Raw genomic sequence first — 53,839 nt, 5'->3', positions numbered from 1 at the left:
CCGCTGGTTCTCCTTCTCCAGCTCTTTCAGGCGCGCAAGCTGTGACCGCTGCATCCCGCCATAAAGCTTACGCCATCTGTAGAACGTCTGCTGCGTCACACCGATCTGGCGCACTGCCTCGGCAATCGTCGCCCCTTGTCCTTGCAGAATTTCAACCTGCCGAAGCTTAGATACGATCTCTTCGGCCTTCTCTCGTTTCCCAGCCATCGCTGATCCTCCAATTGCGGGACAAAACTATCCCAGTTGGTGGACCACTTTCAGGGGGCTACTCCAGGATCATGGTACGGCTTCGATAAGGAAGGGTGCGGTGAGACGACGTGTCTCGCCGCTATTGGTCATGCCACCTGCGTCCAGAGCTGGAACAGCAGCCCCGATGCGAAGGCGCCGGTCAGGGACAGACCGATATAGAGCGCAAAGACCTGCGGCCGTGCCAACGCCCAGACCGCCATCGCCGCCGGGATAGAGGTGACGCCCCCCGCCACGAGAAAGGCCATGCCCGCCCCCGGCGCCATGCCCTGCTCGATCAGACCGCCGACCAGCGGCAGAGCGGCATAGCCGTTCAGATAGGCCGGCACGCCCACCAGCGTCGCGGTCACGATAGGCATGAGCCCCTCGCCACCAAGCGCGGCGGTGACGGTTTCCGCCGGGATCCACGCCAGCATCAGGCTTTCGAGGATGAAGGCCAGCGTCAGCCATTTGGCCAGGAATAGCGTTGTGCTCAGCGCCGTCTTGCCGAACTTCGCCCGGCGGTCCGCATCCGTCCAGAAGCGCCACACCACGGGCTTTGGCGCGCGGATCTTCGCGCCGCCGCAGCCGCCGTTGCCGATGCCGTCGCGCAAGGGGTCGGCAAAGGCACCGCCCTTTATCATCAGGTGCACCACCGTCCCGCCGAACACGCCCAGCCCGATGGCGGCCAGCGTCTTGGCCACCGCGAATTCGAGGTCGAGCACACCCGCCGTCAGCACGAACATCGACGGGTCCATGATTGGCGATGCAAGCCAGAAGGCCATTACCGCCGAGAGCGGCACGCCCATTGCAAGCAGCGCCGCGATCAGCGGGATCACCCCGCAGGAGCAGAAGGGCGAGATACCCCCCGCCAGCGCGCCCAGCCCGATCATCAGCAGCGGCGCGCCGGTGAAGGCCTTGGCGATTAGGTTGTCGGCGCCGGTGGCATTCGCCCACGCGGCGATGGCGATCGACAGGATCAGGAACGGCGCCGTCCGCAAGAGCGCTTCACCCGCAAAAAGCGCAGAGTCGGCGGCCTGCGGCGCATCGACCACCGCCAGCACCAGAAGGATCAGCACCGAGGCAAGCCAGACCCGATGATCATGCCATAGATGACGCAGCGCGGACCGGAGGCCGGGCGTCGGGAGGGTCGTCTCAGTCATCACTAAATCTCCGGAATTGCAGTTGTTTCAGGGCAAGACAAAAGCGTCACACGTCTCATGCCGCATCCTCCGACGCGCGGATCGCAACACCGGTGCAGCATTCGGAGGTCAGGAATCCGACAACACGGTGCATCGCGGGAAAATCGACCCGGTTGAACACCTCGCGGCCCTGCTTGTCCTGGAGCACCAGCCCCGCATCGACCAGCGTCGAGAGGTGATGCGCTAGGGTCGACGGGGCGAACCCCAGATGTTCGCCGATATCGCTGACGCGCAGTCCGCCATCTCCGGCTTTCACCAGCAGGCGAAAGATCGACAGGCGGGCATCATGGCCAAGGGCGGCAAGGGCGCGGGCGTTGGGACTGGTTGTGGTCATGACGTCAAAATAACCACAATCCTAGTTTTGTAAATGATTCTTCTGGACGGACCTGGTGCTGCGCTCGGAATGGATTCCCTACGTTACTCGTGGGCCCGAAGGCAGCTAGCACCGCAGGGCTCGCGCTCGACCTGAATCGTGCTGTGCGCGATCCCGAACCCGTGCTCCAACCCTTCGGCAAGGTCGTGCAGCACCGCATCAGTCTCCTGCATCTCTGTGACCACATGCACCGCGAGCGCCGTGCGGGTGGTCGAGAGCGGCCAGATATGCAGGTCATGCACATCGCGAATGCCCTCCTGTCGCGTAGCCCTTAATTGGGGTCATCCTCAATTTGTGTGGCGCAACTATCCTGAAACTGGAAAATTCAGGAGGGATAGTTGTGAGTTCGAAGAAACACTGGTCGCCCGGGAGCGATGTTGCCGTTCAAAGCGTTGAGCGAAGTGAATCGGGCGGGTGGATTCTATCTGGTGTCTTGGCACCCAACGGAATTTGCCCAGACTGCGGGTTGCATTCACGCCGACGTCACGGCTGGCGGCGTCGGCGGCTGCAGGATTATCCCGCCCATGGAGACGAGGTAACGGTTGATCTCGCGGTTTGCCGTTGGCGATGCTTGGCGCCCGCTTGTCCGCGCCGGACATTCTCGGACCAGATCGCCTCGATTGCGCGTCCTTTTGCGCGGCGCACCTCGCGTGTCGCGCAGATAGTCAGTCACCTGGGGCATGCGACCGGCGGACGGCCAGCCGAGCGGTTGTTGCATCGATTGGGCCTTCGGGTCAGCGATGACACGGTGCTTAGGCAGCTGAAGAACCGTACTCAAGACACCGCCGAGCCGCGGACGGTCATCGGGATCGATGATTGGAGCTGGCGGAAGTCGCAAACCTACGGAACGATCATTGTCGATCTGGAGCGTCGCGTGGTCATCGACATTCTTGAGGATCGAGATGTCGTTACCTGTACCAACTGGCTAAAGCGACATCCCGAGGTGGACGTGATCAGCAGAGATCGGTGCGGTCTGTATGCCCAGGCTGCCCGGCAAGGGGCGCCGCAGGCAAAGCAGGTCGCCGACAGGTTCCATATCGTGCAGAACCTGCGGCAGGCCATCGAGGAGCAGATGAACCTTCATGGCCGTGCGACCGGCAGGGCGCTGCTGTCCGACGCCGACAACATCACCGCAGCCGGTAGCCTTCTGAAGTCACGTCTTGCGCACAGGACGTCTCGAGAAGAGATCTTCACCACCATCCATGCGCTCCGAAATCAGGGGCTTACCTGCAGCGAGATCGGGCGGCGAACAGGTTTCCCGCGTCGCAGCATCGCGAAATGGCTACAGTTCGAGACACCACCGGACCGCCGGCGGGCAGCTTTGAAACCAACTTCGCCGTGGTACTTTGAAGAGTTCCTGAGCCAAAGCTGGAAAGACGGCATTCAAACTGGCAGCGCCCTGTTTCGTATGATCCAAGAGCGTGGTTACGAGGGGAGTCTGACCCATTTACAGCGGCTGCTGGCGGGCTGGCGCAGAGCCGAAAAGCAAACGAAGAGCCCCGCCCTGGAACACCAGATCCAAGAGCCGGTCCGGGACCCGGAAACGGGGCATGCGATCTCCCCGGTCATTGCGGCCGCGCTGTGCATCAAACCCCGCGGAAAGCTGACCTCGGATCAGGCGCGGAAAGTCGACGCGCTCAAAGCCGGCTCTCCCGCCTTCGCAACGATGCGTAGCCTCGCCATGCGGTTCAACGGTATCATGCGTGGCCGCCAAGCGGACCCGCTCCCTGCATGGATCGACGACGCGATCGAAACGGACTTGGTGCCCATCATGCGCTTTGCCCGCACCTTGAACCGGGATTTCGATGCGGTCAAAAACGCCATCGAGATGCCATGGAGCAACGGCCAAGCAGAAGGTCAGATCAATCGCCTGAAGACCCTCAAACGCGCCATGTACGGCCGAGCCGGCCCAGAATTGTTGCGGGCGAGAATGCTACCGTTCCGCCACACAGATTGAGGCAGAGCCGATTTAAGGGCAACGCGACAGCGGCGGTCAGTCGGTGACCTATGAGAAGGGCCGCGGCTCCACCGGCGACGAGGGCCAGATCATCGCGGCATTTGACGGCGAACACGGATGGTTCTGGCGGAATCGGGACAGCCAGCCCGCAACCGTGACTGTCCAGGTGCGCGGCGAATACACCGAATTCAAAGACGCAAGTTGACACAAGGGCAGCCACCCGCATGAAAGGATGCGGGTGGCTGCCTGGCTCCGAAAAAGACCTTGGATGAGTCCGGAGTCTCGCCTCAGATTTTCCCCTGAAACCAACCTCGGGCATCTTTTGGCCAATCAGTCAGTACCCGCGTGGCAATGTCACGCCTATGTTACGGGGTACTTCTTGACCTCCCCCTACTGGAAGCTTGCATAAGGATCGCATGATCTGCGTTTTCCGCCTCATTTTGATTCTTGCATTGAGCTTCGGTGCCGTGGTTGCGCCGGATGTATCGGCAGCGAATGCGGCTGAGGCAGCAATGGCTCAGATGGTGGGCGCCGAAAGCGCGGACGACCATTGCGGCGGATGCGATCCGATTGGATTTGCTGACGGGATATCCTGCGAGGGTGGGTGTACAGTCCCTTGTGGCGCGGGAAGTACGGCCGGTATCGTAGCTCGTACGTCAGCTATGACGCTTGAGATGGCCTTCGGTGTTGTCATCCCGGTCGCGGGACCTGTGATCCCGATTGGCGCGGTTCCCTCCCTTGATCCATTTCCTCCCAAGCTGCCTGTCTGAACCTGATAACGGCCTCGCTTGTTGCGGGGCCTGACCGTTGCCTTGGCCGAAGCTGGCTGAGTGCGACCCTTTCAGATCAAGGCAGAAGTAATGACCCTCAACAGACTGATTTCACGGCGGCACGTGCTGTGCACCGGTGCCGCTTTCACGGCCATATCCGCTCTGTCACCGGCACGAACAGCGATGGCAGGTCCGACAGAGGACCCATTCTTGCTACGCGCTGCGGCCGGACAAGCCGCCCTGCGACCGGCACCCTACGGCTCTACCGACGTCTGGAGCTACAACGGATCCCTCCCCGGCCCCGAGATCCGGGTGCGGCAGGGAGACCGAATTCGGGTTCTGGCCCGGAACGGGCTAAATGAAGGGACGACGGTCCACTGGCATGGCATTCGCACACCCAATGCGATGGACGGCGTGCCTTTCCTGACACAGGACCCGATCCCGGTCGGTGGCGAGTTTCTCTACGAATTCGATGCGCTGGACGCAGGTACGTTCTGGTATCACCCGCACCAGCGCAGTTCGGAACAGGTCGGCCGCGGCCTTTACGGGCCGCTGATCGTCGAGGAGGCGGACCCGATCCGTGTGGATCGCGACCTGACCTGGATGCTCGATGACTGGCGGATGACCGGCGACGGACAGATTGCGACAGATTTCGGAAGTCGGCACGACGCCGCGCACGGCGGGCGTATCGGCAATTCCGTGACCATCAACGGCCAGATACCGGACCGCATCGCCGTGCGATCCGGAGAACGCATCCGCCTGAGGTTGGTCAACGCAGCCAATGCCCGGATATTCGGGCTGGATTTCGGGGGGCTTGCGCCGGTCGTGGTCGCTCTGGACGGTCAACCCGTGGCACCTCATGCACCAGACAGTGACGTCGTGGTGGTCGGCCCGGCCATGCGTGTCGATCTGGTGATCGACATGACCGGCAAGCCCGGAGAGAGCGTGACAGTCACCGATGTCTTCTACAGGGATCTGGAATACCGTCTGGTCGATCTCGCCTATGAGCCGGATCGGTTACGGGACGCGGTCCCGGACTGGTCGATGGAACTGCCACCCAACCCGCTGGCCGAACCCGATATGCAAGCGGCCAAACGGCATCAGATTGTCTTCAATGGCGGCATGATGGGGCAGATGATGATGGGCGGCGGCATGGGGTCGATGATGGAGCAGATGCGCGAAGGCAATATGTGGTTCATCAACGGCGAAGCAGCAACGGGGCATATGATGGACCCCTTGCTGGTCCTGCCGCAGGGCACGTCGCATGTGCTCCAGATGGACAATCGCACCGCGTGGTATCACCCAATGCATCTTCATGGACATTCGTTCCGCGTGATCGCACGGAACGGGCAACCGACACGGCATCGCGAATGGCAAGACACCGTCCTGATGGCACCGGAGGAACGGGTTGAGATCGCCTTCGTGGCGGACAATCCGGGAGACTGGATGTTCCATTGTCACATCCTGGAACACCAGGCGGCAGGCATGATGGGCATCATACGTGTCGATCCTGGCACGACCAAAACCTGAAACAATCTCACGTAACGATCACCACGAAAGGAAAGAACCGATGAAGAAATTAATTGGACTTGCCAGTCTTGGCACCGCAGGTGCTGCCGCTGTCCTTGCAATGAGCCTGAATGCCGCGCCTGCCGCAGCGCAAGAGGCCACGCTCTACAAGAACCCGCAATGCGGATGCTGCGAGAGCTATGCGGACTACCTGCGCGAGAATGGCTTCACAGTCGAGGTGAAGCCGACCCACGATCTGGCTCAGATCAGCCGTGATGCAGGTATCCCGGACGATTTTCAGGGCTGCCATACGACCTTTCTGGAAGACTACGTCGTCAGCGGTCATGTGCCGGTCAATGTCGTCAACAAGTTGCTTGATGAGCGCCCGAAAGTTGCCGGTCTTACACTTCCCGGCATGCCGCTGGGGTCGCCGGGTATGGGCGGCGAGAAGCAGGAACCGTTCAAGATCTACACCATCGAAGAAGGTGTGAAACCGACCGTCTATGCGGTCGAATGATCAATTGCGCGGTCTGGTGCGATCCCGTGCCAGACCGGATTCAAGAGAAATCAAAGGATGAGTTGTATGATGATGGACGGTGGAATGATGGGTGGCGGCATGATGATCGCGATGGGACTGGTTTGGTTGCTGATCGTGGCGGTGCTGGTGCTCGCGGCGATCGCCATGGTCAAATACATCCGCTCGGACAGCGGAAAATAGAAATGCGTCGGGATGCGGAATGAAGGCACCATTCGTTGCACTCTTCATCCTCTGCCTGTGGATTGCCAGAAGAAGGTACAAGCGATATGAAAAACATCATCAGGCTCTCCGCACTCTTGTTCATTGCAACAGCCTTGCGCGTTTCAGCGCAGGGTGAATTGCGCGCGGGCGAACGCCTGTATCAGGAGAATTGCGCCAGTTGCCATGGTGCAAACCTGGAGGGACAGCCCGATTGGCGCACCCGATTGCCGAACGGCAAGGTGCCTGCCCCGCCGCATGACGCCTCTGGCCATACCTGGCACCATCCGGACCGCGTATTGTTCGACATCGTGAAACGCGGACCGGCGGCGATTGTCGGGGCCGGTTATGAAAGCGACATGCCCGGATATGAGGGCGTACTGACAGACGACGAGATCACGTCGATCATCGACTACATCAAGAGCACCTGGCCCGACAAAGAACGTGCCTTTCAGAGTGAGCGGACCCGCGAGGATCAGCAAGCACAGCCATGACCAGCACTCGCGACAACAAGATTGTTCCCGCGCCCCGCCGGAGAAATCTGGGCTTTGTGCTGGTGCCCGTGGTGGCTTTGGCCCTCATGGCCCTGTTCGGCTGGGGGCTTTTCAGGGGTGCTGACGACCTGCCATCAGCGCTTATCGACAAACCTGTGCCGGAGTTTGCGCTTCCCCCGGTGCTCGGCCGCGAGGAAGGTCTTTCGACGCAGGACCTGATCGGCCATGTCTCGCTGGTGAACGTCTTTGCCTCGTGGTGTGTGCCTTGTCGGGCCGAACACCCGCTGTTCATGGAGCTGAGCGCCACCGGTGAGGTGCCGCTCTACGGGATCAACTACAAGGATCCACCCGAGCAGGCGCGCGTCTGGCTCGACGAATTGGGCGATCCCTACGCGCGCATCGGAGCCGACATCGACGGACGTGCTGGCATCGAATGGGGCGTTTACGGCGTGCCCGAAACCTATGTTATCACGTCTGACGGCACCATCGCCTACCGCCATGTCGGACCGATAACTCGGGCAATCTTGCGCGAAACCTTGTTGCCGATCGTCCGGGATCTGAAAAACCAATCTTTCAAGGAGCCAACGCCATGAAATATCTCAAAACGGCCCTGCTCGTCTGGGCATTGTCAGTTGGCTCTGCGTTTGCCGGGCCGCAAGGCTTCGCACTTCACGACACGCCGCAGCCGGTGATCAATGTGCGCTACGAGACCGAAGACGGGAGCCGTGGGGATATGGAGGATTTTCGCGGCAAGGTGATCCTCGTGAATGTTTGGGCAACCTGGTGCGTGCCATGCCGTGAGGAAATGCCGACGCTGGATGCGCTTCAGGCGGAACTTGGCAGCGACCGCTTCGAGGTTGTCGCCCTGTCCATCGACAGGGCTGGATCGCCCGTCGTGCGTAAATTCTACGACGAGATCGGTGTTTCCAATCTCTCGTTGTATGTCGACAAGACCATGCTGTCGATGACCGCGCTGCGCACCGTCGGCCTGCCGACAACCATCCTGATCGACGCGCAGGGGCAGGAGCTGGGACGGCTGGTCGGCCCGGCCGAATGGGACGAGCCCGAGATGGTGTCTTTCTTGCGAGAGTTTATCGAATAAGCGCCCCTGAAAGAGCGCCGCCCGCCCTTGACCGTCCAGTTCTCAAAATGACCAGTACTCAAACTTCAAAAGGATTTTCCGGATGACCGACATATCATCTTCCAACGATGCGGGCACCGCAGGCATCAAAAGCGCCGGCGACCGGCTCCGGTGGTTGACGCGCAGACGATTGCTGTTCGTCGGTGCGGCAACCGTGATGGGGGGCGGCATGGCCCTGAACTGGGGATGGCTCACGGCGATCGGTCTCGCGCCTGTCCTGGTCTCGCTGGCACCCTGCGCCGCGATGTGCGGGCTTGGTCTGTGCATGAAGGGCGGGTCCGGCGGGAAATGCAACGATGCGGGTGGTGGCAAGCCCGATCAATCCGAAGGGTGATGCAGTTGATTGTCTGTCTGACCCGGCGCGCCGCCTTGGCGACACTTGTGGCCACGATCTCCTCTGCGGCCTTCGCCGATCATCCGGGTGAAAATCTGGATGCCCGGATGTTCGAGATGGAGCCATATTTCCAGGCCATCGACGCAGCACAGGCCCCGGATTTCGAGTTGCAGGATTCGGCGGGCAATCCCGTGCGCCTGTCGGATTTCAGCGACAAGGTCGTCATCCTGCATTTCATCTACGCCAGTTGCCCGGATATCTGCCCTGTCCATGCGGAAAAGATTGCGGCGGTCCAGGCTTCGATCAACGAAGGGCCGATGAGCGATCTGGTGCAATTCATCTCGATCACAACCAATCCCGTGAATGACACGCCTGACGTTCTGCGCGGGTACGGGGACCGGCATGGGTTCGATCCGAGCAACTGGGTCATTCTGACCAAACGGCCCGATCAGAGCGACGACGCGACGCGCCATCTGGCGCGGGACTATGGGCTCGAGTTCACGATAGCGGACGACAGCGACATGATGATGCACGGCGCGGTCACCCATGTCGTGGATATCGGGGGACGGTTCGCCGCAAAGTTCCATGCCATGGAATTCAAGAATGTGAACCTGATCCTCTATGTCAGCGAGTTGATCAACAATGCCCAGCACCGACGTCGCGAACGCGGTTGGTGGGATCGGCTGACGGGGGCGTTTCAATGAGCGATATCACGATTGGCGTCATGCAGTCCGCGCAGGATGGAATATCCCTGACGGTACTCCGTCGGTATTTTTCGGTGATCATCCCGGCTAATCTGATCTGGGAGTTCGCCCACATGCCGCTCTACACGATCTGGAACGAGGGCACCTGGGGTGAGATCGTCTTCGCCGCGGTTCACTGCACGAGCGGCGACATCCTGATTGCCATGAGCGCCCTCATGCTTGCCTTGATGCTGACCGGCCGTGGCTGGCCCTTCGTGGCTCTGACACGACGCTCGGTGACCGTCCTGACGGTGGTGTTCGGGTTGGGATATACGCTGTTCAGCGAATGGCTTAACATCGTGATCCGCGCGGCTTGGGCCTATTCGGACCTGATGCCGATCATTCCGGTCCTCGACGCGGGGCTGTCGCCCGTGCTGCAATGGATCGTAATCCCGCTGATTGCCTTCTGGTGGGCATCACGGCCCTTCAGCGGACATGGAAACACATGATGGATATTTCCGGCATCGGCATCTTCGCGGCCTTTCTGGCCGGGGCCATTTCGTTCCTGTCGCCCTGCGTCCTGCCGCTGGTGCCGGGCTATGTCTCCTATATTGCTGGCCAGCCGGATTTGCGAACGAAGCGATCGGTCGGCCTGCGGGCGCGCGCCAACGCACTTGGGCTAAGCGCCTGTTTCGTTTTTGGATTTTCCACGATCTTTGTCGCGTTGGGGGCCGGGGCTAGCGCGCTCGGGTCGCTGCTTCTGACCTGGCGCACTGAACTCAACTATCTGGGCGGCGCGATCATCATCCTGTTCGGACTGGTCATGCTGGGTGTCTTTCGTCTGGATGCCTTCTCGCGCGACACCCGCTTCACACTCGACATTCCGGGGGGTCGCCCGCTTGGAGCCTACGTCCTGGGCTTGGCCTTCGCGTTTGGATGGACGCCGTGCATCGGACCGATCCTTGGCGCGATCCTGACACTCAGTTCGACTTCCGGCGGCATGTCGGACGGCATTTGGCTGCTGTCGATCTATTCCGCCGGGCTAGGCGTGCCGTTCCTGCTGGCCGCGCTGTTCACCGACGCCATCGCCGCGCGGGTCAGACAGATCGGCAAGGCCGGTCGCTGGCTCTACAAGGGCGCAGGCGTCGCCATGATCATCATGGGCGTTGCCATCATGACCGGCCAATTGTCCCGGTTTGCCTACTGGCTTCTGGGAACCTTCCCATTCCTGGCTTCAATCGGTTAATTTTCCTTGGCGTTTCTGAGGTGAAGCCAGATCAGTATTGCCCCGATGACGAGAAATATCAGGTTGAGGAAGAACGTGTAGTCGATGCTGAACCGGACCATTTCCTGAAGCGAGGGCCGCTCGGTCGGGATCATCCCTACGAGAGCAAACAGGTAATGCACCGTAATTCCCGCAGCGACCATGCACAGGTACAGCAAGCCTGAAAGATAGAGCGCATACTGCCAGCCATAATACTTTGCGTGCACCTATATCACCGTGGCAGCAACAAGATCGGCTCCGAGAAAGGCGATCACGCCTCCGAACGACGCATCACGCGACCAGAGCATCGCGGCCAGGGGGACATTGCCCATCGACCCGATGAAGGTGAAGAAAGCGACGACCGGTGCCACCAGCGCGTTTTCGAGAACGATCAGGAAGCCCGGCGCGTCCTGCGCACCGCCATCTGCGACCAGGAAGATCGCGTTCCAGAAGCTCTGCGGCACAAAGACGGAAATGAATCCCGCGACCGTGAAGCCGAAGAGGATCTCCTTCCAGACCATCTTCCATTCCATGAAGAAAACGCGGGCGATCCGGTCCCATCCTTCGCGGGACAGCAGTTTGTCGCGGAACGATCCCTTCATGGTCTGGTCGGTGTCCATACCTTCGTCGGACTGGGCCTTCTCCGCATGCTCTTTTTCGCTTTCGACAAACGACCTTGGAAGCCACATCAGGGAGAGGGCATAGGCGTAGATCGTCATCAGGATGCCAAGCAGGAAATTCGCCACCATGAATTTCCAGCCCAGCAGGACCAGAAGGACGATTCCAAGCTCGATCAACAGATTTGTCGATGAAATCAGGAAGGCGATCGAATTGACCGGATGCGCACCTTTCACGAGGATCGAACGCGACGCGGCAAGAGCCGCGAAGGAACAGGACGACGACACGAAACCAAAGGAGCCGGCAATGCTTGGCTTCCTGGCACCACGATCACCCAGAACACGCGCCATCTGATCCCGTGTCACGAAGATTTGGATGCCTGCGGAGATGATATAGCCGAAGATCAGCGCCCAGAGCGCCTTCCAGAGCATGCCCGCCCCGGTCGTGAATGCTTCGACTATCTGGTCCATTCAGCTTGACCTTTTTCGCAGTGCTGTCTGACCTGCGCACCTGTCGGGAGAACGGGTCTGAGGGATGTGAAAAAGGCACCCGCCTTTCAGCCGATCAGATAGACCCTGATCGGCATCCAAATCCCCATGACCATCATCATCAGGTTCTCCGTGAGCGAGACAAAGCCGAGCGGCACATTGCTGTCACCGCCGACACAGGCGCATTTCAATTCACGCTTGTCGATATAGACCGCCTTGAAAACCGATACTGCGCCAACAGTGCCGATGAACAGGGCCACCGGTGCCGAAAGCCAGGTCAGCGCCCCGGCGACCATGAGGATGCCTGCGAACGCCTCTCCGAACGGATAGATCTTGCCATATCGCACCCACCGACGCGCCAGCAGGTCGTAGTTCAGGAACATGGTCGAAAAGCTTTCGACATCCTGAAGTTTTTGTACGGCCAGAAAGCACATCGAGATGGAAATGAACCATTCCAGGGCGCGCAGGGTAATAATGGTCTCGAAGCTGTACCACGACAAACCGAGCGCCATCAGGAACGCGACGGCAAAGATCGCAATCACCGGCTGATAGGATGTGTCCGAGCGTTCGTCTTCGGGCGCATCCATGCCGAAATGGACCCGAAGGTCGTCATATCCGCCGATCCGCTCGTCGCCGATCCAGGTTTGCGGGGTGGTTTCGACGCCGTGCTCTTCCATGAACGCGTCGGTTTCCTCACGCGTGGTCAAAGGGTGATCCTTGACTTCGAAACCCTTGCGCTCCAGCAGGTCCTTGGATTTGAGCCCATAGGGACAGAGGTGGTCGGGCATCACCATCCGGTAAAGCTTGGCTGTCTGGGTTGTGTCTCTTGGCAGGTCATATCCTCCGTTTCAGGGTTCAGGCGTCGCAGCCATAATAGCCGCGATAGCCTGCCCGCAGGCCGGCATCGAGCTCGAGCACGAGGTTGGCGTCCTGCACTTCACCACTGTTTTCCAGCGCCGCAGCCCCGTCCGGCGCACTGAGGGCCACGGACATTCCTTCGGTGCGCAGGGTGCCGGTTCCGTCGGTTGAGCCAAGACGCACCAGATCGCCGCTGATCTTTGCCAGCGCCGCCGGGGCGCCATCGATCTGTCCTGCGGCAAGCACAGGTTTGCTGGTCGCGGTATACTTGAAGGTGCAGATGGCCCCATCCGGGAAAAGCTGCGCGATCTCGTCGCCGGTCAGGAATTCCAGATCGAGGATAGCGATTTCGGCGGATGAAAGCGCCTCGTTCAGATCGACGATGCGGGCCGGACCATCCGGGCTCTCATCGGCCGCGTCACCATTCGCGTCGATGTCATTCACCAGATACCGCATCTCGGCGATTTCCTTGTCCTGGGCAAAGATGATCTCGTCAGCCAGTTTGCGCACCCGCGGGTCAGAAATGTTGGCGCGGCTCGACGTCATGATCGCGATCGAATGGTGCGGGATCATCGCGCGCATGTAGCTGGTATCGCCAACGGTTACCTGGCTCCGGACCAACCAGAGGGATCCGGCAAACACCACAGCGCCGCCAATGAAGATGGCAGCGTTGATCGCCTTGCTGGAGTACATCGACAGCATGAAGCCCAGCATGATGATCGACATTGTGGCCCCCATCAGCACGGCCATATAGGCGCGTGTTTCGGACCAGAAGATATGGCTCAGCAGATAGGTGTTGAGATACATTAGGATGAACATCACCACCGTGGATGTGGCGATCATCGCGAAAAAGCGTATGTATGTCATTGGAAACCTCCAGTCTCGAAAAATTGATGTCCTATAGAAGGAACAACATTGCTGCGCTGGAATGTTCCGTAGTTTTCGGGAAAGTTCGGCTTTTGCAGACGTCAGAGCTATCCGGACGCCTTGCTGATACTGCCCGCCTTTTGTTCCATCGCCAGATCGGCCAAGATGGGGCAATCGGGGCGGTGATCACCCGCGCATGCATCCACAAGATGCGACAGCGTCGCGCGCATTTCGGTCAGTTCGGCGATCTTGCAGTCAATCCGGTCAAGATGCTCTTCGGCAATCTGCTTTACCTCGGCACTGGCGCGGTCAGTATCGGCATAAAGCTTCAGCAGGCTCCGGCAATCCTCGATGGTGAATCCAAGGGCCCGTGCCCGGCCGAGAAAGGCCAGCTTGTGCACGTCGCTTTGCCGAAAGCTGCGATAGCCATTTGAACTGCGCAGCGGTTCGACAAGACCGATGTCTTCGTAGTAGCGGATCGTTTTGGCGGGAAGGCCGGAAAGGTCGGCCACATCTCCGATGTTCATAATCGTTTCCTCCTTGAGTTCATTCAGCTGGAATCGGGGATGCCGAGGCTTCGGAGACGGGGCGCGCCGTTTCGTCCATCGCCGGGCGCACGCGGCGCAGCCGCAGCGCATTCGTCAGCACGAAGACAGAGCTGAGCGCCATCGCACCGGCAGCCAGAACCGGTGAAAGCAAAAGCCCCGACACCGGATAAAGCACGCCCGCCGCCACCGGGATCAGGGCGACGTTGTATCCGAAAGCCCAGAACAGGTTCTGGCGGATGTTGCGCATGGTGCTTCGCGACACTTCGAGGGCGTTCACGACGCCACGCAGATCGCCGGACATCAGCACCACGTCGGCGGATTCGATGGCCACGTCGGTGCCGGTGCCGATGGCGATCCCAACGTCCGAATGGGCAAGCGCGGGTGCGTCGTTGATCCCGTCGCCAACGAACGCGATGCGTTGGCCCGCGCCGCGCAGATCGTCCAGCGCGGCAACCTTGCCGTCGGGCAGAACGCTGGCGATCACATGGTCGATGCCGATTTCGCGGGCAATAGCTTCTGCCGTTTCGCGCTTGTCACCGGTGATCATGGCAACCTTCAGTCCCTGTGCGTGCAAGGCGCGGATTGCAGCGGCGCTGGACGGCTTCACGGGATCGGCTACTGCAATGACGGCGGCGACACGACCGTCGATTGCCGCGAAAAGTGCGGTGCGGCCCTGTTCGGCCAGTCGGCGCTCCTCGTCGGCCAGATCGCCGATTGTCAGCCCCTCGCGGATCATCAGGCGGTCGGCCCCGACAAGTACCTCGCGGCCCGCCACCCTGGCCCGAACGCCGTGGCCTGTGATGGATGCAAAATCCTTGGCGTCATGCCGCGCGAGGCCCTCGACCTTTGCCGCGCGCACGATTGCCTCGGCGATCGGGTGTTCCGATTGCGCCTCGACAGCGGCGACAAGCGCCAGCACCTCGGTGCGGTCAAAGCTGTCCGCAAGCACGAGATCGGTCAGTTCCGGGCGGCCCTGGGTGACCGTTCCGGTCTTGTCCAGCGCCACCACATCCACGCTGGATAGCTGTTGCAACGCGTCGCCCTTGCGGAAGAGCACGCCCATCTCGGCGGCACGTCCCGTGCCGACCATGATCGACGTCGGCGTGGCGAGCCCCATCGCGCAGGGGCAGGCGATGATCAGCACAGATACACCGGCCACCAAAGCAAAGGACAGCGCGGGCGAAGGACCGACCAACAGCCAGACAATCACCGTCAAAAGCGCCAATGCCATGACAGCGGGCACGAACCAGAGCGTGATCCGGTCCACCAGCCCTTGAATCGGTAGCTTGGCGCCCTGCGCCTCTTCGACCATCCGGATGATCTGGGCCAGCGTCGTGTCGGCGCCCACACGCGTCGCGCGGAAGTGGAAGGCACCGCTGCCGTTGACGGTGCCGCCTGTGACGGGATCGCCTACGGATTTGGCGACCGGCACCGGTTCGCCGGTGATCATACTCTCATCCACACGGGCACTGCCTTCGGTCAGTTCACCATCCACTGCGATCCGCTCGCCAGGGCGCACGATCAGAATATCGCCCGCGACGATGCGGTCGATGGCCACATCCTGCGGCTCCCCGTCAACCAGCACACGGGCTGTCTTGGCCTGAAGGCCCAGCAGCTTCTGGATCGCAGCCCCGGTCCGGCCCTTCGCGCGGGCCTCCAACCAGCGGCCCAGAAGGATTAACACCACGATGACGGCCGCTGCCTCGAAATAGACCGCGCGCGATCCCGCAGGCAGCAGCGTCGGTGCGAAAAGCGCCACGAGCGAATAGATGTAGGCCGCCGAAGTGCCAACCGCGACAAGGCTGTTCATGTCCGGCGCGCCTTTCAACAGTGCCGGGAAACCGCGTGTGTAAAAAGTACGTCCTGGCCAGAGCAGGACTGCTGTGGTCAACACGAACTGGATCATCCAGCTGCTCCAGTGGCCGATGGTGTCACCGATCAGACCGTGCATGCCGGGGATCAGATGTGCGCCCATCTCAAGTAGAAACACCGGCAGGGCTAGGGTCGCTGCCACGACAGTCCGTCGTGCCAGAACCCGCGCCTCTTCGTTCTTGCGGGCTCCTGCGTCTTGCGATGAACTATCTTCGGCCTGAGTAGCGGGGTAACCTGCGTCGCTGGCCGCCTTGATGAGGTCGACAACCGCGACCGCGCCCTCCAGATAGGTGACCGTAGCGGTTTCCGAGGCCAGGTTGACGTTCACGTCCAGCACGCCCGGCAGCACTGCCAGTGCCTTGTCCACCCGACCGACACACGAGGCACAGGACATGGATGAAATGTTCAGACGTACGCTCCGGGTTCGGGCCGGATAGCCGATCTCCTGAAGGGTCGTGGCGATTTCGGCGATGCGCTCCGGTGCGTCGATCTGCGCCTGGGCGGTCTCGTTGGCGAGATTGACACGGACTTCGCTGACCCCCGGCAGAGCCGTGAGGCCACGTTCCACGCGCCCGACGCAGGAAGCGCAGGACATGTTTTGCAGGGAAAGCCGAAGGGTGCGCGGATCCGACATGAGAATCTCCTTGTTCTGATACTCCTGCAGATAGGGCCTCCAGTTACTGGAAGGTCAACAGGCATGTAGAATAAAATTCTGGCCATTGACCTTCCCGCGCCGGAACGCCTTACATGCATGTCGTCAAAGGAGATTGCGATGTTCAAATTCAGCGTACCGAACATGAGTTGCGGCCATTGTACCGCTTCCATCCAAAAGGCCATTATGGCGGCCGACCCAGATGCAACGGTTTCGTGCGATCTGACTGGACGTATCGTCGACGTCGACAGCACTCTGGATGAAACTGCATTGGCCGCAGCGATCCGCGATGCGGGCTACAGGTCTGAGAAGCTGGCAGAGGTTCAGTAGCCAAAATGCGTCAGCAACGCTCCGCTGGACGGAGATAGTGGCTCTCTCTATGTCGCTGATGTGCAACACTCTCTGACAGCAGCGGCCAAAACTCGCCTGTTTCAAAAAATGCGACAAACCTTCCTGCGCAGGACGGATTGACTGTACTGCATCGCTCTCCGATATTCGCGGCATGAGCTTTCGAGTTTTCATATCAAGCTGGTCAAGGGCGTTTACGTGCATTGCGTTTGCGCTGGCATTGGTGTTTTCACCACCTTCTGCCGCTCACGCTGCGTCCGGCATGCATGACGGACATCAAGCCAAGTCTGTTGGTGTCGTTGGTGCTGCCATAACTCATGACACCGGAAGCGATGCGCATCACGCGCATGAGAAGCTTAGGGTCGCAAGCGACATCGACATCGCAGCGTCCGACAAGGATGGCAAAGAGCAACAATCCAAAGAGTGTTGCAACGGCATCTGTATTTCTGTCGTCTTCATCGAAGACACCAGGATCAGAGCAGAGCCGGTTGGTAAAAGTGAATATGTCATTCTGGACGGTCAAACTTATTCGGTAGAAACAGCAGGGTTTCTTCGGCCCCCTCGATTCCTGATCTGAACCGGCGCCCAAATCGGGTGTGAGCCTTGCGCAGATTCTGCGTGAGACAACGTTCATCAATCAGGTTACGTTCATGAAAATTCATCTACTTATGGGGGCTTCGGCCCTCGGGCTTGGCGCATGCGCCTATGAGCCCACCCCGTTGCCGTCCGTCGCGACCCAACAGGCCGTCGCCAACACGGCAGTTTCATCGCTGATCAGCTATCAGGACCCCTTGGCGGGCTACACCTACCGCGGCCCCACAGGTCCCCGCGACTGGCGTTCCGTCAATCAAGAACAGACGGAGGGCAACTGATGCGGGTATCGAAGTTTCCGCTGGTTTTCGGCTTTCCGCTAATCTTGGGTGCCTGTGCTGCAGCTGTACCGGGCATCTACACGGAACCAAAAGCTGGCTTCGCCAACATTTCCAGCCAGGTCACACCAGCCCTCGGCAAACGGACAGCCTTCGCCGAAACCCAGGCCGAAAACGAGGCCTTGAAGAAGCAGGTGCACGCAATGGTGCACCGCAAGACCATTTCGGCGGACACCGCCGTTCAGGTCGCGCTTCTGAACAACAAGGGATTGCAGGCGTCTTATGCAAATGTCGGCCTATCCGCCGCTGAGGCCTGGCAGCAATCGACCCCGGAAAATCCGATCGTCGCAATCGGTATACTGGGCATCGGTGCGCCCGAACTGGGTGCCTACAGGGCGATCGAAGGACTGATCCGGTCGAACGTGCTCGATGCCACCACTCGCAAGCAGCGTACGGCCATTGCAGACGCAAATTTCCGGCAGGCTCAACTGAGCGCCGTGAACGACACGCTCGCACTGGCCAATCAGACGCGGAAGGCATGGGTCGATGCCGTAGCTGCCTTCGAGGCCGTGAGCTATCTGCGCCGCGCGAAAGCGACCTCTGACGCCGGATCGGAATTGGCTATGAGGCTGGGCGAGACCGGCGCGCTGAACACAGCCGGGCAGGCCCGTGAACAGGCATTCAATGCCGAACTCGCCGGACAACTTGCCCAGGCACGCTTGAATGCTACCCGGTCCAAGGAGCAGCTGACCAGGCTCATGGGGCTGTGGGGCACCGAGGTCGACTATTATGTTCCCGATGCCCTTCCTGCGCTGCCGCGTTCCGTCGGCCGTGTGACTGACATCGAAGCGAAAGCATTGCGAAATCGGGTTGATCTGCGCGTTGCCAAACTTGGCCTGGAAGCACAGGCCAAGGCGTTTGGTCTGACTGATCAGACTCGCATTATCAGCGATCTCGAATTCATTGCCGGGTTCGAAGCGGAGCGGGAAATTGAGGACGGAGAAACGGAGACCGTGACCACCCCTCAGGTGGAGGTGGAGTTCGCAATCCCGATCTACGACACCGGGAAGGCACGGATGCGCAAGGCGGAATTGTCGTACCTGCAAGCAGCCAACGTGCTGGCAGAAAGAGCCGTCAACGTCCGGTCCGAAGCGCGTGGTGCTGAAGCCTCCTATCACGCCGCGTATAAGATCGCCCGCCACTATCGCGACGTTCTGGTGCCGCTACGCACGACCGTCGAAGAAGAGGGGCTGCTGTCTTATAACGGCATGATCACCAACACTTTCGAGCTGCTGACAGATGTGCGCGAAAAACTTGGCGCATCGCTGGAAGCGGCAAACGCAAAACGCGAATTCTACATGGCACAGGCTGATCTGACCGCTGCGATCTATGGCGGTGGCGACGGCGGTGGTGCTGGTGGAGAAGGCGCGACACTTGCCGCCGGTGGCGGCGCAGGACACTGAAAGGAACTGACATGTTGAACAGACGTCAATTACTCGGAGCCGGCGCGGCAGGTGCAACGCTGGTCTCTTCGAAAGCCTGGGGTCAAACCCTGAACATGGGTTTGCCCGAAGCCGCGCAGATGGACAGTGCGGCTACGGCGATCACGGCGCGTCCCAATTCCGGGCCGGACTACACACCTGTGGTCACATTGAACGGGTGGACCCTGCCGCACCGGATGAACAACGGGGTGAAAGAATTTCACCTCGTGGCCGAACCGGTAGAACGCGAGCTTGCCGACGGCATGATCGCGCATTTGTGGGGCTACAACGGCCAATCCACCGGCCCGACAATTGAAGCTGTCGAAGGCGACCGGGTGCGCATCTACGTCACCAATAAGCTGCCGGAAGGCACAACGGTACACTGGCACGGGCTGATTCTTCCGTCGGGCATGGATGGGGTCTCCGGGTTGAGCCATCCAAGCATCCCGCCGGGCAAAACCTTCGTCTACGAATTCGACTTGGTGAAGTCCGGAACGTTCATGTACCACCCCCACGGCGATGAAATGACCCAGATGGCGATGGGGATGATGGGCATGTTCGTGGTCCACCCCAAGGATCCCACATTCATGCCGGTGGATCGTGATTTCCTGATCATGCTGAATGCCTTCGACATCGATCCGGGTACCTATGTACCCCGCATCATGACGATGACGGATTTCAACCTTTGGACCTGGAACAGCCGGATCTTCCCCGACATCGATCCGCTGGTCGTGAACAAGGGCGACCGGGTGCGAGTACGGGTTGGGAACCTTACGATGACGAACCACCCGATCCATATGCACGGCTATGACTTCAAGGTCACCTGCACGGATGGCGGCTGGGTGCCGCCTGAAGCACAGTGGCCGGAGGTGAGCATCGACATTCCCGTAGGTGCGATGCGCGCCTACGAATTCACAGCTGATCATCTGGGTGATTGGGCGATCCATTGCCACAAATCTCACCATACGATGAACGCCATGGGCCATGACGTGCCGACGTTCATCGGGGTGAACAAGAAGCCGCTGACCCAGAAGATACGTCAATTCCAGCCGGAATACATGCCGATGGGCATGTCCGGCATGGGGGACATGGCAAAAATGGAAATGCCGCTGCCTGACAATACCATCCCGATGATGACGGGTTGGGGCCCGTACGGACCCATCGAGATGGGCGGCATGTTTTCGGTCGTGAAGGTGCGAGACGGCATCGACGCGGACGATTACTCCGATCCCGGCTGGTACGAAAATCCTCCGGGCGAGATGGCCTACGAATGGACCGGCGAATTACCCGAATTTGCCTCCAACAACAGCCCCAAGACCATTCTCACACCGAAACCAACCTCGAAGGGCTGAGCGGCCCTTCGTCAACTCCAACCAAACCAACCTACAGGACAATAAAATGAGAAATCTTCTTTTGACGACAAGCTTTGCGATCGCGTTATCCGCACCGGCCTTTGCTGCAGGTACACACGACGGTGGGCATGGGGAGACCAAGCCAGCCGCAATGATGGTCGGCATGCCGGGTGACGCCGCCAAGGTGGATCGTACAATCGACGTCACTTTGCTCGAAAACGATGAGGGCCAGATGCTGATCGAGAGTGAGCCGATGGATATCAAGGAGGGCGAAACCATCCGCTTCAACATCACCAACAAGGGTGAGCTGGAGCATGAATTCGTCCTCGACACGGTAGAGCGTAATGCCGAGCATAAGATCGAAATGGCCAAGATGGACATGGAACATGACGATCCGAACCGTATTCGTCTCGATGCGGGCGCCTCGGGCGAGGTTGTGTGGACTTTCGCAAATTCTGGTACGTTCGAAGCGGCGTGCCTGATCCCGGGCCACTACGAATCCGGCATGCACCGTGAGGTCGCAGTCGGTGACCAGATGGCTCAGGCTGACGTGGAATACACGAGCGGGACCATCAAGAAAATCGACGCCAAAGCCGGCAAGGTCACAATTATCCACGGCCCTCTCGTCAACCTGGATATGCCCGCAATGACCATGGTGTTCCGCGCCGATGAGGCGATGGTGGCCAAGATGGCGGAAGGTCAGGACATCGAATTCGTCGCCGACCGGGTCAAGGGTAAACTGACCGTCACGCAGATGAAGTGATGACAAACAATGGGGCCGGGGAAACACTCCGGCCCCATCGCTTTGAGGCTTGGCCCGAGCAAGCAAGAAGATCACAAAAAATCAAGCGCTACGGAGGTAGCCGAGCATGACGAATTTCCTGAGAACCTGCACCATCGCCCTTGCGCTTGTCCTTCCGGCTTTTTCAGTGGGCGCTTCCAGTGGCAAGGGCCAGCAGCCTCACGCGCGTGCATTCGAAGTGCCTGGCCATGATCCGTTCGGGAGGCCCGGTGATGGCTCCTCAATCGACAGGACGATTGAATTGTCCATCAGGGAGACAGAAAGCGGCTACATGCTTTTCGAGCCGGACGCACTCCACATCGAGAGCGGTTCAGTTGTCCGCTTTTTGATCAGCAATCTGGGCGGACTGGATCACGAGTTTTTTCTCGGCTCCTTTGACGAGGTTGCAGAACACCAGCAGTGGATGCGCGAACACCCCGATATGCAACATGACAACGCCAATTCAGTTTCTATCCCTAGTGGACAAAATGCCGAATTGATCTGGGAGTTCTCCGATGTGACCAACCTGGAGTTTGCATGCTTGATACCCGGCCACCGGGAGGCGGGCATGTGGGGCGTCATCATCGTCCACGATCACCTCGCGCCGAAATCCAAGGGTTAGACATTTTCAATGTCACTCTTGGACAGGTATCACCTGCTTGTACACGACGTAGCTGCCGCTTTTGGGTACGACTACAACGATGTCACGCCAGACTGGGTGCACCCGTTCATTCATCTCATACTGGTCTTGGCGCCTGCGCTGCTGATCACCGTTGGCTCATATCTTGCCATTCGCGGCGTTCTGAAGCTTTGGAAGCATCGTTGCACCCCTGAGTTCCATCCTGAACCCATACGAGGGCTTGAAAGGAGCCTTTTCAGCACCGTCTTGCGCTACTCCAGAAGGCAGCAGGCGTTGATGATTCTGGTTAGCCTCATTGCGATGCCTATTCTCTATCTGACCTTGGAACTGCCAAAGCAAATCGTAAACAACGCTCTGGATTCAGGCCGTTTCCCCATTGCCATTTTGGGACAAGAGTTCGATCAGGTCGTTTTCCTCATACTTCTTTGTGGTCTCTATCTTCTGGCGATCATGCTGAATGGGTTAAACAAATATGGCCTAAACGTCTTCAAAGGGTATGTCGCTGAGCGTTTTCTGCGGCACTTCCGCCTGCTTGTCTATCGGCAATGGCGCAGCGATCCGGACTCCCGAAACCAGAGTGAAATCGTCCCTATTCTCGCACAGGAAGTTGAGCCCATAGGGGGCTTCGCGGCGGATGTCCTTACGCTGCCAATCCTGCAAGGCGGTACGCTTTTGACGATCCTGTTTTTCATGTTCGTTCAGGACCCTGTCTTGGGTGCCGCAGCACTGACCGTACTGCCAATTCAGCTTGTGCTGCTGCCCAAGCTGCAACGCCGGGTCAACGCGCTTTCGCGCACCAGGATCAAGGAAGTCCGACAGCTTGGCAGGCAGCTCAGCGATCAACTGCGCCAACGGCAGGTCAATTCGGCCGGGCTGCTCCCAGCGAGTGCAAGCTTCAGAGAGCTTGAGCACGTGCGCAGGAAGATCTTCCGCCTGAAGTTCTTCATCAAGGCCCTCAACAATTTTCTGACCGCGCTGACGCCATTCCTGTTCTACTCTTTGGGTGGATATTTTGTCATCGAAGGTCGCATTACACTCGGCGCGTTGGTGGCCGTCCTGGCAGCACACAAGGACTTCTCGGCACCGCTGAAAGAGCTCTTCAGTTACTATCAGACGCTGGAAGACACGCGGATCCGGTACCAGGAAATCACGACCTTTTTCACTGGATCGATTCAGCGATCGGGGAAAGCTCAGGCAGACAACCCCAAGCTGGAAGAGGTCAGCCAATTCGAGGAAGCTACACTGAGTTACCCGGCTTTGTCTGTGAAGAGACAGGGGGCGATCGCAACATCATGAAGGAGTCTGATAGAATGAAATGGGCAGCGATATTTTTTGCTCTGGTTGCCGTTGTTGCGGCGGGATGGTATTTCAAGCAGCAAACAGACTCCCAAACGGGCACCCGGACGGAGGAGGGCAGGGTGCTCCCTGCAGGTGCGCTTGCAACTGTCAAGCTGCCAAGCAGCTTGACCGAGCAGGAGCAAATTGGCGCAAGTGCTTATGATGCGGTCTGTGCCGCCTGCCACGGCCTGAATGGACAAGGCCGGGATGGCATTGCTCCACCGCTTGTTCACAAGATCTATGAACCGAGCCACCACGGCGACATGGCGTTTGTCCTCGCGGCGCAAAATGGAGTTCGGGCGCATCATTGGAAATTTGGTAACATGCCAGCGGTTGAAGGCGTGACGCGATCAGATATTCTCGATATCGTGTCTTACATTCGTGCATTGCAGCGTGCCAACGGGATATATTGAGCCGTTTCGACGGTCAAAAGGGTGGAATTGGTTCGCGGGTAACTACCATTCTGTTCGCTGCGACATGGCGACAACTGTTGGGGAAAATTCTCTAGATGAGTAAGTGTCTCGCTGCATCGATTCTGATCCTTGCTGCATTTTTCGGATCTTCCACCGCAACTCATGCCGAGGAAACCGGCCTCTTTAGATTGACCGACCGCGCAGCACCGGTCGGCATCGGCGCCCGTGAACCATCACTTGCAACCTTGCCGGATGGCCGGATCATATTGAGCTGGACAGAAGAAAAAGGAGCCGAATCTGAAGTTCGCATGGCCATCCTCGATGGCAGTGAGTGGTCGGACGCTCGCACAATTCATAAATCGTCAAAGATTTACATCAACTGGGCCGATTTTCCATCGGTAGCGGTGCTGGCTGATGGCGGCCTGGCGGCACAATGGCTTAAACTGAATGGGGAGGGTGATTACCAATATGACGTCAATATCGCTTTTTCTAAAGATGAAGGCAGAAGCTGGACGGAACCGCTTGTTCCCCATGATGACAGATCACAACGCGAGCACGGTTTTGTTTCGTTGGTTCCCGATCAGTTTGGTGGGTTGACGGCGCTGTGGCTGGATGGCCGGGAGTATGACAGTCAAACAGAAGGCGAAAACTTCGAGAATGCGATGCAGCTGCGCGCACGACAGATCAACTCTGACGGAACGATGAAGCCAGAAAGCCTGTTGGACGCGCGCGCTTGTACTTGTTGTCAGACGTCCGCAGCGCGGACCGCTTCGGGCGATATCGTGGTGGTCTATCGTGATCGAACCGCCGATGAAATCCGCGACATTTCGATTGTTCGATCTACCGGAGGGGACTGGACGCAACCCCTCACTGTTCACGACGACGGATGGGAAATTGCCGGCTGCCCCGTAAATGGCCCAGCTGTTGATACGATGGACGACAAGGTGTCCGTCATCTGGTTCACTGCAGCTGAGAATAAACCGGAGGTTTATATCGCGTTTTCGGACGATGGCGGCGCGCAGTTTGACGAACCGCTCCGCATTGACCTCGGCACAGCCGCGGGACGGGTGGATGTTCTGCAAATGCCGGATGGAAGCGCATTGGCGCTCTGGATTGAATATGTGGGAGGCAGTGAAGCGATCGTCATGTGCCACATATCGCGAAGTACCGGATGCGCAGCGCCTCAGGCGCTCCATATCAATCGGGGCGGCGGATCGATCGGTTTTCCCCGAATGGCGCGCGGAGACGCCGGTACGTTTGTGGCCTGGACGCAGCCGACCGGCGGCGGGGATGGGGACACTACAATCCGCATGGTCGAAGTCGCAGTGACTCCATAGGTTTCGAGCATACATCTCAATATCCTATTGCTTGCTTGACGCCGTTGCCCTTATTCTGCGGCCCGCCCGAGGGCCAAATCAGGCACTGTACCGGCTTGCTTCAGGCTCCACCCTTTGATGATGGCATAAACCGCCGGAATGACGATCAGGGTCAGCAAGGTTGACGACACCATTCCCCCGATCATGGGCACTGCGATGCGCTGCATGATCTCGGACCCGGTGCCATGCGCCCAAAGGATCGGCATTAGGCCGGCCATGATTGCGACAACTGTCATCATCTTGGGGCGCACGCGGTCTACTGCACCCACCATGATCGCGGCGTGGAGCTCGTCGCGGGTCAGGTCCCTGTCGCCCGCGCGGGCACGCGCTTCATTCAACGCCTGATCGAGATAGATCAACATGATCACTCCGGTTTCAGCCGCCACCCCGGCCAGCGCGATAAACCCGACGGCCACCGCAACCGACATGTTGAAGCCCATGAACCACATGAGCCAAATGCCACCGACCAGAGCGAAAGGCAGCGACAGCATCACGATCAAGGTTTCCGTCAGGCGGCGGAAGTTTAGGTAAAGCAGCAGAAAGATCAGCGCCAGCGTCAGCGGCACAACAGTGGCCAGCCGCTGTTTCGCGCGTTCAAGGTATTCGAACTGACCGCTCCAGCCCAAAGAATAGCCGGGTGGCAGAGTGACGGAGGCCGCGACCGCCGCCTGAGCTTCGGCCACATAGCCGCCCAGATCGCGTCCGACGATATCGACAAAGATATATACGGCAAGCTGTCCGTTCTCGGTGCGGATCGACGTAGCTCCGCGGGTGCGTTCAATGGTGGCCACGTCCCCCAGCGGAATGGTGCCACCGCCCGGCAGTGCAACCTGAACCTCGCGCCCAATCGCCTCCGGATCAGACCGCAGTGTCGCCGGATAGCGCACTGCGACGTCGTAGCGCTCGCGCCCCTCGACGGTCTGCGTGATGGCCCTGGCCCCCAATGCCATGCCGATCACCTCTTGAACATCCTGCACCGACAGGCCGTAGCGGCCAAGCGCCGTACGGTCCGGGGTGATGTCGAGGTAATAGCCGCCGATCACCCGTTCGGCATAGGCGCTGGTCGTTCCGGGCACCGTGCGTACCACGGCTTCGACCTCGCGGGCGACCTTTTCCATCTCGGTCAGGCTGGTGCCGAAGACCTTGATTCCCACCGGCGTGCGGATGCCTGTGGACAGCATGTCGATGCGCGCCCGGATCGGCATCGTCCAGGCGTTCGATACGCCGGGAAATTGCAAGGCGGCATCCATTTCCTGCCGCAGGCTTTCGGTCGTCACACCGGGCCGCCATTCGTCTTCCGGGCGGAGCTGGATGATCGTCTCGAACATCTCGGTCGGTGCGGGATCGGTCGCGGTCAGGGCGCGGCCCGCCTTGCCGAAGACGGTCAGGACCTCGGGAAAGGTCTTGATGATGCGGTCTTGCGTCTGCATCAACTCGGCGGCCTTGGTGACTGACAGACCGGGCAAAGTGGTCGGCATATACATCAGCGTGCCCTCGTTCAGGACGGGCATGAACTCTGACCCCAACTGCCGCGCGGGCCAGATCGTGACCACCAGTGCGGCGAGAGCCACGATGATCGTGAGACTTTTGGCCTTCAGCACGGCGCGGATGATTGGGCGGTAAACGGCGATGAGTGCCCGGTTCACCGGATTCCGGTGTTCAGGGATGATCCGGCCGCGCACGAAGACCACCATCAGCGCAGGCACCAGCGTCACCGACAGGAACGCCGCCGCCGCCATCGAAAACGTCTTGGTATAGGCCAGCGGGCCGAACATGCGTCCCTCCTGTCCTTCCAGTGCAAAGATCGGCAAGAACGACACGGTGATGATCAGCAGGCTGAAGAACAGCGCCGGGCCGACCTCGCTTGCGGCTTCAATCAGCACTTCGATGCGGGGCTTGTCGGGGGCGGCACGTTCTAGATGCTTGTGCGCGTTCTCGATCATCACGATGGCGGCGTCGATCATCGCGCCGATGGCGATGGCAATGCCGCCGAGGCTCATGATATTGGCCCCGATCCCGAGGAACTTCATCGCGGTGAACGCCATCAGCAACCCCACCGGCAGCATGATGATAGCCACAAGAGCAGACCGAACGTGCAGCAGAAAAATGATCGTGACCCCGGCCACGACGAGACTTTCTTCGAGAAGGGTCGTTTTCAGCGTCTCGATTGCTGACAGGATCAGGTTGGAGCGGTCATAGACTGGCACGATGTCGACGCCGTCCGGCAGACTTTGAGCAACCACGTCCAGTTCCGCTTTGGCGTTTTCGATCACATCCAGTGCATTGGCACCCACCCGTTGCAGCACGATGCCACTGGCGACCTCGCCCTCACCGTTCAATTCGGCGATGCCGCGGCGTTCATTGGGGACGATTTCGACCCGCGCGACATCTTTCAGGCTGATCGGAACCCCACCGATACTTCGCAGGGTGATGTTGCCGATATCCTCGGTTCCCGCCAGATAGCCCCGCCCGCGCACCATGAATTCGAACTCGGACAGCTCCACCGTGCGCCCGCCGGTGTCCATGTTGCTTTCGGAGATGGCTTTGCCGATGTCGGACAGCGTGATCCCCTGCGCCCGCATCCGCACCGGATCCACAGTGACCGAGTATTGCTTGACGAAGCCGCCGACGCTGGCTACTTCGGACACGCCCTCGGCGCGGCTTGCACCAAAGCGGACGACCCAATCCTGCAACGACCGCAATTCGGCCAGCGACAGATTTTCACCGGTGATCGCGTATTGGTAAACCCATCCTACCCCGGTCGCATCGGGACCGAGCGTGGGCGTCACGCCGTCCGGCAGGCGGGCTGCTGCGGCGTTCAGGTATTCAAGCACCCTGCTGCGCGCCCAGTAGGGGTCCACCCCATCTTCGAAGATGATGTAGACAAAGGAAATGCCGAAGAACGAAAACCCGCGCACGACGCGGGATCGCGGCACCGTAAGCATCGCCGAAGTCAGCGGATAGGTGACCTGATCCTCGACAACCTGCGGAGCCTGGCCCGGATAATCGGTCAGCACGATCACCTGCACGTCCGACAAATCGGGAATAGCGTCGATCGGCAAGTTGCGCAGTGACCAGACCCCTGCGGCGATGATCAGGGCCGTGGCAAATAACACGAGAACAAGGTTGCGGGCGGACCATTCAATGACACGCGAGATCATTCGCCTGCCTCCGGGGCAGTCAGCGCAGCCAGGGCTGCGTTCAGGTTGCTTTCCGCGTCGATCAAAAAGGTAGAGGTGGTGACAATGCGGTCGCCCTCCATAATGCCTTCAAGGATTTCCACCATCCCAGCTGCCTGCCGCCCCAGCACCACATCCTGCGGAGCGAATTTCCCCTCCCTCAGATCTCTGATCACCACCTGACGGTCGCCAGTGTCGATCACAGCCGTTTCCGGCACTTGCACCACCGGGGCTCTGTCGCCACTCGCCAGCGTCACATCGGCAAACATGTTCACCAACAACCGTCCCTCAGGGTTGGGCAGATCGATGCGGACGCGTGCCGTCCGGGTCTGCATATCGACCTCAGGGTAGATTTTGTTGATTAGACCGCTGAAGGTTTCGCCCGGCAGGCCGGGAAAGGTGATCGTGGCAGCATTTCCGCCCGCAAGGCCCGTCAAAGCGGATTCCGGTACGTCCGCCATTACCCAGACAATCGAAGTATCGGCAATACGAAACAGCGTTTCTCCGGCCTCGGACATCATGCCTTCGACGGCCATCCGTTCCAGAACCACGCCCGACCGCGGTGCCATCAGGCTGATTTGCACCGGCGTTTGCCTGTCCGCGGCGATCTTGTCGATCACGGACACCGGAACACCCAGGTTTGCCAGCCTTTGACGGCTGCCTTCCACGCGCCCTTCACCACTTCGCAGGTCTGAAACATACTGCGCGGCTGCCGAGACGATATCCGGAGAATAGAGCATCGCCAGCGGTTCGCCCGCTTCAACGATTGATCCGGTCGTTACATCCTCAACTTCTTCGATGAACGCATCCGCACGCAATGAAATGACGCTGACTCTACGGTCGTCCAGCGCAACAATCCCCGGCGCACGCACCGTCGTTGCCATGGGTTCAAACACCGCAATTGAACTACGCACGCCGGTGCGTTGCAGCTTGCCGGGCGATACGGTCACTGATCCGGCATCGCTTGCCTCGTCGGCATAGACGGGCAGGTAGTCCATCCCCATGGAATCCAGCTTTGGCACCGGCGATGTATCAGGCAGGCCCATCGGGTGGCGGTAGTAGAGTAGGGTTCGTTCGCCATTCTCTGCCTTTAGGGACGTGATCGCCTCTGGATCAAACAATACGTCTTCGCTCGCCAGGACCGGCAAAAAGGACTTTCCGTCGGCAGTCTCGGTCGGCGTGGCGGACCATTCGGCGAGACCGTCAGGGTGTCGGTAGTAGATGACCGGGCCTGTCGGCGTTCGGGTTGCGGTTGGCATTGCCTCAGCTTGCCGTACCGTCAGCGCGGTGAATTGCGTCTGCGCCACATTTGCCAACATAGCAGGCGTCCAACCCTTGACGCCTGCCGCGAGGCCCGCCCATCCAGCCGCGCCGCCAACCACGCCGATAAGCACCAATTTGCCAAAGACGCTCATGGCAGCACCTCGAGCACGATTTGCGCTTGAACAGTTTCAGGTTCGCCCTGCACCTTGGCCGCAACGGAAAACCGCCAGTTTCCGTCCATCGTCAGATCGGCGGAAAAACGATATAGACCCGGCTCTTTGCCAGGCAGCGCCACGACTGTCGAAGTCATCGTCTCCATGCCGTCCGGCTCCATATCCAGCCTTGTGGCAAAGATGAGGGCGCCTTCGACGGGCGCATTGGTGCGGGTATCAATCAGACGAAGCTCCAGAACCGCGCCGTCTCCGAAGGGATAGGTCGTTTCGACGAGAACAAGGCTGTAATCAGATGCAGCCGCCTGTGCCATCGGCACGGAGAGCTGGGTCGCAACCACGAGGGTCGCAAGAAAGGTGGGGATATAACGGAGCATGATACGCCTATTTTGACGGGCAACAGGAACGCCAGCCATCGTATCGACCCTGAGTCTATACGTTACATCGGCGCGTGGATTTTGGTGCGAAAGGCACCTGACCCGTCATGCCTTGGGCGGTCTTTGAAGCTCAATGTCCGCATGTTGTCGGTGGGCTGCCGCCTCGGCCCGTGAGAACTCTGCGCTTCCGGGGCCCCGCAAGCTCGCTAGAGTTGCTCGTTCCAGCCCCAGCACAATCGGGGCTACCCGACATTGCATCGTCGAAATGCAAGCAGCATCGCATTCCGGCATGTCCGGGCAGTCATCTGGACAGCAATCGCTTTGCATGACCATCGAAGACCCTGAATCCACGCTTGAAATGGACGCATGACTGATTTGTGCCAGAACAACGCCAATCAAAAGAGTAAGCAGAAAAAGGCGCGTTGTGAGTATCATCGGTCAGCTATGTTGGATTTCTGAAAGACCAGCAATACACGTTTTGCTGAAATGGATAATTGTCCGACTTCACGTTCAAAACGCGGACCCGCTAAAGCTTCAATCGCCTCAGCCTGAGAGCGTTTGCGATGACCGAGACTGAAGAAAGGCTCATCGCGGCTGCGGCGATCATTGGTGACATCAATAGGCCGAAGACCGGGTAGAGGACCCCTGCCGCGATTGGAACACCGAGCGTGTTATAGGCAAACGCCCAGAACAGGTTCTGGCGAATGTTGCGCATCGTCGCCACCGCCAGTGTCCGCGCCTTGACGATGCCGTTCAGATCCCCGCGCAACAGCGTGATGCCCGCACTTTCAACCGCCACGTCCGCGCCCGTGCCCATGGCAAGGCCGACGTCCGCTGCGGCCAGGGCTGGCGCGTCGTTGACACCATCACCCGCCATCGCGACCTTTCTGCCTTCGGCGTGCAGCTCGTCCACCAGCGCCTTCTTATCTTCCGGCAGAACGCCGGCCCGAACCTCGTCGATTCCAAGCCGCTGCGCCACGGCCCTGGCGGTGCGTTCGTTGTCACCTGTCGCCATGATGATCCGCAGACCTGCCTCGTGCAGCACCTTGATGGCTTCGGCAGTCGACTCCTTGATCGGGTCGGCCACTGCGACGATGCCGGACAGCTTACCTTCAATGACTACGAACATGGCGGTCTTACCCTCGGCCCGTAGAACATCTGCCGCTTCCTCTGCCGCAGATGTGTCGAGAGACATGTCGCGCATCATTGCGTTATTTCCAAGTGCGACAGCCCGCCCCAAGACAGTTCCGCGCACGCCTTTTCCGGTCACCGCCTCGAAGTTTTCGGCATTGCCGACCTTGATGCCCTTCTCCTTCGCACCCTCCACGATCGCCTCCGCCAACGGGTGCTCCGAGCCTTTTTCCAGGGCGGCAGCAAGGGTTAGAATGGTTTCCTCGCTTTCGTCGCCCAGAGCGGCCACATCGGTCAGCTTCGGCTTCCCCTCGGTCAGGGTACCCGTCTTGTCCACGATCAGCGTATCGACCTTGGCCATGCGTTCCAGAGCTTCGGCGTCCTTGATCAGCACACCCGCCTGTGCACCGCGCCCCGCGGCCGTCGTGATCGAAATCGGGGTCGCCAGACCCAGAGCACAGGGGCAGGCGATGATCAGCACCGACACCGCCGAGGCAATGGCAAAGACCAGAGCAGGTTCGGGTCCGAAGCTCAGCCACGCGACGAATGCGAGCAGCGCGATCAGGACAACGGTCGGCACGAAGTAGGATGAGACCTTGTCGGCAAGACCCTGAATCGGCGCGCGGGACCTACGCGCGTTCGAAACCATCTCGACGATCTGGCTCAGCATCGTGTCGGCACCCACGCGCGCGGCCTCGATGACAAGGGATCCGTTCTTGTTGATCGTGCCGCCGGTGACGGTATCGCCGGGACTTTTTTCGACCGGTAGGGGTTCGCCGGTGATCATGCTCTCGTCGATGGACGACGTACCGTCCATGACAGTGGCGTCGACGGGGATCGCGTCGCCTGGGCGGACCCGCAGACGATCCCCCTCAACGATGTTTTCCAGCGGCGCGTCATACTCTGTGCCGTCGGGCAGGATACGTCGCGCGGTCTTCGGGGCCAGGTCGAGTAGTGCCCGAATGGCATCGCCGGTCCGTTCCCGCGCCCTCAGCTCCAGAACCTGCCCGACAAAAATCAGGGTGATGATGACAACGGCGGCCTCAAAGTAGGTGCCGACCCCCGCGCCCATCCGGTAGACCTCCGGAAACACGCCCGGAAGGAACGTAGCCACCAGCGAATAGATGTAGGCCGCACCGACACCGATGGCGATCAGTGTCCACATGTTGGGCGAGCGGTTCACGATCGACGCCCATCCCCGCTCGAAGAAGGGTTTCGCCGCCCATAGGACGATTGGTGTCGCCAACGCGAACTCGACATAGGTCGCCAGTTGATGCCCGATCCAGTCTCGGACGGGCAGACCGACCAACTCACCCATGGTTAGGATGACCAGGGGAACGGCCGCGGCGGCACTGATCCACATGCGGCGGGTGAAGTCGGTCAGTTCCTCACTGGGTTCATCGGACGGCAGCATCGGTTCAAGGGCCATTCCGCAAATTGGACAGGCTCCGGGCTCGTCGCGCACGATCTCGGGGTGCATTGGACAGGTATACTGGGTTCCTGCCTGAGGCGTCGTGTTGCGATCCGATGCCTTGCCAGAGGCATAGTAGACCGGATCGGCCTTGAACTTAGTCTGACACTTGTCGGAGCAGAAATAGAACGTCTCATCATCGAATTCCACTTGGCGAGCTGTCGGAGCGACCGTGACGGTCATACCGCAAACCGGATCCTTGGTCTGATCGGATGGTCCCTCTGACGGGTAGGTGCTTGCTATCTGTTCCATTGACAGGTCCTTCAAGATGACACTGAAAATATGGATACGGCTTCCAGTGGATGGAAGGTCAAGCCCTAATGCTGGTCGGCGACAGCTTGGCAAGTTCACGGTGCCAGATGTTGTCGTTAACTAAGTCGCAAACATACAAGCCCGTGTGCAATCAATATTTTTCTTGAACCTCTAGTAGCTTTAGGAGTTAAGCCCTGACGAAGAGCGGCACCATGGTGTAGGTTTCGAATAGTGCCTCACTGGGCGAACAACATTGCGTTCCGGATATGGATCGGCCCGCCGCCCAATGCGTGAAGGGATCAAGCAGATGCTGACAAGACGACATTTCATCCAGACCAGCGCCGCGCTGTTTTCGGCGCCGATCGCCAACCCGCTGCTGGCCGCAACCCGGCCCACCGAAGAGCAGAAGGCGGCCTGGGATGCGCAGGTTACACCTCCCGGCTTTGATCCGGCCACGTCCAACCCGTGGGGGCTGCACCCGCGCTTCCTACCCCAGCGGGTCGTCGCAAAGGGTGGGCTAATTCCGGGAGACATCCACGTCGATGCCGTGGCAAGGTACATCTACCACATCGAAGAGGGCGGAACGGCGATGCGCTATGGCGTGGCCATCGCCCGTGGCAACCTGTACGAGCCCGGCACGTATACGATCCGGCGAAAAGTCGAATGGCCGAACTGGACGCCGACCCAGAACATGATCGAGCGGGACCCGGAACTTTATGAACCCGTGGCCGACGGTGTTGACCCCGGCCCTGAAAATCCTCTCGGCTCGCGGGCGCTATATCTCTTTGTCGGCGACCGCGACACCTATCTGCGCATTCACGGGACGCCCGAACCAAGAAGCATCGGCGGACGTGCGAGTTCGGGCTGTGTCCGAATGGTCATGGCTCATATCAACCACCTCTATCCGAACGTCGAAACCGGTTCAACGGCGTTCCTGTATTCGGCAGAGGACAGCGTAACCCCGCGAAGTTGACCCGTGTGCGTCCGGCCCTGCGCCAGTCGATGCATTATGCCCTGCGAGCGGTGCAGATCGGGTTGCCCCCGGCCGAACGCAGCGGCACGAGGGTGGTTTCCACCGGTCCGCTGTGCTCGTACCAGTAACACCCGTCCTCAGGGCGAAGCCGGGCCGTGGAAAGGTCCTGTCCGGGTGCGGCAAGGTTGAGAACAGCTTCTGGGAGGTTTCCGACCTCGATCACGGGGCCGCGGGTTTCCATGATTGGTGCGGTGCAACCGGTAGCGAAGAGCAAGACTGCGCCGATGGTGATTTTTGGTGCCTGCATTCGAACCTCTGACGCTCCTTTTTTCATTCTAGACCAATTTTGCATGCCCAATGTTGGGTCACAAGCCGCATTCGGGGCTGTCGGTACAACCCCCGCCCCAATACAAACAGAAAAACGCAGATTCCCTATTGAACCTCTAGTGGCTGTAGCTGCTATGTCGAAGTCATCTTATTGAATCCCGAGGTCAATCATGCCGTCCGATAGCCCCCATTCCGACCAGGAAAACTACAACTCAGCGGAGCATAATCCCGACCAACCGGCTTCTTGTTGCACGGATGGAGAAACATGTGGAAAAAAAGCTACGCAGGCCTCCGCGCCATCTGGAGGACGACACTTCCAGGTCTCCGGCCTGGATTGCGCCGAAGAGGTGGCGATCCTGAACCGGGTTGTCGGGCCGAAAGTGGGCGGAACCGAACATCTTGCATTCGACGTGATCAACGGGCGAATGACCATCCTCGACAGTGCCGAGAAGATCTCGGACAACGAAGTCACTCAGGTGGTCGCGAGCACGGGCATGAGTGCGAAACCGTGGGATGCCGACAACGCAGCCGAAGACCAAGCGGCGCATCTGGCACGTCAGAAGCGCTTTACCTCGTTGAGCGGCGGCTTCTGGGCGGCGGGATTCCTTTTCCACATTGTCGAAACCGGCATGGGTGGCGCGCTCGGGCTGTTCGCGGGGCATGGCGAAGCGCCGATGCCAATGGCGGAAGCGGGGCTCTTCGCCGTCGCGATTCTTTGCGGTGTCTGGCTTGTCGCGCCCAAGGCCTGGTCTTCGGCGCGGAGGCTTAGCCCCGACATGAACCTGCTCATGGTGGTGGCCGTCGCGGGCGCCATCGGCCTCGGCGAGTTTTTTGAGGCCGCGACGGTCGCCTTCTTCTTCTCGCTTTCGCTTTATCTGGAGAGCTGGAGCGTGGGGCGGGCGCGTAATGCGGTTTCCGCGCTCCTCGATCTGGCGCCGCCAACGGCGCGGGTTCTTTACGACGACGGATCGGAATCCGACGTTCCGGCCGCGGCCGTGGCAGTCAATGCAAGGTTTATCGTGCGCGGCGGCGACCGGATCCCCCTCGACGGTGAGGTCATGGACGGGGCAGGGGCCGTCGATCAGGCCCCAATTACTGGGGAAAGCGCGCTAGTGCCCAAGGAACCCGGCGACGAGGTCTATGCCGGCACGATCAACGGCGAGGGCACACTGACGGTGCGGGCGACGAAGGCCGCCTCGGACACGGTGCTCGCGAAAATCATTCGCATGGTGGGCGATGCCCATGCCCGCCGCGCGCCGGTCGAACAGTGGGTGGCCAAGTTCGCGCGCATCTACACACCCATCGTGATGGCTCTGGCGATCGCCATCGCGCTGGTGCCGCCACTGGTGACGGGCGGTGCCTGGGATTACTGGTTCTACAATGCGCTGGTTCTGCTGGTCATCGCCTGCCCCTGTGCCCTTGTCATTTCTACGCCAGTTTCCATTGTCGCAGCGCTGACCGCGTCGGCACGGGCTGGGGTGCTCATAAAGGGCGGCGCCTATGTCGAAGCACCGGGGCGGACCACGGCACTGGCGATGGACAAGACCGGGACGATCACCATGGGCGAGCCCGAGGTGGCGGCAGTCCATCCGCTGGGCGAAGCCTCCGCGCGCGATCTCATGACGCTGGCGGCAAGTCTGGAGGCGCGATCCTCGCACCCGCTGGCACGTGCCATCCTAGCGCGTGCCGAAACCGATGGTGTTTCCGTGTCTGCCGCAGAGGACACCCGCACCGTGCCCGGGCGCGGGCTGGAAGGACGCGCCGACGGGCGCGCGATCTGGCTCGGTTCGGATCGGTTCGCCGAGGAGAAAGGGTTCGGCAATGCCATTCCGTCGGATCTGCGGGACCGGATCGAAGGGGCAGGGAGCACCCTTGTTGCCGTGGGTGACGAGACCGGCGTGACCGGCGTTCTGGAGCTTCGCGACCGCATCCGCCCCGATGCCAAAGGGATCGTTGCGCGGCTGCACACGCAGGGAGTGAAGACCATCGTGATGTTGACGGGCGACAACGAACGCACCGCGCGCGCGGTGGCAGCCGAAGTCGGCATCGACGAGGTGCGCGCCGAACTTTTGCCAGAAGACAAGGTGACGGCCATTGAGGAACTCGTCGAAAGCCACGACATGGTGGCGATGATCGGCGACGGTGTGAATGACTCACCGGCCATGGCGCGGGCGCATTATGCCATCGCCATGGGCGCTGTCGGATCGGATGCCGCGATCGAGACGGCCGACATCGCGCTGATGACCGACGACATCGGCAAGGTACCCTGGCTTATCGGCCATTCGCGCCGTGCCATGACGATCATCCACCAGAATATCGGCATATCGCTGGCGACCAAGGCGCTGTTCGTCGGGCTGACCGCGTTCGGTATGGCCTCAATGTGGGGCGCCATTGCTGCGGATGTAGGCGTGTCTCTGCTGGTGGTCGCCAACGCACTTCGGCTCCTGAACGGCCATCAGGTTGAGGCCGGGCCTTCAGGCGGAGAACCGGTGGGCGAGCAGATGGCGAAGGGAGCACTGGCGCACGGTCATTGATCCGTCGGTTTCGGTAGAGTAACGTCTGACATCAACCAGACCTCGCCAAAGGGGCGTCGAGCAGTGATGAATACCAGAATTCCACGACGGGGCTTTCTGTTGGGCGGATTGGCCACCTTCCTGTCTGGCTGTGCCAGCAAGTTCCGGTCCTACAACGGACCCGAAGTGACCCGGCTGCGTATGTACAAGGCGCAGCGGCTGCTGGTTATTGACGGAACGGATGATGTCTTGCGGACCTATCCCATCGGATTGGGCTTCGCGCCCGAAGGCCACAAGCAGTTCGAAGGAGACGGCCGCACGCCGGAGGGCTCCTATCTGATTGACCGGCGCAACCCGGACAGCCTCTTCCACCTCTCCATCGGCATTTCATTCCCGAACGAGGCCGATATCGCGTTTGCGAAGGCGCAAGGAAAATCGCCGGGCGGCGACATTTTCATCCACGGGGGGCCGCGCAAGGGGATCGACCCGATGAACAAGCGCGACTGGACCGCAGGCTGCATCTCCGTCACAGACCGGCAAATCGAGGATATCTACGCCATGGTCAGGGACGGAACCCCCATCGACATCTATGCCTGATCGTCAGGTGAAGCGACGGCGCAGCGCAACGTTGATGGCTTCGATGGCGATGACCATGACGACGACGGCAATCGTGACGCTGGCCGCCTTATCATACTGGAAAGAGCGCACGTAGGTCTGGATGTAAAAGCCGATCCCGCCCGCGCCGACAATGCCGAGGATCAGCGACTCGCGCAGGTTCAACTCGAACCGGAAAATCGTGTCGCGGGCGACGACCGGCGCCATCTGCGGCCAGATCGCGTATCTGAGCCGCACGAGCGGCCCGGCGCCCGCGCTTTCAAGTGCTGCGATCGGCGCGCGGGACACGCCGTCGATCGCCTCGGCATAGAACTTGGCGAGCATCCCCGTTGCATGAAAGGCGACCGCGATGATGCCGGGCAGCGGCCCGAGCCCGACAGCGCCCACCATGAGCATGGCCACGAGGATCAGCGGAATCGCCCGGATGAAGGCAAGCAGCGTTCGGATCGGCCGAAACACCGCAGGCGATACCATCGTCTCAGACGCAAGAATGCCGAGGGGAACGGACAGGATCACAGCACCGAGGGTGCCGAGGATCGCGATCCTCAGCGTTTCCGCGCTGCCCTTCTTGATCTCGGCCATCACCGTCGGGTCAGGCGGAAACATCCGGCCGAAGAAATCGGCGATCCGCGGGCCGGCCGACAGAAGTCGCGAGAACTCGACATCGGTCGTGGCGAAGGACCACAGGATCGCGGCTGCGATCAGACCGCTCGTCGCAATGCCGCCAAACCCGCGGAACGCCATCAGGACACCGCCCTGAGGCCGATACCGGGGATTGGCCCTACCTCCCGATAGAGCTCCGCCGTCGCATCATCGTTCAACTCGGAGGTCGGTACATCGAACACGATCCGCCCGTCCCGCATGCCGATGATGCGCTGCGCGAAACGCCGCGCCAGGTCGGGCTGGTGCGACGAAAACAGCGCCGTCGCGCCGCGCGTTCGCGCCGCCCCGGTCAGCAGCGCCAGGATCTCACATGCACGCGCGGGGTCGAGGTTGCTCACCGGTTCGTCGGCGAGGATTAGGCGCGGTTCCTGCGCCAGACACCGTGCGATGGCCACACGCTGCCGCTGCCCGCCGCTGAGGCTGTCGACCCTGCGTTCGGCAAGATCGGCAATGCCGCAATCGGCAAGTGCCGTGCGCGCAATCTCCAGATCATGTTTGGTCGGTGATCCCAACAGGGCCCGCAGCGGCGACATGCGCCCCAGGCGGCCATTCAGGACGTTGCGCAGAACCGAGGAACGCTCGACCAATGCAAACTCCTGAAACACGAAACCGGTATCCGGACGGCGCGCGCTCGGCGGCGGACGGTCGGGATCGAGCGGCGCACCCAGAACCGATACCCGCCCGCTCCAGCCTTGGAGCCTGCCGTCGAGCAGTGCCAGCAGGGTCGTCTTGCCCGCCCCGGACGGGCCGAGCAAAGCGACGCTCTCGCCCGCCGAAACCCGAAACGAGACCCGCTCCAGCGCCGGGAGGTCCGCGCCCGTATGGGCAAAACTCAGGTCGTCTACTTCGACAGCTGTGCTCATCGCAACAGCCCGTATTGCCGTGCCATATCGCGTACGCCGTCATAGGCGGCGCCGTCGGCCCTGACGTACCCATCCGGTCCATAAAAATAGCGCAGCTTGTTGCGGTGCTCCGGCGCGTTGAGCCGCAGCATTGCGTCGACAAAACGGTCCCGCAGAGCGGCATCGAGCCCCGGGCGAGCGATCACCAAATGGCTCGGGATCGGCGCGCTTTCCGCGATCCAGGTTACCTCTGCCTGTTGCTGCGGCGTCAGAAGCAGGTCGGCATACTGGCTGGCGCCTGCGGCATCGACCAGGCCTTCGGCCATCGCCTGCATCGCCTGCTGGTAGCCGCCCGCGAAGAAGACGCGGCCGAAGAATGCTTCCGCCTGTCCGGGGTCTTCGATCAGCCCGGCTTCTACGAATTCGGCGAGCGGGTAGAGATAGCCCGATTCCGAAATCGGATCGGCAAAAGCGATGTCGCGCCCGCGCAGGTCTGCGAGCGCGCCGATGCCGCTGTCGCGCCGCACGAAGATGCGGCCCGTATAACTCGGCGCGTCGCGGTAGACCTCGGACAGGAGCGGCACGGCACCGATCTCGGCCTCGGCCAGAACGAAGGGCAGGGCGCCCATGAAGGAGATATCCGCGTCGCCGTTGCGCAGCGCCTCGACCGCCGCTGCATGGTCGATGGTGACGAACCCCTCGACGGGGACGCCGATCTCCTCTGCCAGCCATCCGGTGATGGCCTCGATGTCCCCCAGAAGCTTGTCGGGGTTCTCTTGCGGGATGAAGGCAAGCCGCAGGGTTACGTCTTGCGCGGCGAGAGGTGTCGCCAGCGACACCGCGCCCGCGCCGACCAAGGTCAGTATCGTTCTACGGGTCAGATGGACCGGCATCAGAATGCCCTCTCTTCGATTGCGTCGGCTTCGGACTTGAACGCGGTCCAGCTTGCTTCAGCGGCCTCCCAGTCTTCCACGCGGACGGCGGCGCCGACCGCGGCCAGCCGCTCGGCCAGCGCATAGACCTCGGGCCGGGCGGGGAGGTTCGACATGGTACTGGCGTCCGCCGAGAGGTCCGCGGCCACGGTGTCGGTCAGCAGCAGGATATGCCCCGCGTCCCGCCGCGGCAGTAGCGTATCGAGTGTCGAGGCGAAGGTCGTCAGTTCGGCGAATGCCAGCCGGAAAGCGGTGTTCTCGGTGTCGAAGGCTTCATAGGGCTCGTCTGCCGCGCCAACGGTCTCGAGATAGGCGGTTAGGTCGGCGCGGTCTTCCTCGGTAAGCCCAAGCGATTTCGTCTCGTCGAACCAGTCCACGACGGCGGCCAGCGTCGGCAATGACCCGTCGTGGAAATAGGGGGCGGTATAGGCCGTACCGAGCAGCGTGGGCGTGTCCAGCGCACCGGCGCGGGCCCCCTCGTAGCCCGGCGCGACTGAGCCGATGTCGTGGGCCTGCCGGTCGAGGAAGTTCGCGTCTGGCACGTGGCAACTGGCGCAGGACCGATCGCCGAGCCCGGCGAAGGGCGTATTGAAGATCTCCTCGCCGCGCCGGGCGGCCTCTTGGGTCGTGTCGGTCAGACGGCCATCAGTCGTCAGCATGGAATTCGGCAGGAAGTCGAATTCGAGCATGTAGGCGACGAGAGCGTCCAGCATGAAAGGCGTCGGTTCCTTCCCGCCGAACTCGTTGACGACCACGTTGCGGGTGAAATCGCGCAAGGAGGCGAAGCGGCCATCGCGGCCGTAGGGACCGGTAAAACGCAAGCCGCGCAGGCTGGGAATGTCGAGCGGGTCGTCGCGCCTGTCATTGAAGATCGGGTTGAAAAAGGCGCCGTCGACGTCGATCGCGCCTGGCTGGTGGCTTGCGCCCGGAACGAAAAGCCGCTGGTTGACGTCCGAGCGGTTGTGACACGTCGAGCAGGTGATCCCGAGATCGCGCGCGGGGCTTCCGAAGATCTGCGCGCTGTCGAACAGCATGTCGCCGAAAGCGACGAGCGGCAGGTCGGTCTCGTCGATGCCCTGCTCCTCGAAATTGAGGACGAGCAGTGGCAACGGGTCCTGATCGAAGATGTCGGAGCCCGGTGGCAGGCTTGGCGGCACCTCGATGGTGCGGCCACTGGCTACGGCGGTTTCGGGCAAGGCGCTCAGCGTCTGACGTGGCGCGAAGCTGTCCAAAAGGTAATTTTCCGCAAGATAGCCGGAGATGACTGTGCGCGCGGCTTCCATGGTCTCGCGATCCGCAGATGTCGACCCTGCGCCGAGTACGCCAGAGAACCCGGTGCTGCTATTGAGCTCCAGCCAAGCCAGGCCGATCCGTCTCGCAGCCTCCGAATCGGCGGCCGCGACGCCGTCCTCGAACGCGCGGTAGAGTTCGCGTGCCGTTCGTACGGCCTGCTGTGCCGTCGCTGATTCTTCGGCCGCGAGAGCCCGGTCCAGTTCCTCTTCGATCCTGAGCGCGATGAGCCGCGTCGCCTCGGCGAAGACCGCCTGCAGGTCTTCGCGCATTATAGCGTCCAGGAGACCGTCGGGCTCGATATCGCTTTTGCGGTCCAGCCACGCCAGCGCCCCGACAGAGAATTCCGAACCCCGGTAGGGTTCCGTCCAGGCGGTCTCGATGTCGTCCCAGGGCAGAGGCTCGAGATTTCCAAGAAAGAGCGTCAGACGGTAGGCCGCTGCCTCGGGAAGCCAAGGCGCCTCCTTGGCCGGCGTCGCGGCGACAGGTCCGGACAGGAGGAGCGCACTTGCGAGTGTGGCGAGCAGCACTCTCATAATATTTCGCATCACCACGGCCTCCAAAGTACAAAGTTAGACATGGCTAACTTATCTACCCGAAGCAAACAAGTTGTCAATCCCGCTGTTTCGCTGCAAAGTCCCGAGTATGACAAAGCTACAATCACAAGGGCGTGAGCCATTCGAAGCGGTCGACCGGGCTCCCGAGGCGCAGGCCGATGGCTTTGCGACCGTGCGTCAGGCACATGAAAGCGAGATCGCGGAGGATTACGTAGAACTGATCGCGGAACTGATCGAGACGCGCGGGGAGGCCAGACCGGTCGAGATCGCCGAGCGGCTTGGCGTGAAGCCGCCGACCGTGACCAAGAACATCTCGCGGCTCAAGGCTGCTGGTCTGGTCCGGCGGGAGCCATACCGCGCGATATTCCTCACCGATGCCGGGCAGGACCTCGCGGAGATCTGTCGACGCCGCCACAGGGTCGTCGTCGCCTTTCTTCTGAGCCTGGGAATCGACAAAGAGACCGCGGAACGCGATGCGGAAGGGATCGAGCATCACGTCAGCGGGACGACATTGGAGGCGTTCGAGCGACGGCTCAATCAGAAATGAGCTCGCCTAGATGCACATTCGCGCGATTCTCTATCGGGACCTCGAGCTATCGGGTCTTCAAGCCGCTGACACGTTTGCGCAATTTCGAAGCTCGCTAGCCGAGAACCCGCGACAGCACGATGGTTGCAAACAGGGCGACAAGTCCGAAGGCGATCGCAGACGCTACCGCATATTGGAGGATATTCAGGTGATTCCCCCTCCTCCGTCGTGCCAGATAGCCACCCCAGATCGCGCCTCCGATAGCGCTCACGATCACAAGCATCAGGATACCTCCGTTCCAAAATGCCGCGCATCGGGATCTCGTCCGAGCAAACTGGCCAGCCAGCCGAAGACCCAGCACCCAAAAACAAGAACCAACAAGGTCCAGTCGCCGAACCGCGCATAGGGCGTTGGAGTACGCGCGCCCGGCAGGCCGGCATCAATGGTGCCTGTTTCCCCGGTATCAAGACGCGCGACGACATTTCCATTGGCGTCGATGATCGCGGATATCCCAGTGTTGGCCGCCCGGACCACGGGAAGCCCCTCCTCGACCGCGCGCATCCGCGCGGAGGCGAGGTGCTGCTCGGGTCCGATGCTGGTTCCGAACCAGGCATCATTTGTGGCGTTGAATATCCAGTCGGGGCGGAAAAGGTCATCGACCACGTGGCCCGGAAAGATGATCTCGTAACAGATCGCCACCGCGACCAGACGAGCACCCGGAACCGCCAGCGTGCGTGGCCCAGGTCCAGGCGTGAAATCACCCAACCCTTCCGTCAGTCGTTCGATGGGCAGCCAGCCTTTCAGGGGCACATATTCGCCAAACGGGACGAGATGATGTTTTGCATATCCCGTCAGAACCTCTCCTCTGCCGTCATAGGCCTGAAGCGTGTTGAAATATCTGGTTTCCCCATCGCCCTCCACTCGGTCAGGCACACCTGTCAAAAGGACCCTGTCGTCTGGCAAAGCTGCAGATATCCGCGTGCGTGCCGCAGCATCTTCGTCCAGAAAACCGGGAAAGGCCGTTTCCGGCCAGAGCAGCACATCGAAACGTCCAGGTTGCGCGGACAAGCCTAGGTATTTTTCCAAGGTTCGCTCGCGGCTGCCCGGTGCCCACTTCTCGACTTGTGGCACATTGCCTTGGACGATGCGCAAAGCAACGTCTGTCGGCGGCACGTCCTGCCCTGACCGAAGCGCACCGCCAACCCAGAGACCCGTCACAGCAACGGCGAAGAGCACGAGAACAGGCGCGCGTCTCTTTGGCGCCGCCACAGTCAACACACCTGGCAATATGCCGATGAAGACCGTGAGAAAGCCCAAACCGTAGCTTCCGACCCAGGCGGCGGGTTGGCGCAGGGCGGCATAGTCGACAAGGGCATAAGCGGCAAGGTTCCAGGGAAACCCTGTCAGGACATGACCCCGCAGCCATTCCGTGGTCACCCAGCAGGTTGCAAACAGCAGGCCCGCCGCAATGCCGCCGACAGCTCGGCGCTGCATGATGGCGGCAAAAAGCATCGCCGCCATGCCCGGGAAGATGGCAAGTCCGGCGGACAGACCCGCGACCGCCGGAATCGCCAGTGCGCCGAAACGTTCGGCATCGACGTAAAAGCTCTCGGCGATCCAGGAAATTCCAATCCCGAATTGGCCCAGTCCGAAAGCCCAACCGACAAGGAAAGCGCGCGAGGTTGAGATGTTCCGGAGAACGATAAAGAGCACGGAGAAGGCGACAGGGACCGCCATGAGCCAAGAAAACGGCGGAAGGGTCAAAACCGTCAATCCGCCGGCAACAAGGGCAAGACCCATGCACTGGAACAGGTTCGGGTCCTCACTAACGAACTGCGGCAAACCCGGCTTCATGAATCGGTCTGAAGTCGAGCGCCAACCCACGGCGCAATGAGCAGCAGCATCACGCCGCCAACCACAAAAACATCGGCAATGTTGAAGGCAGGCCAGTGCGCCGTCCCGATGTAGAAATCGAGGAAATCCGTCACCGCACGATAGCGCAGGCGGTCCAGAATATTGCCGAGTGCACCGCCGATGATCGCACCATAGGCAATGGCCTCGACCCGGCTGCTGGTACGGACCAGCATGAACGCCAGCCAGACGCAGATGCCAAGCGCCAGTAAGACAAGGCTCCACCACGGCGCGCCGCCGAGAAGCCCGAAGGTCACCCCGTCATTGCGCAGGTAGATGAGATTGAAGCCGGGAAAGACCGATACGCCGGAACTAAGAACAGTCGCATTGGACACAACGATTGCCTTCGTTGCCTGATCGACAAGAAAGGCGATCAGCGCAGCAAGCAGACCGACGAAGAGGCAAGTTCTCATCAGCTTATCCCAGCCAGACGTCGAGGAACAACATGATCACAAGACCAACGGCGAGGCCGAGCGTCGCCCTGTTCTGATGGCCGGATCGGTGGGTTTCCGGAATGATCTCGTGGCTGATGACGTAGAGCATCGCACCTGCTGCGAAGGCGAGACCCCAGGGCAGCAGCGGTTGCGAAAGACTGATAATCCCTGCGCCGAGAAGTCCACCGACGGGCTCGACGAGACCGGTCAGAGCGGCGATGCCCCAGGCGCGAAGCCTGGAATAGCCCTCGCCGAGCAACGAAACCGCCACCGCAAGGCCTTCGGGCGCATTCTGGAGGCCGATGCCGATCGCAAGTGGCAACCCGCCCGAGAATCCATCAGCCCCGAACCCGACGCCGACGGCAAGCCCTTCGGGGAAATTGTGGATCGTGATCGCGATGATGAAAAGCCAGACGCGGCGCAGCGATGCGGCGTCGGGACCTTCCCGCCCCGTCTTGAAATGCTCATGCGGCAGCCGTTCGTTCATCAGAGCGATCGCGCCCATGCCAAGCAGGATCGCAACACATACGATAGCCGCCGGGAGAGCACCGTTGTCGAACTGTCCTTCGGCTGCGTCGAGAGCCGGGATGATCAGCGAGAAGAACGAGGCCGCGAGCATGACACCCGCCGCGAAGCCGAGCAGCAGATCGCGCGTGGCCCGGGACGGGATGCGCCCGAAGAGAACGGGGACCGCCCCGACCGCGGTCAGCGATCCGGCGGCCAGGCTTCCAAGAAAGCCAAGCGCTATGGGGGAGAGGGGTTCCAATTGTTAAGGTCTTGTCGGGAGCTCAGTCAGGAGCCGAGTAGCTGGTGTAGACCTCGGTCGATCCGTCTTCGTGGATCAGGAAGACATCGTAAGCCTCCCGGTCGTCCTCCGGTCCCATGCCGGGCGACCCGTAGGGCATTCCCGGCACCGCCAGGCCTACCGCGTCTGGCCGGTCCTCAAGCAGGCGTTGGATGTCAGCCGCCGGTACGTGGCCTTCGATCACGTAGCCGTCGACCAAAGCCGTATGGCAGGAGACCATGCGCTGAGGCACGCCATTGTCGAGTTTGAAGCGCAAAAGAGATCCTCCGAACATGTCCTCGCCTGTTGGCGCGAAGCCATTCTCCTCCAGATGCTTCATCCAGGACAGGCAACAGCCGCAGCCGTTGGTCTTCCGGACATCGATCGGGATCGCCTCTGCGACGGCTTGCGCCGCGGGAAGCGAGGCAAATGCGATGGCAAGGACGGGAGTAAATCGTTTCATGGATCAAAGCCTTTCGGTTGTCTTTTGTGCAAATTCGCTGGCGAGCCTCTCAGCAAGAAGTGAACGCGCCTCACGCAGTCGCTCAAGCGCGGCCGTGTCGTCCGCTTCACGCTCGGCCGCCTCTGCCAGTCGGTCGTCGGAGAGAGGGTCGGTCGGGCGACCGTCCACCAGCACTTCGTAATGTAGGTTGGGCCCTGTCGCGGTACCCGTCGCACCGACCCGCCCGATCATATCTCCGGCCATCACGCGCTGCCCTAGTGTGAGCCCGTCCGGTACGGCGCTCAGATGCGCATAGCGCGTCAGGGTGTCGGAGCCATGAGCGATCTCGACGACCCGGCCATACCCACCGCGTCGGCCGATGAAGCTTACGCGGCCCGGCGCCGTCGCCTGTACCGGTGTGCCGCGCGCCGCCGCGAAGTCGACCCCTGTGTGCATCCGTACATTGCCGTAGACCGGGTGGGTACGGCGCCCGAACACAGAACTCAGCCGTGCACCTTCAACCGGTTGCGCGAACACGCGCAGCACTTCTCCGTCGATATAGATCGTCGCTTGACCGCTGCCGTCGTCCGGCCAGACGATCTCGTAGACCGATCCCCCAAGATCCAGCTCAGCGAAGGCAAGCTCAGGCTGACCAATCCTCTTGTTCCCCTCTCGGGCCTCGCGCCAAAGGAGGCGCATCGTCTCGCCACCCGCAAGATCACGACGGAAATCCACGGTGCCGCCCAGCATCTGCGCCAGGTCCACCGCAAAACGGGCGGGGATGTCTGCCGTGTCTAGGGCGGCGAAAATCGAGCTCTCGATCACCGCCTCGCCGGCGAAAGTCACCAATTCGGGATCCGGCTCCAACACGCGGGCGGCAAGCTGTTCGCCGAAGACCGCCTCTATCCGGACACCGTCTTCGACGGCGAGTTCTACACGACGCGGGTTGTCGTCCGTTGTGGAAACCACGGTAATGATGTGACCCGGACGCAGACGGCGCAGATCGTATTCCGCGCCAATCGCCAAGGCGATTTCGGCGCGATCCGAAGCATCCAGCCCCGCATCGGAAAGGACCGCATCAAGCGTCTCGCCCGACGCAATCTCGCGCGACCAGGTGACCAGCAGGGGCTCGATAGATGGCAAGGAGGTATCAGCGGGGGAAACGGTCAGGAGGGGCACGGGTCTGAACTCGAATGCGATATCCGCCTGGGCGAGTGTAGGGCGGACCGAATTGATTTCGGCAATCCGGGGCGGCGCGAGCGGATCGGGAGTCCAGAGGGTCGCTTCAGCAATCGCAGGGGGCACCGGTTCTTTGGACAGAACGCCAGAGATGGCGATGGCGGTCACCGAAAATGCGCCTGCGACCGCAACGGCCGCCAAGACAGTTCTTATCTTCATGTTGCCCCCTCTACGTCTTCTGTCAGTGCGCGCCGGATCTTCGGCACCGCGAATTCTCTTGGCTCGTGATAGTCGATCATGGTGACGAGCTCACCCTCGGCATCGAACAGGAATACGCTTGCCGTATGGTTCATCGTATAGCCGCCGCCCTCAGTCGGGACGCGCTCAAATGAGGCACGAAACCCTTCTGCAGCGCGGGCAATCTGGTCTTCCGGCCCCGTCCAGCCACGAATGACCGGATGAAAATAGCCGACATATTCGGCCATGGCCTCGACCGTGTCCCGCGCCGGATCGACCGTGATGAAGACCACGTTAATCTGCGCAGCCTCGTCGCCCAGTTCCTCAAGCCAGCCGGAGATATCCGATAGCGTGGTCGGGCAGACGTCCGGGCAGTAGGTGAACCCGAAGAACACCATTGTCGGGCGTCCGATCAGGGTTTCTGGGCCAACCTCATTGCCTTCGTGATCTGTCAGTCGGAAATCCATTGCCGACAAGGGGAGGGGCCTTTGGCCAGCAGGTTTCGGAGCACTGGGCCCGTCCACCCGCCACCAGCCCACGAAGAGCGTCAGGCCAAGAACGCCGGCACCGGCTGCGCCGTATAGAACGAGCTGCCGACGTTGCATCAGCCCTCCGGTCCACGCGCCGCGATCCCGAGGATTGGGATCTCGACCGTCACCTTGCCGCCATCCGAGAAGGTCAGTGTCAGCGGGAAAGTCTCGCCTTCGGTCATCGGCTCTTGCAGCTTCATGAGCATGGCGTGCAACCCTCCCGGCTCCAATGCCACGCTTTGGCCGGGCTCAATCGTGATCTCGCCTGCAGGCGCCATGGAACTGACGCCATCGGAGTTGGTTTTCGACTCATGGATCTCGGGCATCATGGCCAGCGGTGTCGCAAGTCCGGTCAGCGTCACGGCGTCTTCACCCGTGTTGCGCACGGTCAAATAGGCGGCACCTGGCCTGTTGACGCCGATCGAGGCGCGGGACCACGCATTCTCGACCACGACATCCTCCGAACCGGCCAGTGCGGGGGCCGACAGCCCTGCAACCGTCAAAAGCACGGCCAATGCATTGGAATATCTCAACTTCTTCACCACTCGTTTCTCCTGCCTCCGCAAATCAGCTTTGGCTTGCCGCAACTTCCACTGCCACCAGCCTCCGCAATTCGGCCTCACCGAACGGATCGAGAGGCTTGCCGTTCACGAAGAACGTGGGTGTTTGGCGGACCCCGACTGTCTCGACATCGGCGCGGTCCTGGTTGAGCACCGCCACGACACCGGGGGCCAGCATCTGTGTCCGGGCGGCATCCGTATCGAGCCCTGCGGTCGAAGCTATCTGTAAAATCAAACCCGGCTCCGGCGCCCCGTGCGAGGCCCACTTCGGCTGCTCGCGCAGGACTGCCTCAAGCACGGGTTCAAACACGTCCTGCATGCGCGCCGCCTCGAGCACACGGATCGCTTCTACTGACGCCTCGCCGTGAAAAGGCGTATAGCGAATTACAACGCGCACCGCGTCTCCGTGCTCCGCCATGATATCCTCGACGACCGGATAGAAAGCGCGGCATGCCTCGCAGGCTGGGTCGAAGAATTCAACGATGGTTACGGGCGCATCCACAGGACCAAGGATCGGGGAATAGGGTCGGATCAGCGCGTCGGCCAATTCAGGGTCGATGGGATCGGCCGCGGCAATCGGGTCGGTGCGGCTGGCATACCAGGCGGCACCGCCGAAACCGGCGACACCGAGCGCGAGAACGGACAGGATGAGGCCGCGTCGTTTCATTCTTGTGTTTCCTTCAGTGAGAGAGCCGACAGCAGACCGATCATCGCGAAGGCGACGAGCGCCATCAAAGGAATCGGAATGCCGAAGACCAGTTGATTGTCGTCGGTACAGGATGGGCCGGTGGCCGTGCAGGGCTGGATGCGTTCGGGGATCAGCCCGACATAGAGGCCCATATGCCAAAACGCGACGGCGGCACCGCCCAAGGCCAGCGCGATCCCGTAGCGACCCACACGCCGGTCCTGCCACCAGAGCCCGAGCCCGAGGATGATGGCCAAGGGAAACATGAAGGCACGCTGAAACCAGCAAAGCACGCAAGGTGTCTGCCCCAGAACCTCGCCGATGAAAAGCACTGCAAGCGACGCGGTGAGCGCGATGATCCAGGCCAGGCCAAGGGCCGTCTCTCCGGAAAGTCGGGTCATGACGATCAGATCCTCTGTCTCAGATCGGCGAGGATCTCTTCGGCGGGCGTGCCGTAGGGCCAGGAGTCCGCGAAGCCTGCTTGCGTGTCGAAAAGGAAAAGATGCGACGTGTGACCCATCGTGTATCCGCCCGGCGCAGTCGCCTGCTCGATCCGCTCAAAGAATATCGGAAAGGTTTCGGATGTCGCGGCGATCTGCTCCGGTGTACCGGTCAGCCCGATGATCCCTGCGTCGAACAGGGGCACATACTCGGCAAGTGCAGTCGGCGTATCCCGCTCCGGATCAATCGTTATGAAAATCGGCTGGACCTTTGCCGCCTCATCGCCCAAGCCCTCCATCACGGCCGCGACTTCGGACAGTGTAGTCGGACAGACGTCAGGGCAATTGGTGAAGCCGAAGAAGACCAGCATCCAGCGACCTTTGAAATCTTCGTCCGTTTGGATCATGCCCCGATGATCGGTCAGTTCGAAATCAGCAAGAAACGGTGGTTCATTCTCGGCTCGGGCAAGGTCGGCACGGTAGTCGGACCATAGCAACAGCCAGATGAAAACGAACGCCGCCGCGCCCGCCAACACCCACAATACCTTCTGAAGACCTGAAAGCCTCACGCCGCTCCGCCCGAACTTGATTCTATATTTTGTGTGCGTTTACATCCTCTAGCTACTGTAGGTTCAAGCGTGATTGTCACCGATCGGCCAACAATCACCTATCTGTGAAACTCAGGTGAAGCTTGTGATGCGCACCGCATAAAGCTACACCCACTGTAGGTAATGCGGGGAGCGGAAATGCTGACGATTGGGACTCTGGCGAAGAAGACCGGAACAAAAGTGCAGACCATCCGGTATTACGAGCAGATCGGACTTATGCCTGAGCCCGGTAGGACCGAGGGGGGCCAACGACGCTATGGCGACGCCGAACTCGACCGCTTGTCATTCGTCCGGCACGCTCGGCAACTGGGCTTCTCGTTGGACGCGATCCGTGAGCTCCTCGATCTCAGCGATCATCCGGGAAAGTCCTGTGCAGAGGCGGATGCAATCGCCCGTCGGCAACTCAAACAGGTCGAGCAACGATTGGCGCGGCTCGAGGCGCTGCGGACGGAATTGAAGCGGATGGTGCATGAGTGCAGCGGCGGCCAGACTTCTGATTGCCGTGTGCTCGAGGTACTGCGCGACCATTCCGAATGCCTGACCGACCATGAAGAGATCGGCGCCTGAGCAATTTCGACGACCTTTGATCGGAACGCAAAAAGCCCGGTGTTAGTTACTCATTGGCAATTCACTAATTTGGATACCCGGCATGGCGGAGCAGAGAAACGCAACGGAAAGACGCACACTCTGGATCGTGCTGGGTCTCAACATCGGGCTGGCAATCGCTTTCTTCGCCTCGGGCGCATTCGGCGATTCAAGCGCGCTTATCGCCAATGGCCTCGACAATCTGTCGGACAGTTTCGTCTACGCGATCAGCCTCTTCGCACTGTCCCGCTCCGCCAAGTGGAAGCGCGGAGCCGCAAACGTTTCGGGCGGCCTGCTGATCCTCTTCGCCCTTGGCATCCTTTATGACGCCTGGCGCCGCTACGTCGGCGGATCGGATCCTCTTGGCACCATCATGATTGTCATGGCGCTGGTAGCGGCGGCCATCAACGCACTTTGCGTCTGGCTGTTGGCACGGCTTCGCGATCCGGACGTAAACATCCGAGCGGCGAATACGTTCAGCTGGAACGACTTCGCGGCCAATCTCGGAATCGTCGTCGCAGGCGGGCTCGTGGCCTGGCTCGGAACGAACTGGCCGGACCTTGTCGTGGGCGTGATTGTCGCCGGCATCGCGGCCTGGGGTGGCGTCGGAATCCTGAGAGACGCGCATGGTGAACACCACAAGGCGGTGCACAATGACGATCAGGTAACCAAGGACTCGGCCTGAAATCGGGGCTTGAAGCTACAGTGACTGTAGCAAATACATATTCTCGTGAACGATTCGAGGAGATATCCCGTGAACCCCGCCGACCCTCATTTGGCCAAAACCCGGCTGCTGGATTTTGACGCGACCTCAATTGCAAAACTGATCGAGGAGCGCGGCTGGGCAGACCTTCCCAGCGAGGACCGAACTGGGGCCATCTATGATTTCGTCAGGAACGAGATTACCTTCGGCTACAACCGCGCCGACGACATTCCGGCGTCCGAGGTCCTCGCAGATGGCCACGGGCAGTGCAACACCAAGGGCACGCTCCTCATGGCCCTGCTGCGTGGCGTGGGAGTTCGCTGCCGACTGCACGGGTTCACAATCCACAAGGCGCTTCAGAGAGGCGTCGTTCCGGAACTCGTCTATCCCCTCGCGCCGTCCGAAATCCTCCACTCCTGGGTAGAGGTGGACTTGGGCGACGGATGGGTCAATCTTGAAGGCTTCATCCTGGACGCGCCTTTCCTGCAGACGCTGCAGCAGAAATTCCGCGAGACGGATAGTCTGTGCGGCTACGGGGTTGGAACGGAGTGTCTGAGCGCCCCGCCTGTCACTTGGTCCGGCAATGAAACCTACATCCAGAAAACCGGTATTGTTCGCGATCTTGGAACCTTCAACGCACCCGACGATTTTTACTCAAAGCACCGCCAGAACTTCGGATTTGTGCGCGACTTGCTCTATCGCCACGTCATCCGTCACTGGATGAATGCCAGGGTTCGCCGCATCCGCCGCGGAATCTTGCCGCCGGTCCCTGGATTCGATCGGCCGAACCACCGCCATGAGGAGACGAACCGTGCCGCATGATCACGGCCACGCCCACATCGATCCTCAATCCGGTGATCGTCGCGTCTCCATCGCCATCTGGGCCAACGGCCTCCTGACGGTCGCGCAGATCGTCGGCGGGATCCTTTCCGGCAGCCTCGCGCTGATCGCGGATGCCCTCCACAATTTCTCGGACATGGCGTCGCTGGTGATCGCCTTCTTCGCGCGTAAGATCGCTCGCCGCCCGGCGGACGAGCGCATGACCTTCGGCTATGGGCGGGTGGAAATCGTCGCAGCGCTCATCAACTACACGACCCTTATCCTGATCGGCTTCTACCTGATCTACGAAGGCGGCATGCGGATGATCGACCCACCCGAGGTACAGGGCTGGACGGTGGTGATCCTGGGCGGTATAGCGCTTTTCATCGACACGCTGACGGCAATGCTCACCTATTCGATGCAGAAGGGCAGCGTGAACATCCGTGCGCTCTTCCTGCACAACCTGTCGGACGCTGCCGCCTCGGTTGCCGTCGTCTTTGGCGGCACCCTGATCATCCTTTACGACATGCGGTGGGTCGACCCGGCGATCACCATCGGCATCGCCTTCTACATCCTTTACCTCGCCTTCACCGAGATCGGCGGTCCGATTCGGACGCTGATGCTCGGCAGTCCACCGGACATCGATAACGAAGCCGTCGTTGAGGCGATGCAGGGTGTGGATGGTGTCGCGGAGGTTCATCACGTGCATTTGTGGCAGATGCAGGAGCACGAGGCGGCTCTGGACTGCCACGTCGTGCTGACGACGGACGCCTGGGGCCGGATCGAAAAGATCAAGGCCGCGATCAAGGACCGGCTGAAGGACGATTTCAGCATCGGACATTCCAGCCTAGAATTTGAGCACGAAGACCGCGCACACGAAAACGCTGACCTTTACGGTCACGGCAAGCCCGAAGAAGCGGAGGAAAACCATGTTCACCGAGACCCTGACAGATCATGACGACACGATTGGCCTCGCCTGCGAGGGCAAGCTCAGCGAAAGCGACCTGAAACGGATGCACGCCCTGCTTCATGAGCGCCTGCAAGAGACAAGTAAGCCCGGCCTGGTTCTCGATCTCACGAGGTTCGAAGGCTACGAGGGGCCGTCTGCTCTGCTCGAAGATCTGAAAATCGACACAGCCCATAGGAATGACTTCCGCCGCGTCGCTGTGGTGGGCGAAGGGGCTTTGTTGGAGTGGGGAACCAGGTTCGCCGACGTGCTGACCACGGCAGAACTCCGTCAGTTCGACCCGGCGGAAATGAAGGCGGCAATCGCCTGGGCAAGTGAAAGGTAGAGTAGCTTTCAATCAGATGCCTTCGCAGAAGACAGCATCTGTTCGAAACCATAAACAAAAGAGCTACAGCAGTTGCGAGACCCAAGAGCAATCCGAAAGTTCTGAACATGGTCGCTCCTTTCGCAAAGGAGTAACTTTGGTACGGTGGCACTGCCCTTGCCGGGGCATTATCAAATCGTAATGTTTTAGCGGCTCAGGGCGCCAGTTGGTTAACATAAACTTCATTATGCGACTTTATACTTCGTGTTGCGATAGTATATTATCGTATGTATGCTGGACTCCGGTCATGGAGGTTCCTCAGAATGCGCCATTTACTCAAAAAACTCCTCCCCTCGGTTGCAGTCGCTTTGACCGTGACAG

General features: G+C 60.5%; 60 protein-coding genes and 1 pseudogene. 31 read left to right on the top strand and 30 right to left on the bottom strand.

The window, feature by feature from the left end; translation table 11 throughout:
- The 4 genes and pseudogenes from DU478_RS21125 to DU478_RS21110 form a co-directional block, all read right to left on the bottom strand.
- The coding region (locus tag DU478_RS21125; protein WP_147276397.1) for a transposase at positions 1-207 on the bottom strand (207 nt) is incomplete at its 3' end.
- A 128-nt stretch (positions 208-335) separates the two neighbouring features.
- Positions 336-1,388, bottom strand: a complete 1,053-nt coding sequence (locus DU478_RS21120) for a permease (protein ID WP_114512842.1) — start codon at positions 1,386-1,388, stop codon at positions 336-338.
- Positions 1,389-1,443: 55 nt separating this feature from the next.
- Entirely contained in the window at positions 1,444-1,761 is a 318-nt protein-coding gene (locus DU478_RS21115) for an ArsR/SmtB family transcription factor (RefSeq protein ID WP_114512841.1), read from the bottom strand.
- A gap of 83 nt (positions 1,762-1,844) precedes the next feature.
- Positions 1,845-2,054 (bottom strand): annotated as a pseudogene (locus tag DU478_RS21110) (cation transporter dimerization domain-containing protein); the annotation flags it as partial.
- 86 nt (positions 2,055-2,140) lie between these two features.
- Here DU478_RS21110 and DU478_RS21105 point away from each other — a divergent pair.
- The 12 genes from DU478_RS21105 (at position 2,141) to DU478_RS21050 (ending at position 10,670) form a co-directional block, all read left to right on the top strand.
- Positions 2,141-3,757 carry an ISL3 family transposase gene (locus DU478_RS21105; RefSeq protein ID WP_456119797.1) on the top strand — a complete coding sequence of 539 codons (1,617 nt, stop codon included), beginning with the start codon at positions 2,141-2,143 and terminating at the stop codon, positions 3,755-3,757.
- Between the two features lie 43 nt (positions 3,758-3,800).
- Entirely contained in the window at positions 3,801-3,962 is a 162-nt protein-coding gene (locus DU478_RS21100) for a hypothetical protein (RefSeq protein ID WP_233501519.1), read from the top strand.
- 655 nt (positions 3,963-4,617) lie between these two features.
- The gene (locus tag DU478_RS21090) at positions 4,618-6,057 is read left to right on the top strand and encodes a multicopper oxidase family protein (RefSeq protein WP_114512838.1); all 1,440 of its coding nucleotides are present in this window, start codon (positions 4,618-4,620) and stop codon (positions 6,055-6,057) included.
- Positions 6,058-6,097: 40 nt separating this feature from the next.
- Positions 6,098-6,553: a DUF411 domain-containing protein gene (locus tag DU478_RS21085; RefSeq protein ID WP_114512837.1), complete on the top strand. Its 456-nt coding sequence runs from the start codon at positions 6,098-6,100 to the stop codon at positions 6,551-6,553.
- Between the two features lie 66 nt (positions 6,554-6,619).
- On the top strand, positions 6,620-6,754 hold the full coding sequence (locus tag DU478_RS23605) for a hypothetical protein (RefSeq protein WP_267897126.1): 135 nt from the start codon (positions 6,620-6,622) through the stop codon (positions 6,752-6,754).
- Between the two features lie 86 nt (positions 6,755-6,840).
- A complete protein-coding gene (locus tag DU478_RS21080) occupies positions 6,841-7,266 on the top strand; it encodes a c-type cytochrome (protein WP_114512836.1) in 426 nt (141 codons plus the stop codon).
- A complete protein-coding gene (locus tag DU478_RS21075) occupies positions 7,263-7,859 on the top strand; it encodes a DsbE family thiol:disulfide interchange protein (protein WP_114512835.1) in 597 nt (198 codons plus the stop codon). Before DU478_RS21080 ends, DU478_RS21075 begins: the two co-directional genes overlap by 4 nt.
- On the top strand, positions 7,856-8,368 hold the full coding sequence (locus DU478_RS21070; protein WP_114512834.1) for a TlpA family protein disulfide reductase: 513 nt from the start codon (positions 7,856-7,858) through the stop codon (positions 8,366-8,368). Before DU478_RS21075 ends, DU478_RS21070 begins: the two co-directional genes overlap by 4 nt.
- An 82-nt stretch (positions 8,369-8,450) precedes the next feature.
- Complete coding sequence (locus DU478_RS21065) at positions 8,451-8,741, top strand: hypothetical protein (RefSeq protein WP_114512833.1); 291 nt, start codon at positions 8,451-8,453, stop codon at positions 8,739-8,741.
- On the top strand, positions 8,741-9,445 hold the full coding sequence (locus DU478_RS21060; RefSeq protein WP_114512832.1) for an SCO family protein: 705 nt from the start codon (positions 8,741-8,743) through the stop codon (positions 9,443-9,445). The genes DU478_RS21065 and DU478_RS21060 overlap by 1 nt, the downstream gene beginning before the upstream one ends.
- Complete coding sequence (locus DU478_RS21055; RefSeq protein WP_199488396.1) at positions 9,442-9,933, top strand: hypothetical protein; 492 nt, start codon at positions 9,442-9,444, stop codon at positions 9,931-9,933. The genes DU478_RS21060 and DU478_RS21055 overlap by 4 nt, the downstream gene beginning before the upstream one ends.
- Entirely contained in the window at positions 9,930-10,670 is a 741-nt protein-coding gene (locus DU478_RS21050) for a cytochrome c biogenesis CcdA family protein (protein ID WP_199488395.1), read from the top strand. Before DU478_RS21055 ends, DU478_RS21050 begins: the two co-directional genes overlap by 4 nt.
- Here DU478_RS21050 and DU478_RS23480 read toward each other — a convergent pair.
- The 6 genes from DU478_RS23480 to DU478_RS21025 form a co-directional block, all read right to left on the bottom strand.
- On the bottom strand, positions 10,667-10,915 hold the full coding sequence (locus tag DU478_RS23480) for a hypothetical protein (protein ID WP_233501517.1): 249 nt from the start codon (positions 10,913-10,915) through the stop codon (positions 10,667-10,669). The genes DU478_RS21050 and DU478_RS23480 overlap by 4 nt on opposite strands.
- Positions 10,916-11,776, bottom strand: a complete 861-nt coding sequence (locus DU478_RS21045) for a permease (RefSeq protein WP_233501516.1) — start codon at positions 11,774-11,776, stop codon at positions 10,916-10,918.
- An 86-nt stretch (positions 11,777-11,862) separates the two neighbouring features.
- Entirely contained in the window at positions 11,863-12,588 is a 726-nt protein-coding gene (locus DU478_RS21040; protein WP_037929534.1) for a MauE/DoxX family redox-associated membrane protein, read from the bottom strand.
- Between the two features lie 61 nt (positions 12,589-12,649).
- Complete coding sequence (locus DU478_RS21035; RefSeq protein WP_037929537.1) at positions 12,650-13,519, bottom strand: DUF305 domain-containing protein; 870 nt, start codon at positions 13,517-13,519, stop codon at positions 12,650-12,652.
- Positions 13,520-13,626: 107 nt separating this feature from the next.
- Complete coding sequence (gene cueR / locus DU478_RS21030; RefSeq protein WP_114512831.1) at positions 13,627-14,046, bottom strand: Cu(I)-responsive transcriptional regulator; 420 nt, start codon at positions 14,044-14,046, stop codon at positions 13,627-13,629.
- Positions 14,047-14,065: 19 nt separating this feature from the next.
- The gene (locus tag DU478_RS21025) at positions 14,066-16,573 is read right to left on the bottom strand and encodes a heavy metal translocating P-type ATPase (protein ID WP_114512830.1); all 2,508 of its coding nucleotides are present in this window, start codon (positions 16,571-16,573) and stop codon (positions 14,066-14,068) included.
- A gap of 138 nt (positions 16,574-16,711) precedes the next feature.
- Between DU478_RS21025 and DU478_RS21020 the strand changes: the two genes are divergently transcribed.
- From DU478_RS21020 to DU478_RS20975, 10 genes are all read left to right on the top strand, one after another.
- Entirely contained in the window at positions 16,712-16,921 is a 210-nt protein-coding gene (locus DU478_RS21020) for a heavy-metal-associated domain-containing protein (RefSeq protein ID WP_114512829.1), read from the top strand.
- Positions 16,922-17,093: 172 nt separating this feature from the next.
- On the top strand, positions 17,094-17,516 hold the full coding sequence (locus DU478_RS21015; protein ID WP_114512828.1) for a hypothetical protein: 423 nt from the start codon (positions 17,094-17,096) through the stop codon (positions 17,514-17,516).
- Positions 17,517-17,589: 73 nt separating this feature from the next.
- Entirely contained in the window at positions 17,590-17,811 is a 222-nt protein-coding gene (locus DU478_RS21010; RefSeq protein WP_223865963.1) for a hypothetical protein, read from the top strand.
- Positions 17,811-19,271 carry a TolC family protein gene (locus tag DU478_RS21005; RefSeq protein WP_114512826.1) on the top strand — a complete coding sequence of 487 codons (1,461 nt, stop codon included), beginning with the start codon at positions 17,811-17,813 and terminating at the stop codon, positions 19,269-19,271. The genes DU478_RS21010 and DU478_RS21005 overlap by 1 nt, the downstream gene beginning before the upstream one ends.
- 11 nt (positions 19,272-19,282) lie before the next feature.
- A complete protein-coding gene (locus tag DU478_RS21000; protein WP_114276243.1) occupies positions 19,283-20,641 on the top strand; it encodes a multicopper oxidase family protein in 1,359 nt (452 codons plus the stop codon).
- Positions 20,642-20,687: 46 nt separating this feature from the next.
- Positions 20,688-21,404 carry a copper-binding protein gene (locus DU478_RS20995; RefSeq protein ID WP_027238594.1) on the top strand — a complete coding sequence of 239 codons (717 nt, stop codon included), beginning with the start codon at positions 20,688-20,690 and terminating at the stop codon, positions 21,402-21,404.
- A gap of 106 nt (positions 21,405-21,510) precedes the next feature.
- Complete coding sequence (locus DU478_RS20990; protein WP_114512825.1) at positions 21,511-22,044, top strand: cupredoxin domain-containing protein; 534 nt, start codon at positions 21,511-21,513, stop codon at positions 22,042-22,044.
- A 9-nt stretch (positions 22,045-22,053) separates the two neighbouring features.
- A complete protein-coding gene (locus tag DU478_RS20985; RefSeq protein ID WP_114512824.1) occupies positions 22,054-23,358 on the top strand; it encodes an ABC transporter transmembrane domain-containing protein in 1,305 nt (434 codons plus the stop codon).
- 14 nt (positions 23,359-23,372) lie between these two features.
- The gene (locus tag DU478_RS20980; protein WP_233501514.1) at positions 23,373-23,813 is read left to right on the top strand and encodes a c-type cytochrome; all 441 of its coding nucleotides are present in this window, start codon (positions 23,373-23,375) and stop codon (positions 23,811-23,813) included.
- Between the two features lie 95 nt (positions 23,814-23,908).
- Positions 23,909-25,150: a sialidase family protein gene (locus DU478_RS20975; protein WP_233501511.1), complete on the top strand. Its 1,242-nt coding sequence runs from the start codon at positions 23,909-23,911 to the stop codon at positions 25,148-25,150.
- A 50-nt stretch (positions 25,151-25,200) separates the two neighbouring features.
- Here DU478_RS20975 and DU478_RS20970 read toward each other — a convergent pair whose 3' ends face one another.
- The 4 genes from DU478_RS20970 to DU478_RS20955 form a co-directional block, all read right to left on the bottom strand.
- Positions 25,201-28,350: an efflux RND transporter permease subunit gene (locus DU478_RS20970; RefSeq protein ID WP_114512821.1), complete on the bottom strand. Its 3,150-nt coding sequence runs from the start codon at positions 28,348-28,350 to the stop codon at positions 25,201-25,203.
- A complete protein-coding gene (locus DU478_RS20965) occupies positions 28,347-29,783 on the bottom strand; it encodes an efflux RND transporter periplasmic adaptor subunit (RefSeq protein ID WP_114512820.1) in 1,437 nt (478 codons plus the stop codon). The genes DU478_RS20970 and DU478_RS20965 overlap by 4 nt, the downstream gene beginning before the upstream one ends.
- The gene (locus tag DU478_RS20960; protein ID WP_114512819.1) at positions 29,780-30,178 is read right to left on the bottom strand and encodes a FixH family protein; all 399 of its coding nucleotides are present in this window, start codon (positions 30,176-30,178) and stop codon (positions 29,780-29,782) included. Before DU478_RS20960 ends, DU478_RS20965 begins: the two co-directional genes overlap by 4 nt.
- Before the next feature lie 526 nt (positions 30,179-30,704).
- Positions 30,705-33,032: a heavy metal translocating P-type ATPase gene (locus DU478_RS20955; protein WP_114512818.1), complete on the bottom strand. Its 2,328-nt coding sequence runs from the start codon at positions 33,030-33,032 to the stop codon at positions 30,705-30,707.
- Between the two features lie 307 nt (positions 33,033-33,339).
- On the opposite strand from DU478_RS20955, the gene DU478_RS20950 reads away from it, so the two are divergent.
- Positions 33,340-34,005, top strand: a complete 666-nt coding sequence (locus DU478_RS20950) for a L,D-transpeptidase (RefSeq protein WP_114512845.1) — start codon at positions 33,340-33,342, stop codon at positions 34,003-34,005.
- Positions 34,006-34,039: 34 nt separating this feature from the next.
- Here the strand turns inward: DU478_RS20950 and DU478_RS23475 are convergent, their stop codons facing one another.
- Complete coding sequence (locus DU478_RS23475; RefSeq protein ID WP_407703181.1) at positions 34,040-34,246, bottom strand: hypothetical protein; 207 nt, start codon at positions 34,244-34,246, stop codon at positions 34,040-34,042.
- Between the two features lie 256 nt (positions 34,247-34,502).
- Between DU478_RS23475 and DU478_RS20940 the strand changes: the two genes are divergently transcribed.
- Positions 34,503-36,866 (top strand): heavy metal translocating P-type ATPase, encoded by a 2,364-nt coding sequence (locus DU478_RS20940; RefSeq protein ID WP_456119796.1) that lies wholly within the window; start codon positions 34,503-34,505, stop codon positions 36,864-36,866.
- Positions 36,867-36,932: 66 nt separating this feature from the next.
- Positions 36,933-37,442, top strand: a complete 510-nt coding sequence (locus tag DU478_RS20935; RefSeq protein WP_407703180.1) for a L,D-transpeptidase family protein — start codon at positions 36,933-36,935, stop codon at positions 37,440-37,442.
- Positions 37,443-37,445: 3 nt separating this feature from the next.
- On the opposite strand, the gene phnE is transcribed toward DU478_RS20935, so the two are convergent.
- Genes phnE through DU478_RS20915 form a run of 4 tightly spaced genes read right to left on the bottom strand, consistent with a single transcriptional unit; the run spans position 37,446 to position 41,723 of the window.
- Positions 37,446-38,204, bottom strand: a complete 759-nt coding sequence (gene phnE, locus DU478_RS20930; protein WP_048535504.1) for a phosphonate ABC transporter, permease protein PhnE — start codon at positions 38,202-38,204, stop codon at positions 37,446-37,448.
- Positions 38,204-38,986 (bottom strand): phosphonate ABC transporter ATP-binding protein, encoded by a 783-nt coding sequence (locus DU478_RS20925; protein ID WP_114512814.1) that lies wholly within the window; start codon positions 38,984-38,986, stop codon positions 38,204-38,206. Before DU478_RS20925 ends, phnE begins: the two co-directional genes overlap by 1 nt.
- Positions 38,983-39,858, bottom strand: coding sequence for a phosphate/phosphite/phosphonate ABC transporter substrate-binding protein (locus tag DU478_RS20920; protein ID WP_114512813.1), 876 nt, complete (start codon positions 39,856-39,858; stop codon positions 38,983-38,985). The genes DU478_RS20925 and DU478_RS20920 overlap by 4 nt, the downstream gene beginning before the upstream one ends.
- Positions 39,858-41,723, bottom strand: coding sequence for a cytochrome c peroxidase (locus DU478_RS20915; protein ID WP_233501510.1), 1,866 nt, complete (start codon positions 41,721-41,723; stop codon positions 39,858-39,860). Before DU478_RS20915 ends, DU478_RS20920 begins: the two co-directional genes overlap by 1 nt.
- A 109-nt stretch (positions 41,724-41,832) precedes the next feature.
- Between DU478_RS20915 and mntR the strand changes: the two genes are divergently transcribed.
- A complete protein-coding gene (gene mntR / locus DU478_RS20910; RefSeq protein WP_114512811.1) occupies positions 41,833-42,291 on the top strand; it encodes a manganese-binding transcriptional regulator MntR in 459 nt (152 codons plus the stop codon).
- A 94-nt stretch (positions 42,292-42,385) separates the two neighbouring features.
- Here the strand turns inward: mntR and DU478_RS23225 are convergent, their stop codons facing one another.
- From DU478_RS23225 to DU478_RS20860, 11 genes are read right to left on the bottom strand one after another with little or no spacing between them, the layout of a single operon-like run.
- Positions 42,386-42,553: a hypothetical protein gene (locus tag DU478_RS23225; RefSeq protein ID WP_199488394.1), complete on the bottom strand. Its 168-nt coding sequence runs from the start codon at positions 42,551-42,553 to the stop codon at positions 42,386-42,388.
- Positions 42,553-44,124 (bottom strand): apolipoprotein N-acyltransferase, encoded by a 1,572-nt coding sequence (lnt, locus tag DU478_RS20905; protein WP_114512810.1) that lies wholly within the window; start codon positions 44,122-44,124, stop codon positions 42,553-42,555. The genes DU478_RS23225 and lnt overlap by 1 nt, the downstream gene beginning before the upstream one ends.
- Positions 44,121-44,594 carry a signal peptidase II gene (gene lspA / locus DU478_RS20900; RefSeq protein WP_114512809.1) on the bottom strand — a complete coding sequence of 158 codons (474 nt, stop codon included), beginning with the start codon at positions 44,592-44,594 and terminating at the stop codon, positions 44,121-44,123. Before lspA ends, lnt begins: the two co-directional genes overlap by 4 nt.
- Before the next feature lie 4 nt (positions 44,595-44,598).
- Entirely contained in the window at positions 44,599-45,381 is a 783-nt protein-coding gene (locus DU478_RS20895) for a ZIP family metal transporter (protein ID WP_114512808.1), read from the bottom strand.
- Between the two features lie 22 nt (positions 45,382-45,403).
- Entirely contained in the window at positions 45,404-45,862 is a 459-nt protein-coding gene (locus tag DU478_RS20890) for a DUF411 domain-containing protein (RefSeq protein WP_114512807.1), read from the bottom strand.
- 3 nt (positions 45,863-45,865) lie between these two features.
- Positions 45,866-47,239, bottom strand: coding sequence for a M23 family metallopeptidase (locus tag DU478_RS20885; protein ID WP_114512806.1), 1,374 nt, complete (start codon positions 47,237-47,239; stop codon positions 45,866-45,868).
- On the bottom strand, positions 47,236-47,862 hold the full coding sequence (locus DU478_RS20880) for an SCO family protein (protein ID WP_114512805.1): 627 nt from the start codon (positions 47,860-47,862) through the stop codon (positions 47,236-47,238). Before DU478_RS20880 ends, DU478_RS20885 begins: the two co-directional genes overlap by 4 nt.
- Positions 47,862-48,332, bottom strand: a complete 471-nt coding sequence (locus DU478_RS20875) for a copper chaperone PCu(A)C (RefSeq protein ID WP_407703179.1) — start codon at positions 48,330-48,332, stop codon at positions 47,862-47,864. The genes DU478_RS20880 and DU478_RS20875 overlap by 1 nt, the downstream gene beginning before the upstream one ends.
- A gap of 22 nt (positions 48,333-48,354) precedes the next feature.
- A complete protein-coding gene (locus DU478_RS20870; protein WP_114512804.1) occupies positions 48,355-49,014 on the bottom strand; it encodes a DsbA family protein in 660 nt (219 codons plus the stop codon).
- On the bottom strand, positions 49,011-49,433 hold the full coding sequence (locus tag DU478_RS20865; protein ID WP_114512803.1) for a disulfide bond formation protein B: 423 nt from the start codon (positions 49,431-49,433) through the stop codon (positions 49,011-49,013). Before DU478_RS20865 ends, DU478_RS20870 begins: the two co-directional genes overlap by 4 nt.
- A gap of 5 nt (positions 49,434-49,438) precedes the next feature.
- Positions 49,439-50,005, bottom strand: a complete 567-nt coding sequence (locus DU478_RS20860; protein WP_114512843.1) for an SCO family protein — start codon at positions 50,003-50,005, stop codon at positions 49,439-49,441.
- A 213-nt stretch (positions 50,006-50,218) separates the two neighbouring features.
- On the opposite strand from DU478_RS20860, the gene DU478_RS20855 reads away from it, so the two are divergent.
- The 5 genes from DU478_RS20855 (at position 50,219) to DU478_RS20835 (ending at position 53,479) form a co-directional block, all read left to right on the top strand.
- Positions 50,219-50,647 carry a MerR family transcriptional regulator gene (locus tag DU478_RS20855; RefSeq protein WP_007803476.1) on the top strand — a complete coding sequence of 143 codons (429 nt, stop codon included), beginning with the start codon at positions 50,219-50,221 and terminating at the stop codon, positions 50,645-50,647.
- A gap of 82 nt (positions 50,648-50,729) precedes the next feature.
- Positions 50,730-51,350, top strand: coding sequence for a cation transporter (locus tag DU478_RS20850; RefSeq protein ID WP_067920036.1), 621 nt, complete (start codon positions 50,730-50,732; stop codon positions 51,348-51,350).
- Positions 51,351-51,419: 69 nt separating this feature from the next.
- On the top strand, positions 51,420-52,190 hold the full coding sequence (locus DU478_RS20845; RefSeq protein ID WP_114512802.1) for a transglutaminase-like domain-containing protein: 771 nt from the start codon (positions 51,420-51,422) through the stop codon (positions 52,188-52,190).
- Positions 52,180-53,145: a cation diffusion facilitator family transporter gene (locus DU478_RS20840; RefSeq protein ID WP_114512801.1), complete on the top strand. Its 966-nt coding sequence runs from the start codon at positions 52,180-52,182 to the stop codon at positions 53,143-53,145. The genes DU478_RS20845 and DU478_RS20840 overlap by 11 nt, the downstream gene beginning before the upstream one ends.
- Positions 53,117-53,479, top strand: coding sequence for a SpoIIAA family protein (locus tag DU478_RS20835; RefSeq protein WP_114512800.1), 363 nt, complete (start codon positions 53,117-53,119; stop codon positions 53,477-53,479). The genes DU478_RS20840 and DU478_RS20835 overlap by 29 nt, the downstream gene beginning before the upstream one ends.
- The last annotated feature ends 360 nt before the right edge of the window (positions 53,480-53,839 follow it).

The sequence above is a fragment of the Thalassococcus profundi genome (assembly GCF_003344785.1).
Classification (GTDB): Bacteria; Pseudomonadota; Alphaproteobacteria; order Rhodobacterales; family Rhodobacteraceae; genus Puniceibacterium; species Puniceibacterium profundi.
The sequence above is the reverse complement of the archived record's forward strand: the minus strand, read 5'-3'. Positions and strand labels throughout refer to the sequence as shown.

What these genes read in the sequence shown, in the direction of transcription:
- DU478_RS21120 (WP_114512842.1), bottom strand. Translation starts at nt 1,388, where the DNA reads ATGACTGAGACGACCCTCCCGACGCCCGGCCTCCGGTCCGCGCTGCGT.
- DU478_RS21115 (WP_114512841.1), bottom strand. Translation starts at nt 1,761, where the DNA reads ATGACCACAACCAGTCCCAACGCCCGCGCCCTTGCCGCCCTTGGCCAT.
- DU478_RS21090 (WP_114512838.1), top strand. Translation starts at nt 4,618, where the DNA reads ATGACCCTCAACAGACTGATTTCACGGCGGCACGTGCTGTGCACCGGT.
- DU478_RS21085 (WP_114512837.1), top strand. Translation starts at nt 6,098, where the DNA reads ATGAAGAAATTAATTGGACTTGCCAGTCTTGGCACCGCAGGTGCTGCC.
- DU478_RS23605 (WP_267897126.1), top strand. Translation starts at nt 6,620, where the DNA reads ATGATGATGGACGGTGGAATGATGGGTGGCGGCATGATGATCGCGATG.
- DU478_RS21080 (WP_114512836.1), top strand. Translation starts at nt 6,841, where the DNA reads ATGAAAAACATCATCAGGCTCTCCGCACTCTTGTTCATTGCAACAGCC.
- DU478_RS21075 (WP_114512835.1), top strand. Translation starts at nt 7,263, where the DNA reads ATGACCAGCACTCGCGACAACAAGATTGTTCCCGCGCCCCGCCGGAGA.
- DU478_RS21070 (WP_114512834.1), top strand. Translation starts at nt 7,856, where the DNA reads ATGAAATATCTCAAAACGGCCCTGCTCGTCTGGGCATTGTCAGTTGGC.
- DU478_RS21065 (WP_114512833.1), top strand. Translation starts at nt 8,451, where the DNA reads ATGACCGACATATCATCTTCCAACGATGCGGGCACCGCAGGCATCAAA.
- DU478_RS21060 (WP_114512832.1), top strand. Translation starts at nt 8,741, where the DNA reads ATGCAGTTGATTGTCTGTCTGACCCGGCGCGCCGCCTTGGCGACACTT.
- DU478_RS21055 (WP_199488396.1), top strand. Translation starts at nt 9,442, where the DNA reads ATGAGCGATATCACGATTGGCGTCATGCAGTCCGCGCAGGATGGAATA.
- DU478_RS21050 (WP_199488395.1), top strand. Translation starts at nt 9,930, where the DNA reads ATGATGGATATTTCCGGCATCGGCATCTTCGCGGCCTTTCTGGCCGGG.
- DU478_RS21045 (WP_233501516.1), bottom strand. Translation starts at nt 11,776, where the DNA reads ATGGACCAGATAGTCGAAGCATTCACGACCGGGGCGGGCATGCTCTGG.
- DU478_RS21040 (WP_037929534.1), bottom strand. Translation starts at nt 12,588, where the DNA reads ATGGTGATGCCCGACCACCTCTGTCCCTATGGGCTCAAATCCAAGGAC.
- DU478_RS21035 (WP_037929537.1), bottom strand. Translation starts at nt 13,519, where the DNA reads ATGACATACATACGCTTTTTCGCGATGATCGCCACATCCACGGTGGTG.
- cueR (WP_114512831.1), bottom strand. Translation starts at nt 14,046, where the DNA reads ATGAACATCGGAGATGTGGCCGACCTTTCCGGCCTTCCCGCCAAAACG.
- DU478_RS21025 (WP_114512830.1), bottom strand. Translation starts at nt 16,573, where the DNA reads ATGTCGGATCCGCGCACCCTTCGGCTTTCCCTGCAAAACATGTCCTGC.
- DU478_RS21020 (WP_114512829.1), top strand. Translation starts at nt 16,712, where the DNA reads ATGTTCAAATTCAGCGTACCGAACATGAGTTGCGGCCATTGTACCGCT.
- DU478_RS21015 (WP_114512828.1), top strand. Translation starts at nt 17,094, where the DNA reads ATGAGCTTTCGAGTTTTCATATCAAGCTGGTCAAGGGCGTTTACGTGC.
- DU478_RS21010 (WP_223865963.1), top strand. Translation starts at nt 17,590, where the DNA reads ATGAAAATTCATCTACTTATGGGGGCTTCGGCCCTCGGGCTTGGCGCA.
- DU478_RS21005 (WP_114512826.1), top strand. Translation starts at nt 17,811, where the DNA reads ATGCGGGTATCGAAGTTTCCGCTGGTTTTCGGCTTTCCGCTAATCTTG.
- DU478_RS21000 (WP_114276243.1), top strand. Translation starts at nt 19,283, where the DNA reads ATGTTGAACAGACGTCAATTACTCGGAGCCGGCGCGGCAGGTGCAACG.
- DU478_RS20995 (WP_027238594.1), top strand. Translation starts at nt 20,688, where the DNA reads ATGAGAAATCTTCTTTTGACGACAAGCTTTGCGATCGCGTTATCCGCA.
- DU478_RS20990 (WP_114512825.1), top strand. Translation starts at nt 21,511, where the DNA reads ATGACGAATTTCCTGAGAACCTGCACCATCGCCCTTGCGCTTGTCCTT.
- DU478_RS20985 (WP_114512824.1), top strand. Translation starts at nt 22,054, where the DNA reads ATGTCACTCTTGGACAGGTATCACCTGCTTGTACACGACGTAGCTGCC.
- DU478_RS20980 (WP_233501514.1), top strand. Translation starts at nt 23,373, where the DNA reads ATGAAATGGGCAGCGATATTTTTTGCTCTGGTTGCCGTTGTTGCGGCG.
- DU478_RS20975 (WP_233501511.1), top strand. Translation starts at nt 23,909, where the DNA reads ATGAGTAAGTGTCTCGCTGCATCGATTCTGATCCTTGCTGCATTTTTC.
- DU478_RS20970 (WP_114512821.1), bottom strand. Translation starts at nt 28,350, where the DNA reads ATGATCTCGCGTGTCATTGAATGGTCCGCCCGCAACCTTGTTCTCGTG.
- DU478_RS20965 (WP_114512820.1), bottom strand. Translation starts at nt 29,783, where the DNA reads ATGAGCGTCTTTGGCAAATTGGTGCTTATCGGCGTGGTTGGCGGCGCG.
- DU478_RS20960 (WP_114512819.1), bottom strand. Translation starts at nt 30,178, where the DNA reads ATGCTCCGTTATATCCCCACCTTTCTTGCGACCCTCGTGGTTGCGACC.
- DU478_RS20955 (WP_114512818.1), bottom strand. Translation starts at nt 33,032, where the DNA reads ATGGAACAGATAGCAAGCACCTACCCGTCAGAGGGACCATCCGATCAG.
- DU478_RS20950 (WP_114512845.1), top strand. Translation starts at nt 33,340, where the DNA reads ATGCTGACAAGACGACATTTCATCCAGACCAGCGCCGCGCTGTTTTCG.
- DU478_RS23475 (WP_407703181.1), bottom strand. Translation starts at nt 34,246, where the DNA reads ATGGAAACCCGCGGCCCCGTGATCGAGGTCGGAAACCTCCCAGAAGCT.
- DU478_RS20940 (WP_456119796.1), top strand. Translation starts at nt 34,503, where the DNA reads ATGCCGTCCGATAGCCCCCATTCCGACCAGGAAAACTACAACTCAGCG.
- DU478_RS20935 (WP_407703180.1), top strand. Translation starts at nt 36,933, where the DNA reads ATGAATACCAGAATTCCACGACGGGGCTTTCTGTTGGGCGGATTGGCC.
- phnE (WP_048535504.1), bottom strand. Translation starts at nt 38,204, where the DNA reads ATGGCGTTCCGCGGGTTTGGCGGCATTGCGACGAGCGGTCTGATCGCA.
- DU478_RS20925 (WP_114512814.1), bottom strand. Translation starts at nt 38,986, where the DNA reads ATGAGCACAGCTGTCGAAGTAGACGACCTGAGTTTTGCCCATACGGGC.
- DU478_RS20920 (WP_114512813.1), bottom strand. Translation starts at nt 39,858, where the DNA reads ATGCCGGTCCATCTGACCCGTAGAACGATACTGACCTTGGTCGGCGCG.
- DU478_RS20915 (WP_233501510.1), bottom strand. Translation starts at nt 41,723, where the DNA reads ATGAGAGTGCTGCTCGCCACACTCGCAAGTGCGCTCCTCCTGTCCGGA.
- mntR (WP_114512811.1), top strand. Translation starts at nt 41,833, where the DNA reads ATGACAAAGCTACAATCACAAGGGCGTGAGCCATTCGAAGCGGTCGAC.
- DU478_RS23225 (WP_199488394.1), bottom strand. Translation starts at nt 42,553, where the DNA reads ATGCTTGTGATCGTGAGCGCTATCGGAGGCGCGATCTGGGGTGGCTAT.
- lnt (WP_114512810.1), bottom strand. Translation starts at nt 44,124, where the DNA reads ATGAAGCCGGGTTTGCCGCAGTTCGTTAGTGAGGACCCGAACCTGTTC.
- lspA (WP_114512809.1), bottom strand. Translation starts at nt 44,594, where the DNA reads ATGAGAACTTGCCTCTTCGTCGGTCTGCTTGCTGCGCTGATCGCCTTT.
- DU478_RS20890 (WP_114512807.1), bottom strand. Translation starts at nt 45,862, where the DNA reads ATGAAACGATTTACTCCCGTCCTTGCCATCGCATTTGCCTCGCTTCCC.
- DU478_RS20885 (WP_114512806.1), bottom strand. Translation starts at nt 47,239, where the DNA reads ATGAAGATAAGAACTGTCTTGGCGGCCGTTGCGGTCGCAGGCGCATTT.
- DU478_RS20880 (WP_114512805.1), bottom strand. Translation starts at nt 47,862, where the DNA reads ATGCAACGTCGGCAGCTCGTTCTATACGGCGCAGCCGGTGCCGGCGTT.
- DU478_RS20870 (WP_114512804.1), bottom strand. Translation starts at nt 49,014, where the DNA reads ATGAAACGACGCGGCCTCATCCTGTCCGTTCTCGCGCTCGGTGTCGCC.
- DU478_RS20865 (WP_114512803.1), bottom strand. Translation starts at nt 49,433, where the DNA reads ATGACCCGACTTTCCGGAGAGACGGCCCTTGGCCTGGCCTGGATCATC.
- DU478_RS20855 (WP_007803476.1), top strand. Translation starts at nt 50,219, where the DNA reads ATGCTGACGATTGGGACTCTGGCGAAGAAGACCGGAACAAAAGTGCAG.
- DU478_RS20850 (WP_067920036.1), top strand. Translation starts at nt 50,730, where the DNA reads ATGGCGGAGCAGAGAAACGCAACGGAAAGACGCACACTCTGGATCGTG.
- DU478_RS20835 (WP_114512800.1), top strand. Translation starts at nt 53,117, where the DNA reads ATGTTCACCGAGACCCTGACAGATCATGACGACACGATTGGCCTCGCC.